Genomic DNA, 55,798 nt, shown 5'->3' with positions numbered 1-55,798 from the left:
CCTCTACCACTACCCGGGTGACCCCCGCGTTCACCAGCATCTTGGCGCAAACCGTGCAGGGGTGGTGGGTAACGTAAAGCACCGCCCCTTCGGTGCTTACGCCGTGGAGGGCGGCCTGGATGATGGCGTTCTGCTCGGCGTGCAGTCCCCGACATAACTCGTGACGTTCGCCGGGCGGTACCCCCAACTGCTCGCGCAGGCAGCCAACCTTCTCGCAGTGAGGAAGGCCGGCCGGCGCCCCGTTGTATCCGGTGGCCAGTATGCGGCGTTCGCGCACTAGCAATGCGCCTACCCGTCTCCTCAGGCAGGTGGAACGCTGGGCCACCACCCTACAGATGCGCAGAAAATACTCGTCCCAGTCCGGCCGCAACCCTAGTCCTCCTGCAATCCCTCAATTGCCCTGTCGGCGGAAGGGGGAGCCGAATCGGCGCCTCCCGACCCCGTATCCGGCTGCCGGCCCGGCCACCCCGGGTAAAGCGGAAAGGCGCGGCACAGCTCGCGTACCTTGGCCCGTATCCGCGCCAGCCGCCCTTCGTCACCGGATGCGCTCAGGGCCTGCTCGATCAGTTCGGCGATCTGCTCCATCTCCGCCGGACCCATGCCCCGGGTGGTCACGGCCGGCGTCCCCACGCGGATGCCGCTGGTCACGGAGGGTTTTTCCGGATCGAAGGGGATGGCGTTCTTGTTAACCGTTATCCCCACCGAGTCCAGGATTTCCTCGGCTTCGCGACCCGTCAGCCCCTTGTCCCGCAGGTCCACCAGCAGCATGTGGGTATCGGTTCCGCCTCCTACCAGCCGGAAGCCCCGTTCCTTGAGGGCCCGGGCCAAGGCCTGGGCGTTGGCCACCACCTGCTGCTGGTAGTGCCGGAAAGCGGGAGTGCCGGCCTCCTTGAAGGCCACCGCCTTGGCGGCAATGACGTGCATCAGCGGGCCTCCTTGAAGCCCGGGAAAAACGGCCTTATCGATTGCCGTGGCGAACTGCCGCGGGCAAAGAATGAAGCCTCCCCGCGGCCCGCGCAGGGTCTTGTGGGTGGTGCTGCTGACGTAATGGGCGTGAGGCACCGGGTTGGGGTGAAGACCCGCGGCCACCAAACCGGCGATGTGGGCCATGTCCACCAGCAGATAGGCGCCCACGCTGTCGGCAATGGTCCGGAAGCGGGCAAAATCCACCAGCCGGGGATAGCTGCTGGCTCCGGCGACGATCAGCTTCGGGCGCTCCCGTTCGGCGATGGCCGCCACGGCATCGTAGTCGATCTGCTCGGTTTCAGGGTCCACCCCGTAACTTACCGCGCTAAACCACCGGCCGGAAAAGTTGACCTGGCTGCCGTGCGTGAGGTGACCGCCGTGGGCCAGATCCATGCCGAGGATGCGATCCTCGGGCCTCAGGGCGGCAAAATATACCGCCATATTGGCCTGAGCTCCGGAATGGGGTTGTACGTTGGCGTGCTCGGCGCCGAAAAGGCTGCACGCCCGCCGCCGGGCCAGGTCTTCGATCACGTCCATGTGCTCGCAACCGCCGTAGTACCGTTGACCGGGGTAACCCTCGGCGTACTTGTTGGTAAGGATTGACCCCTGAGCGGCCATGACCGCCCGGCTGGCGAAGTTCTCCGAGGCAATAAGCTCGAGATGGTTGGCCTGTCGCTCGGCCTCGCCCAGGATGGCGGCGGCTACCTCCGGGTCTTCGGCTGCCAGTATGTCCCAATCCTGCACTCCCGTTTCCTCCCGGCCCGCAACTTGACTCCGACCGCCCCTTAAGAACCGTACTTTTCTTCGATAGCCCGGATCTTGTCCACCCGACGCCGGTGGCGGCCGCCGGCGAACTCGGCCGCCAGCCAAACCGCCACTACCTCCCGCGCCAGGCCCGGCCCGATTACCCTCGCTCCCAGGGTCAGGACGTTGGCATCGTTATGCTCGCGGCTGGCCCGCGCGGAGAAAGTGTCGTGACACAGCGCCGCCCGGATGCCCGGTACCTTGTTGGCCGCTATGGCCACCCCCACGCCGGTCCCGCAGCAGAGAATGCCGCGTTCGAACCGGCCGTGGGCCACGGCCTCCGCGACCGCCAGGGCAAAATCGGGGTAGTCTACCGCTTCCGGCCCAAAGGTGCCGAAGTCGTGATACTCTACCCCGGCCTCCCGGAGATAGTCCTTGATCTCCTCCTTGAGGGCAAAGCCGGCGTGATCACTGCCCAGGGCCACTCGCAAACCCGCTTCCCCCCAAACTTGTCCATATCTTCGACAGCCGCTACCCGTTTCCTGCCGGCTCCTTATCCTCGGCCAGAAACCGCAGGAGGGCGGCCTGCACCGCATCTTCGAGTTCCCGGGCACACCGGCGGTATACCTCCACTCCGCCTCCCAAGGGATCGGCCACATCATAGGTCCGGCCCGTGTCTTTCAGCGCCCAGCCGCCGGCCGCATACTCCTTGAGGACGAATATCCGGTCGGCGTGCTGCGGCCAGAGCTCCCGCAGGCGCTCCCGCTGGGCCCAGGTCATGGTGAGCACCAGATCCGCCCCGGCCACCATTTCCTCCCGCAAGAACCGGGCCCGGTGCGCGGAGAGGTCTAACCCCTTCTCGCCCATGACCTCCGCCGCCTCAGGAGCAGCCCCCATGCCCTCACAGGCGGCCTCGCCCGCGGAAAGCACCTCCACACCTTCTATGCCTTCGGTACGCAGAAAGGCCTCGGCCAAAGCCGCGGCCATGGGGCTGCGGCAGGTGTTGCCCACGCATACGAACAGTATTCGCTTCACCCCTACCAGACCTCCCCCAGCAGCCGCCAGGCAATAAAAAGCAGGAGTACACCACCCAGAATTCGACTGCGGCTACCAATCCATTTCCCCAGGCGGCACCCGCATATGAATCCGGTCCAGGTCATGCATCCGGCGACGATCCCCATGGTCAACACCGTAAGCCATAGATCCACGCGCAGAGCACCCAAACCGAAGCCTACCGTAAGGGCATCGAGGCTCACGCTGCCCGCCAGCGCCACCACCCCCCAGGGCCTGGAGGGGAAACGGTCTTCCCCGGCGCGGGCCACCCGGGGTCCGGCGGAATGGGGCGCGGCTTCGCGCCATCCCTCCCACAGCAGTTGTACCCCGATGGCCATCAGGGCTACGGCGCCCACCACCCCGGCCACCTGACCCAGAAGGCGGCCCAGGAGCTGGCCCGCAAGCAGGCCGGCCAAAGGCAGCAGCACGTGCAAGACGGCCACCGTCAGGGCAAAGACCCGGGCCTGCCGCTGCCGGACTCCCGCCAGGCCCATGCCTACCGCCAGAGAGAAGGCGTCCGTTCCCAGAGCCACTGCCACGCCCAGCACCGCAGCCCAGCCCATGCGTCTATTCCCCCGTTTATACTACCAGGCTCAGGGCCAGACCTAAGACCAGGCCCGTGCTTCCGGCCCAAAGCGGGTGATGTCTGGCCGCGGGAAGGAGCTCCTTCAGGACCACGAAGAGCATGACCGCGGCGGCGGCCGCCAGGAGCGGGGCCAGGGCCCCCGGAACCACCATCAGCACCAACTCTCCGACGCCAGTTCCCAGGGGGGTAACCGCGGCTACCAGCGCAATCAGCCCCAGCACCCGCCTCCGGCTCAAGCCTCCGGCCAAGAGCGGCCCGGCCATCACCATGCCCTCGGGCAGGTTGTGGAGGGCAATGGCCACCGCCAGGCCTAGCCCCAGGGCCGGCCCGGCAGCATACCCTACGGCAATGGCCATACCTTCCGGGAGATCGTGCAGGGCCACGGCGGTACCCACGAAGTAGCCCAGGCGCCGGTAGTCAAACTCCCGGCCGTAGGCGGGGACCAACCATCTACACACCAGGGCCAGGAACACCAGTACCAGACCCGCGCCCCAGCCCAGCGCCCTTACCCCGCCGAGCCTGAGGGCGGCAGGCAGCAGGTCCACGGCACTGACCCCCAGCATGACGCCGGCCGCCACTCCCAGGAGCCAGCCCAAGAACCACCGATTAGGCCGTCCCAGGCCCGCCACCAGGGCACCGCCGGCCCAGGTGGCCAGCCCGGCAAGAATACTGAGGAGGCCCGCACTCACCCCCGGTCTTCACCTCAACCTTGGGTTCTAACCTATACTTCGATCACCTGGTGCCCGGCCGCCTTGCGCAGGCGGTTGGTGAGGGCCAATCCCAAACCTTCCTCCGGCCAGGCTTCGGCCAGGATATGGTCTACTGCGTACCGGTCGCATGCTTTGAGGCCGGCATAGAGGCGCGCGGCCGCCAGGGCCGGATTACCGCGAGGGCCGAGGCAGACAAGAACATCCGGCGAGACTCCCTGCCGGCACACCGCCGCCGTCTCCTCGCTCACCAGGACTGCCACCCGTTTTCCCTCCAACCTCGCCCTTTCCACCAACTCCGCAATCCGTTGGCCTACCGCCTGCGGCTCGCCGCTCACCAAACACATGGGAGCCCGGGGAGCATAATGCCGATACTTCATTCCCGGGGAACGCGGCGGGGCCTCCGTCCTATCGGCGGTGCCAGCCGCGGGATCCACCCGGACCTCGCCCAGCACCGCCTCCAGTTCCTCTAGCGTTACCCCGCCGGGGCGCAGTACCGCCGGAGGCCGCACAGTAAGGTCCAGCACCGTGGATTCCACTCCCACCTCCGCAGGGCCCGCCTCCAGGATCAGGTCGATACGGCCCCGCAAGTCCTGGAGCACGTGCCGGCCCAGGGTGGGGCTGGGACGGCCGGAGAGGTTGGCACTGGGAGCCGCCACCGGCACCCGGGCCCGGCGCAACAGGGCCAGAGTCACGGGGTGGCGGGGCATGCGCAGCGCCACGGTATCCAGACCGGCGGTAACCGCCGGGGCCACGCGGCCGTTGCTGGGCAGGATCAGGGTGAGAGGGCCGGGCCAGAACCGCCGGGTCAGCATTTCCGCCTCCGGCGGAACCGAGGCCGCCAGCTCGGCCACCTGTCCGGCGTACCCCAGATGCACTATCAAGGGATTATCCGCCGGCCGCCCCTTGGCGGCGAAAACCGCGCGTACCGCCCGCTCCGACAGGGCATTGGCCCCCAGGCCGTAGACCGTTTCGGTAGGGAAGGCCACCAGGCCTCCCCGGCGCAGGATCCGGGCCGCCCGGGATATGGCTTCCGGCGCCGGCCGGCGCGGGTTAACCCGCCAGTAACGCGTGGGCCGACGCATAGACGGCCTCCTTCCCCGCCTTCCCGGATAGCCTCCGGAAAGGCGATCATAAGAAGAAAATCAAGGTATCCAGTAAGAAAAGCGGCAGCAAGATACCTCCCGACCACGCCATATAGCCGAAGAAGCTGGGCATGCGGATTTGGTTTTCCTCGGCGATCGACCGCACCATGAAGTTGGGCGCATTGCCTATGTAAGTATTGGCGCCCATGAAAACCGCGCCGCAGGAAACCGCCAAGAGCATCCTCGGATCTATTATCCCCACCGTGGTGGGCACACCCTGGGCGGCCCCCAGGCTGGCGGCGGTGGTCATGAAGACCAGGTAGGTGGGGGCGTTATCGAGAAAACTGGAAAGCGCCCCGGTGCACCAGAAAAACTGGGCGGGGTGGGTTAGGCCCAGCTCCGGTCCCCGGGCGTGCAGGATGGCGAGGGCGGGAATCATGGTTACGAAGATGCCGGCAAAAAGGGTGGCCACTTCCTTAATGGGGGCCCAGGTGAAGCGGTTATCGCGCCGGACCTCCGGCCGGGTGGTTCGCCAGGAAAGGAAAGCGGCCAACAGCATAATGGGCTCCCGGATCAGGTCAACGTAGGGCAGAACCACAGACTCTTCGCCGTGCCCCAGCACGGTAATACCGCGCAGTTCACCGGTACTCAGGTCGGCAAAAGCCGGGGTTTTGGCCAGCATTCCGCTTAAGATCACCGAGCCCACTACCATGGCCAGATAGACCAAATTGTGGAGACCTTCTACCCGCAGTTTCTCCTTGACCCCGTCGGCAGGCGCAGGTGCCTCCTTACGGTAAAAGTGACTGTCCAGCAGGTAGTACAGGGACAGTAATATGACCACATTCAGGCCCATTGGCAGGATCAACTTCATGGTCCAGAAGAACGGCACTCCACGCAGGAAGCCCAGAAAAAGTGGAGGATCGCCTACCGGGGTAAGGGCACCTCCGATATTGGCAATGAGGAAGATGAAGAAGATTATCGTGTGAACCTTATAACGGCGCCATTCGTTGGCCCGGATGACCGGCCGGATAAGCAGCATGCTGGCGCCGGTAGTGCCTATCCAACTGGCCAAAAGGGTCCCGATGAGCAGGAGAACCGTGTTTACCACCGGTGTTCCCCGCAGGGTGCCCCGGAGTATCAGGCCGCCGGACACCACGAACAGACCAAAGAGCAAAAGAATAAAAGGCACGTAGTCCAACAGGATGACCTCAACCCCATGGGTAATGGCGGTCCCGGAGCCGTAGGCCACCAAAAAGGGCAAGAAAAAAACCAGCGCCCAAAAGGCGCTTACCTTGCCCATATTCTTCTCCCACCAGTGCGGGTTTACCAGAGGACAAATGGCAATGGAGAGCAACATGCCTACGAAAGGAAGGATGCTCCAGATGGGAAGCTGGTGCCCCAGATCCGTCCCCGTACTCGCCCAGGCGCATGTACCGGCCGGAAATAAGGAAACCAGGGCAGCCGCCAGACCCAAGGATCCCACGCGTCTTGCCTCCACCGTTGCCGAGAGCCTCCTCTCGCCGCTGTAGCGTCCGCTGCCAAGACCGATCGTTCCGGCCACCCAACCGGGTTTGCCCCTGCACTACCCGCAGATTCCCTCGCTAAGACCGAGCCCGCTCGAGGAAAGCCGGGGACGACCCGGAATTGCTTCCGGTCCTGGCGCTGCCGATCGGTTATTACCTGCTATTACTACAAACCCGGCCGCGTTCCCTCCTTTGCCCGGGGAAAAACCTCCCGATCAGGACGCGGAGCCGGCCCGTCCCGTCTGCCAGCCCCGCCACCCCTCGAAAACCGGTGCCCAGCATCAGCGTGCGCAGAGGGCTTTCCTGCTCGGGGCTCATCTCCAGGATCAGATAGCCTCCGGGACGCAGGAACCCGCCCACCTGCCTGAAGAGCCGGCGGTAGACGAAGAGACCGTCCGGTCCCCCGTCCAAGGCCAGGCGGGGCTCGTGTTGGACCTCCGGAGAGAGTTGCTCAAGAAGGGCGGTGGGAATGTAGGGCAGGTTGGCCACTACCAGATCGGCCCGCAAAGGTGTCGGCCGGTTCCCCCCCCAAGTACTTCCGGCCCGGCTCCTCTTCCCCAACGCTTCACCTCCCTTTGGGCGAATGGCGGCACGCGCGTTCGGCACCGAACCGGGAGCCGCAAGACGGGAAGGGACTACCCGCCCCCATCCGCAAAACCGGCGCCGCCGAAGCGGCCGCAGGAGGTCGCCCCGGCAGAAGCGCACCCGCCCGAGAAGACCGAGGCGCCGGGCGTTAAGCCCCGCCAGGCGCAGGGCGGCCGGCGAAATGTCCGTGCCCGCGACCCGGGCGCGAGGAAAGTAATGGGCCAGGCTCAAGGCGATGTTGCCGCAGCCCGTACCCACGTCCACCACTACCGGCCGGCGCCGCCGGCCCTGCCAGCGCTGCCGCAGCAGTTCCAGGGCCCGCTCTACCAGAAGCTCCGTTTCCGGCCGCGGCACCAGTACCCCCGGTCCTACGGCGAACTCCAGCGACATGAACTCCCTGCGACCGAGCAGGTAGGCTACCGGCTCCCCGGAAAGCCTTCTGGCCACCAGGTCTTCCAGGGCGGAGAGTTCCTCCGGTTCAACGGGAAGACCCGGCTCGGAAAGCAACCCGGCCCGGTTCTGGCGGCGGATTTCCGCCAGGAGCAGTTCGGCCTCCAAACGAGCCGCCTCGCCGGCTACCGGAACCAGGCGCCGGCTTGCCTCACGCAGTACGTCAGCTACCCTCACCGCACGCTCTCTTTAAGCCGCTCGGCCTGGTCCGTAGTGATGAGGACCTCGATTATTTCGTCCAGTTCGCCGTCCAATACCTGATCCAGTTTGTGCAGGGTAAGACCGATGCGGTGATCGGTCACCCGTCCCTGCGGAAAGTTGTAGGTGCGGATGCGCTCACTGCGGTCCCCGGTACCCACCTGGGAGCGACGGGCACTGGCCAGTTCGTGCTGCTGCTTCTCCTGCTCCAGGGCCAGCAGCCGGGCCCGCAGCACCCGCAGGGCCTTCTCCTTGTTCTTGTGCTGGGATTTCTCGTCCTGGCAGGTCACGATCAGGCCCGTGGGCAGGTGGGTGATACGCACCGCCGACTTGGTGGTGTTCACCGACTGACCGCCCGGTCCGCTGGAGCAGAAGGTGTCGATGCGCAGGTCATCCGGATCGATCTGTACTTCCACCTCTTCGGCCTCGGGAAGTACGGCCACGGTGGCGGTCGAGGTGTGGATGCGGCCTCCGGACTCCGTGACCGGGATGCGCTGCACGCGGTGTACGCCGCTCTCGTACTTCAGCCGGCTGTAGGCGCCCCGGCCGTCTACGGAAAAGACGATTTCCTTAAACCCGCCCAGCTCCGTGGGGTGCACGTCTATCAAGTCTACCCGCCACCCCTTTTCCTCGGCGTAGCGGCTGTACATGCGATAAAGGTCGGCGGCGAAAAGCGCCGCCTCCTCTCCCCCGGTACCCGCCCTGATCTCCACGATTACGTTTTTCTCGTCGTTCGGATCTCTGGGCAGGAGCAGGAGCCGCAGGCGGCGCTCCAGCTCCTGTTCCTCGACTTCCAGCCGTACCAGCTCGGTGGCCGCCAGTTCCCGAAGCTCGCGATCGCCGTCCTCCTCGAGGATCTGCCGCGCCTCGGCCAGCTCTTGCCGAACCCGCCGGTAGCGCCGAAAGGTGCCCACCACTTCCTCCAGCTCGGCATGAGCCCGAGCCCGCTTCTGGTAGGCCTGGGGATCGGCGATTATTTTCGGATCGGCCAGTTCCCGGCTCAACGCTTCGTAGCGGCTTTCCAGCTCCTCGAGTTTAGCCCACACTCCTGCTCACCTCCTCACCGGCACTCTCCCCTTGCTTTGCCAGCACCGCCTCCAGGGCAACCGCCGCCACCTGCAACTGGTCGCGGTCGGGTTCCCGGGTGGTCATCTTCTGCAGTCCCAAGCCCGGGGCGATCAACAGCCTCACCGGCCACCGGTTCTTGGCCCGCGCCGACCACCTGAGCACCTCGTAGCTGATGCCGGCCAGGGCCGGCATCAGCCCCACCCGTACCGCTATTCTGGAGCCCAGGCCGGAAACGGGCACTACGGAGTAGAGCAGAACCGCCAGGAGCATTACCAGGAGGACGAAACTCGTGCCGCAGCGCGGGTGAAGACGGGGGAAACTGCCCGCCGCCGCCGGATCAAGTCCCGCTCCCGACTCCCAGGCATGGATGACCTTGTGCTCGGCCCCGTGGTAGGCAAATAGAGTGCGCACCTCGGCCAGGCGGGAAATCCCGCCCAAATAGCCCAGGAATATTACCAGCCTTAAAACGCCCTCCAGCAGGTTTTGTCCCCAGGGGCCCATACGGGTCGCGCTCCAGTGACCCAGGAAGGCGGGTATTACCACGAACAAGCCCACGGCCAGCCCGACGGCCAGCAGCAGGGCCAGGGCTATCTCTTCTCGCCCCAGCGTTTCGCCCTCTTCATCGGCCGCCACTTCCGCGGAGTAGGTCAGCACCTGCACTCCCAGAACCAGCGATTCCAGCAGGGCCAGTACTCCCCGGACCAGGGGCCATCCCGCCGGACCCCGGCGCACGGCCCAGGAAGGCAGGGGCTGCCGGTTAACCGCGATGCTCCCGTCCGCCCGGCGCACGGCTACGGCGAAGGCATCGGGGCCCCGCATCATTACCCCCTCGATTACCGCCTGACCGCCGTAGGCGAACGTGTCCGAAGGCGGCCGGCAAAAGAAAAAAGCAGAGCTCGCGCTCCGCCAGGTCCGCCGTCCGGTGCTTCTACACACCATACTTCTTGCGGAACTTCTCCACCTGACCGCCCCGTTCTACTATAATGTGCTGCCGGGAGCCGGTGTAAAAGGGATGACAGCGCGAGCACACTTCTACGCGCATTTCCTTCTTGGTGGACCGGGTTTCGAGGACGTTGCCGCAGGCACAGATTATGCGCGCCTTTTGATAAGGCGGATGAATGTCCTTCTTCATGCTCTTCACCTCAGTTCGGTCTTGCCGCGACTCTGTTACCGCCGAGCTATTATAGCACAGGCCCGGCCGGAACGCAAACCAGAGGGGCCCTGCCGATCACCCCCCGCTTTCCGGTCCGGCAGCCCCGGTTGCCCCTCGTACCGGTCGGCAAGTGGGCCGAACCGCTTTGCCCTGAGCGAGCTGCGGATCGGACTAAAGACGGGCGGTCTCCGGGAAGAAATGCGGCAGCGCCCGCAACAGGTCCCGGTTGGATCTGGTCTTGCGCAGGGCATCGATGAGCATTTCGGTGACTTCCACCGTGCTCATGGCATTGGTCTCCCGACGGAAGTGCCACATCAGCTCCAGCTCCTCCGGGCTCAGAAGCGCTTCTTCCCGTCTGGTACCGGAACGTTTCACGTCAATGGCCGGAAAGATCCGGCGCTCGGCCAGGCGACGGTCCAGGATGAGCTCCATGTTGCCCGTGCCCTTAAACTCTTCAAAGATTACGTCATCCATCCGGCTGCCCGTTTCCACCAGTGCCGTAGCCACGATGGTGAGGCTCCCGCCTTCTTCCACGTTCCGGGCGGCACCGAAAAACCTCTTGGGCTTGTGCAGGGCGGCCGGATCCACCCCGCCGGAGAGGGTTCGGCCGCTGGGCGGCACCACCAGGTTGTGGGCCCGGGCCAGACGGGTGATGCTATCCAGGAGGATGACCACGTCCTTCTTCTGCTCCACCAGGCGCTTGGCCCGCTCCAGCACCATGTCCGCCACCCGCACGTGATTCTCGGGCGGCTGGTCGAAGGTGGAGCTGATTACCTCCGCCCGCACCGAGCGCTCCATGTCCGTAACCTCTTCCGGGCGCTCGTCGATGAGCAGGATCATCAGGGTGACCTCGGGGTAGTTGTGGGCGACGGCGTTGGCGATCTTCTTCAGCAGTATGGTCTTGCCTGCCTTAGGAGGGGCCACGATCAGGCCTCTCTGTCCCTTGCCCAGGGGAGCGATGAGATCGATCATGCGGCACGAGACGTCCGCCTCCGGCGTTTCCAGGGTGAGGCGCTCGGTAGGGAAGATCGGAGTCAGGGCGTCAAAGGAAAGCCGGCGGATTACCTGCTCTGGCGCCAGGCCGTTGATTCTCTCCACCCGCAGCAGGGCGCTGAAGCGCTCGCCTTCCTTGGGAGGACGGATCTGCCCCCCTACCATGTCACCGGTGCGCAGGTCCAGGCGCCGGATCTGGGAAGGCGAAACGTAGATGTCTCCTTCGCTGGGAAGGTAATTGACCGGCCGCAAGAACCCGTACCCTTCGGGGAGAATCTCCAAGACCCCCTGGGCGTAAAGGTTGCCTCCGTTCTTTTCCGCGGCGGGTATTTTTCCCGCGCCGTTCTTATCGGCCTTATCGGCGTTAAGTTTGAGAATCTCCTGGATCAACTCCTTTTTTCGCAGGCGATAGTATCCCGGGATGTTCAGCTCCCGGGCCAGGCGGTACAACTCCGCCACCGTCTTGCCTTCCAGCTCGCTGGCCTGCAAGGAAAGCGTAAGCCTCCTTTCCGGAAAAGACTAATCGGGATAACGGGGAAGCAAGAACTCGACTCGGGTAAGTGCAGAGGCTTTGCCTAATCTAGTTTATCCCTGGGGAAGGGAAAAATAAACCTACGCTCGGGTCTTAAGCTGCTCCCAGTCGCGCAAGAACCGCTGGATGCCCAAATCGGTGAGGGGATGCTGGAGCATCTGCCGGAGCACGGAGTAGGGAACGGTGGCAATGTCCGCACCCAGGCGGGCCGCCGCCAGCACGTGCTGCGGGTGACGGATACTGGCCGCTATCACCTCCGTTTCCAAACCGTACTGCGCAAAGATGGTTACGACATCGCGCACTACTTCCATACCTTCCTGGCCCACGTCATCCAGCCGCCCTACAAAAGGGCTCACGTAGGTGGCTCCGGCCAGAGCGGCCAAAAGGGCCTGGTTGGCGGAGAAAATCAGGGTCATGTTGGTGCGTATGCCTTCGCGGCTCAAGGCCTTAACCGCCTTCAGGCCCTCCGCACCCATGGGCACCTTGATGACCACGTTGGGGTGAACCGAGGCCAACTCTCGGGCCTCGGGCACCATTTGCGAGGCCTCGGTACTCACCACCTCGGCGCTCACCGGGCCGTCCACGAGCTGGCATATTTCCACCAGTACCCGGCGAAAGTCCCGCCCTTCCCGCGCCACCAGCGTAGGGTTGGTCGTCACCCCGGAGATCACACCCAGCTCGACCGCGGCCCGGATTTCTTCCACGTTGGCCGTATCCAGGAACAAACGCACTGACATCCCTCCTTGGCCTCAAGCCTTTCCCGAGGAACCGAAAAGCCGCAGCTTTTCCCGTACCTTGGCCTTTACCGCTTCGCGCGCCGGAGCCAGAAGGCGGCGCGGGTCTATCTCACCAGGATGAGCGGCCAGGGCGCCACTCAGGGCCCCGACGAAGGCCTCACGGAGTTCGGTGTCGATGTTGAATTTGGCTACGCCGAGGCCGATGGCCCGGCGCACGGCCTCGTCCGGGAGCCCGGAGGAACCGTGCAGCACCAGAGGCACCTTCACCTTGCGGGCAATCTCCTCCAGGCGGGCAAAATCCAGCCGGGGCTCACCACGGTAACGGCCGTGGGCGGTACCCACGGCTACGGCCAGAGCGTCTACTGCGGTCTCCCGGACGAACCAGGCGGCCTCTTCCGGATCGGTAAAGTAGGCCTCCCGATCTTCCACGCTTATTTCTTCTTCGGTACCGGAAATGCGACCCAGTTCTGCTTCCACCGAAACCTGCAGCTCGCGGGCCACCTCGACCACCCGCCGGGTGAGGGCGGCGTTCTCCGGCATGGGGAGGTGGGAGCCGTCGAACATCACCGAGGTGAAACCGGCTCGCAGGCAGCGCCATACCACGGAGAGATCGGTTCCGTGATCCAGGTGCACGGCTACCGGTACGCGCGCGGCTTTCGCCGCCGTATTGGCCAGAGACCACAGCTGAGACAGGCCGGCGTACTTGAGCGCTCCCTGGCTGGTCTGCAGGATCACGGGGGCCCGTTCTTCCTCGGCCGCGGACACAATGGCCTGAACGGTCTCCAGATTATAGGCGTTGAACGCTCCCAGCGCGTAACCTTGCTCCCGCGCCTCGATCAGAAGCGGGGCAGCGGCTGCCAGCGCCAACCCGTCCACCTACCCCTATTTCTTGCTGGAATGACCCGGGGAGCCGGGGTTTCTGGAGGCGCGGCGACAACGAAAGCCATGACCCACCAGCTCGATCTCCCGAATCTTCTTTAGCGCCGTCAAGTCTTCCCGGCTTTCCGCCATTACCGAACCGGTGGCCTCGCATTCCGGACAGTGCAGCTCCAGATGGTCCGGGAAAATCTCCACCTCAATATCATTATTACCGCAATGGCAGTAAAGTCTTCCGGAAAGGGCCAGCTGGTGAAGATGCTGTAACACCCGGTACATTACTTCGGGATTACTAAAGTAATTACCTTTACCCAGGTCGCGGATCAACTCCCGCAGCCGCCGCTCCTGTACCCGGGTTGTGCTCCGTAGCCGGTCCTTGGGCCCTATATACGCCACCTCGCTGGCGGCGACCTCACAGGTTATGGGTACCACCGCGTGATCGGCCAGTTGCTTGAGAGAAACGGAAACCGAGTGGATACCCTCGCAAAGCAGGCAGTGAAGCAGGATGCGAAAACTGCGTTCCTCGCCCAGAGCATAAGAAAAAAGAGGTGCCTGGCAACAACAGTCTATTGTTACCTCCTGGCCGTGGCGGCAGGCCGGAAGGGAAAGCGGCCTTATCTGCAAACGCCCGCAGGAAGGACACCTGATGGCCATAAAACTAACGACAGGAATGATCATCGCCCGGGAGCCCCCTCCAAGAACCTATGTTTTCGCTGGCCCCAGGCTCTATTCCTGCCGTGGGAAAAAAAGTTCCACCGTCGGTGGAACCTAGGACAGAAGTTCGCTCCTCTCTTGCCGGCCGAACATTACTTCTTCGACCAGGCTCTGCAGATCGTCCAGATCAAAGGGCTTGGTCAGCCAGTAACTTGCGCCCAGGGCTCTGGCTTCGGCCAGGAGGTCGGTATCGCTGTAGGCCGAAAGTACTAGAACCTCTCCCCGGTACTCCAGCTTCCTCATCTCTCGCAGGAGTTCCAGGCCGCTCATACCCGGCAGGCGCAAATCGATAATCGCCAGGGTCGGTGGGTCGCAGGCCACTTGCTGAAGCGCCTCGAAGGCGCCCGAGGCCAATCTCACCTCCCACCGGTCATCCTGCAGGGCTTCAAAGAGCAGTTGCCGAATTGCCGGCTGGTCGTCAACTACCAGAATGGCGGGTTTGGCGGCCCCCGCCTTGACCTGTATCCCTATCACCAAACCCTCACCTCGGCGGCGCGGGTCATGCCCGACCCGTGCGCTTGGAGTCTCCTGACCCTCCGCTCCGCTCCGCTGGTGAAGGCAGGCGCAAAAGGCCCGACACCAAAGGCCCTCCGGTTTACCTTGCGTCCGGTCTGCTCCCCCCTCCTACCGTCCGTTCGCTCCCCCAGGCAAACAACCCAAGGCTTTGTTGCGCGAAGCCTTGGTACTCGGCAGTACCGGGCCACCGGGGAAAGCGCCGATACCCCCGTCCCGGCATACGGTCTTCAGCTCCGGCTCCGCTCGATGAGAGCCCGGGCCTGGTGCCGGGACAGCACCGCGTCGTAGCTGGTATAACGAAACTTAATCAGGTAAGATCCGTTGGCCCAGGGTACCAGCCTTTCGATCAGGTTAAGGTTCACTATGAAAGACTTGTGCGACCGGAAGAAAATATGCGGGTTCAATCTCTGCTCGATCTCGCTCAAGGATTCGCCGGTCTCGTACCGACCGTCTTTAGTATAGATTACGGTCTTGCGCCCCTCTCGCGCCAGAAAGATTATGCTATCCAGATCGATAAACACCAACTCCCGGCCGTTTCTTACCAGCAATTGATTAGAGCGACGGAAGGCGGCCACCAACTCACCAAGGGCAAATTCGGCGTTGGCAGGTTGCAGGTGTTCCCGAAGGCGACCGAGCGTCCTTTTTACCCGACTCTCGTCTATCGGTTTTACTATGTAGTCGTAGGCGTACACCTCGAAGGCTTCCAGAGCGTGTTCGGGGTAAGCGGTAACAAATACCAGATAGAGATCGTTGTATTCTTCCACCAACCGCCGGGCTACGGCCAGACCGTCCACATCCGGCATATCGACATCCAGGAAAAGCACATCCGGACGGGTCTCCCGGACCCTGAGCAGGGCCTCTTCGCCGGTGGCGGCCTCGCCTACCACCTCCACACCCTCCACCTCGCGGGCACAGCGGCGCAAAAGGGCCCTCGCCCCAGGATTGTCGTCCACGATCAGGATGCGTAGGGGCAACCGCCTTCCCTCCCGTTCCCCCACCCCGGCCTCCTTCCGGTACCGGCCCGGGTCTCGCTTTGGAGCCCGCCTCGAAAACCGGCCGCTCTCGAGGAAAACGGGCGGCAGGCCGCCCGCTGCGTCCCGCCGCCCCACCCAGGGAGAGGAAGACCACCTAGGTTAAATCAGGAACTTTCGCCGTCTCTCGTTCCCCGCCGGTGCCGAAGGCGCACCTCCCGCCGGGGGAACTCGCCCGGCCCGGCCTCGCACCAATGCAGTGGAGAAGGTTACTCTGAAAACCGTTTTGCCCCGGCCGCTCTCCATCTCCAGGTCGCCCCCATAGCGGGCGGCCAGATTCTTCACGGTGAACAGACCCAGACCCTGATGGTCCCCGGCCTTGGTGGTGAAACCCGGCCGAAAGAGGTGGGGAAGCACTTCGGCCGAAATCTCTCCGGCGTTGGTTACGGATATACAGAAGCCGGTCGTTTCTACCGATAACTCCAGCTCCGCCCACCGCCGGCGGGGCTCCTCCTCACCCTCTACAGCCTCAAGGGCATTATCTAGAAGATTGCCTATTATGCGGTTCAGATCATTGGTAGGCACCGGCAGGTAGCGGAACTCCGGGTCTGCCCGTACCGTGAGCCGGATACCTTTGGCCTCGGCTTGGCCGATTTTGGCCTGTACCAGGGCGATAACCGCGGGCTCACCCAGGGCCAGGATCTGGCTGGCCTGCCGCACCTCACCGTAAACGGAATGCAGGTAACGGCGGGCTTCTTCTACTTCCCCTTCCTCCAGCAACCCGTAAAGTGCCTGCACGTGATTCACAAAGTCGTGGCGCTGTGCCCGCAGGGCCCGAAGCAGTTCGCTAAGACTGGCAATCTGCGCGGCCTGGGTTTGCGCCTCTCCTTCCCGGTAGGCGGCCTGTGCCAGCCGCCGGGCTACAACCAGGGCCGATACCACCGTCGCCGCCGCCAGGGCTGCCTGGATGATCTGCCAACAACCGCCGCCGAAGGTTGGAAACAGAGGCCTGAGGTATTGCGCCAGATTGCTGAGCCCCACGAACAAGCCCTGCAAAAGGATCAAACCTACCAGCCAAAACGCGGTCTTCTGTCCGGTCGGAATCCCTTTCTGACCTGCCACTCGTCCCTCCCCCTAGACTAGATCCCCGCTGCCGCCCTCCTCCCGGGGAAACAGCGACCACCTGCGGCGCCAACACCACCACCCCACCAGCGCCAGGACCGCCTCGTAGGGGAGGGGAAAGACCACCCGTAGCCAGAGTGTAGCCAGGACCGTCTCCGCGCGCACACCGAAAAGCTGCGTCACTACCGGCAGGCACAGCCCTTCCGTGACCACCAGAAGACTGGTGCCCGCCACCGACGCCGCCAGCGCCCGCCACCATGCCAGCCCTGCCACCGCCCTCAGGCCGACCGCAATCAAGGCTACGGCCACAACCGTATGCACCCCGAAGGGAAGGGGAAGGATTCGGATGAAATATAGAGCAACGCTTTCGGCCGCGGCCACCACCGCTACCGGCACCGGCCGCGGCCGGACGCCGACCAGGACCAGGCCGAGGCTGATCAATACTACGCCCTCGGGGATGGATTGTAGAAAGAGCGCAGGTAAGGGCATGTGATCCAACAATTCCCACTCCTCTATATACGGCACGTCCTGCGCAATTCCTGCTTCCCGAGTCTAACATGTCGGGAAGGGGGTCTTAAATGCCGCCGAAGACGTTTCAATTGCCGATCCGCTACTCGGTCTCTCAGTGCATTTCGCCGAACAGCTCCGGAACGGCGGGCGCCAACAGCGCCACACCGATGAGTACCAGCACCACCAGGACGACCAAAGGTATGGCCACCACGGCCAAAGCCCGGCTCCCGGACAGGGAGTACACTTCTTGCAGGGCCAAGACCTCCAGTATGAGCACCCAGATCCCGGCCAGCAAACAGAAAAACCAGGCCCCTGCTCCGAACGCGGCTCCCGCCGTTCCCAACACTCCCGCCACCCCGTAGCCGACCAGTAGCGGCACGCTGGCAAACCCTAAGCAGGAAAAAAGTGCCGACCCACTTCCTCTTCCGCCCAGAAACTCGGCCAGAAGATGCCATATCGCCGCCTTTGAAAACCAGTATGTCAGGGCCAAAGGCACGCCCAACACCCACGCCTGCCGCGCCACGGTTTCGGCAAGCGGGGAAGAAGCCCCGCCCAGGTCTCCCGAGAGGTCCCCGATCCCGGTCGCCAGGCCAACGCTCTGGGTAAAAAGCTGCACCAGACAAAACACCACCACCGGCCACCACCAGGGCACGCCCTCCCTAATGCGCCGCAAGGCGCTTCTGGGCCGGGCAAAGATCAGAAAAACGAGTTCCAGTAGCTCCTTCACGCTCCACCACCCTCCCAGGGCACCAGGGCCGGGGCTATTAGCCACAGCCCGGGGGCAAACAAGCGGTAGCGGTCAGAGTAGGCGGTATCCAGGCTCGAACGCAGCCACTCCCAAGGGCTCGGCCGGGCCAGAGCCCGCACCGGCGCTCCGGCGGGAAGGCCAGCCAGTTCCCGGGCCCGGCGCAAGGCGAGTTCGTAATCGCCCAGCTCATCCACCAGTCCTTTCTCCAGCGCCTGGCGGCCGGTAAACAAGGAACCGTCTGCCAGCTCCAATACCTTGGCCTCAGGCAGACCCCGACCCTCGCTGACCACCTGAACGAACTGCCGGTAAATATCGTCTACCATGTCCTGCAACAGCCGCCTCTCCTCAGAAGTGAGCGCCCGCCAACCGGCTCCCATGTCCTTGTGCGCCCCGCTCTTTATTACCTCCACCTGTATACCCAACTTATCCATTAGGCCGCGGAGGTTCTGCAGCTCCATTATCACGCCGATACTGCCGGTCAGAGTGGCCGGAGTGGCCACTATGCGGTCGGCCTGAGAAGCCAGCCAGTAGGCACCGGAGGCGGCAGTCTCCCCCAAGAAGGCCACCACCGGCTTGCCGTCGCCGCGAAGGGCTCCCAGGGCGGCCGCGATTTCGTGACAGGCGGCCGCACTTCCCCCGGGACTGTTGATCCGCAGCACCACCGCCCTGATCCGCGGATCCCGGCGGGCCTCATGAAGCTGCTCGCTGATAGTCTCGGCGCCGGACATCGCGCCAAAGATACCGCCGGTCTCCCTACCGTCGACAATGGTGCCCTCAATACGCACCAAACCCACCTCACCCCCGGTCGCCCTCCCTTCTCCCCGGGGTGAGAGCCATAAGGTTGCCAACCATACCACCACTACCGCGACCACAATGATCAGGCCGCCCAACCAGCCCTTACGCATACGCCTCACCTTTCCTCCTCCCCGATTTCCACCCAACCCGTAGCGGTACGAAGCCGGTAGGCCCGGCCTCCGCACAGATAGAGCCTGGGCAGTCGCCATGCGGCGGCGGTACGCCGCAAACCCGAGATCCTCACCTCTTGCCCGGCAAGGGCGCCCTCGGCGGCTGTGAGATCGAAGACGCTCAGCTGCATGCTGGGCCTGCCCACCAGGCGCAGAGGCCGACCGTCCAGCTCCGCCCCGACGTTGCCCCGGTAGCCGCCGCCCCTGGCCAGCAGCAGGCGCCCGACCTGTACCGCCAATTCCCACCAGTTTTCCGGAGCCCGCTCCGGCATCATTCCCAGCCCGTCGGCCCAACCCAGGGCCACCACCCCCAAGCGGGCCCGGCGCCTGAGCACGCCTCCCCGACCGTAGCCCACCCGACTGCCCGGCGGAACCTCCTTAACCTGAAGCAGGCGAGCCCTCAACTGCCAGGGGTCACGCAAGTCGAGTCTTCGCGGCACGCCGGCCGGCCACTGGCCGTACAGCAGGGTGCCTACCCGCACCATATCCAGATGCAGGTGGGGATAGCGCAGCACGCCGGAACTGCTACAGAGGTGGTAAAGCGGTATTTGCCAGCCCTCTTCAACCGCCACCTCCCGAGCCCGCACAAAGGCCCGGACCTGTTCGCGAGCCCGGCGGGGATGGGGGTCCAGGTGCGAGTACAGCCCTTCCACCTCCAGTTCCGGCAGCAAGGCCAGTTCCCGGAGAAGCGGTCGCAGGTTCTCCGGTCGTACCCCCAGCCGTCCCAGCCCGGAATCCACTTTTACGTGCACCCTAATCCTTTTCCCCAGGTTCCGGACCTCCCGGGCCAGGGCCCGAGCGGTGGCCGGATCTGTAACCGTAGGGGTGAGTTCTGCCGCCACCACCGCACCCACCTCCTGGGGAAGGGGCGGCGCAAATACCAGGATCGGGGTGCTAATACCGTGGGCCCTCAGCTCCAGGGCTTCCTCCACCAGGGTAACTCCCAGCATGGCCGCCCCGGCTTCCACCGCCACCCGGGCCGCTTCCACCGCCCCGAATCCGTAGGCGTCGGCTTTTACCACGGCCAGAAGACGGCAGGAAGGATCCAGCAGGCCCTTCACCTGGCGGATGTTGTGCCGCAGGGCATCGCTGTCGATCTCAATCCAGCGCGGGCCCAGTTGCTCTCTTAGCTCTTCCGTAGCCCATCTTCCCCCTAGACTGAGGCCTCGTTTTCGCCGCCGCCGCGCCGGCCGAGATACCGCACCAGACTGCGGTACCGGGGCTCTCCCCAGCGCCAGAGGCGATACCAGAGCGGAGACAGCACCAAGTCGTACTCACCGATAAACTCCGTGAATTGGGCGGAGAAGCCCCTCTTAAACCGATAAAGGCCGTGCAGGGGATGGGAGGGGTCGGAGGTGGGGGGAACGCCGCGAAAATCGTAGAGGGTGCAACCGCGCTCCTTGGCCCAGCAAATCATGGTCCACTGCAGGAGGTAGTTGGGCATGACCTCCCGGTGCCGGTTGGCCGAGGCGCCGTAAATGTACCAGGCTTTGGTTCCCAGGGTAAAGGCCAGGGCCCCGGCAATGGGCTCGCCCTCATAGTAAGCCAGGAAGAGACGGGCGTAATCCCGGAGCACCAGTTCCTCCCAGAGGGCCTCGAAGTAAGAGAAACCCCGGATCAGAAAGCCGTCACGGCGCGCGGTCTCGGTAAGCAAACGGTAGAATACTGCCAGATCGTCCCGCCGGCAGTCCGACTTTACCACCACTCCCCGGCGCCGGGCGAGCCGAAGGTTGTAGCGGGTCTTGGGGTGAAAGGCAGCCAACAACTCCTCCAGCGAAGGAGTGAGGTCCAGGCGGAATACGCAACGCGGCTGGGTTCCCTCAAAGCCCGAGCGACCGGCCGCGGCCACAAAGCCCCGACTCCGCAGGTAGTCCACCAGCTCCGGAGCCGGAAGGGGCACGTCGGGATCGATCTTCCAGAGTATGGCCCCGTGGGCACGGCCCAGTTCCCGTACCCGCTCCAGCAGGAAATCGAAAAGGCGGCGGTCGGACATGTCCATGACCGGGCCGCGGGGCGAATAGAGGATCCCGCGGTCTCCAACCGGCAGGGGCCGGAACAACAGGAGGGCCGCCGCCAGGATCCGGCCCTCTTCCTCCACCACCAGGTAGATGGGCCGCCACCCGGTCCTGGCCTTAACCTGGCCCCAGGCGTAGCTCTGCAAGATGTGCCCCTTGGGAGCGGCCGCCAGGAAGGCGTCGTAACGGGACGCTTCCTCGGAGCCGATGGTTCGGGCCTCCCAGGCCAAATTCTCCCCTCCCTTGCTGCCCGTTTTCCGGGCTTAGCTTCTCACTCCGGCGGATCGGTTATCCCGGGCGAAGGCCAGGGCGGCGCCGACAAAGTCGCGGAAAAGCGGATGCGGGCGATTCGGCCGGGATTTGAATTCCGGGTGAAACTGCGAGGCCACGAACCAGGGATGCTCTTTGAGCTCCACCATCTCCACCAGGCGGCCGTCGGGAGAAAGCCCGCTTACCACCAATCCCGCCTGAGCCAGCCGCTCCAGGTAGGCGTTATTGAACTCGTACCGGTGGCGGTGCCGTTCGTAGACCCGGTCGATGCCGTAGGCCCGGCGCGCGATACCGGACCCGGCCAGGATACACGGATAGGCCCCCAGGCGCATGGTGCCGCCTTTAGCCTGAACCGCGCGCTGATCGGGCATCAGGGCGATTACCGGGTGCGGACTATCGGGGAAGAATTCCTGGCTGTGGGCGCCGGACAGGCCGCACACGTGCCGGGCGAACTCTACCACCGCCAGCTGCATACCCAGGCAGATACCCAAAAAAGGCAGGCCGTGCTCCCGGGCGTAGCGGATGGCGGTAATCTTGCCCTCTATGCCCCGGTCGCCGAATCCGCCGGGCACCAGGATCCCGTGTACTCCCCGCAGCAACTCCTCCGGATTACCATTCTCCAGGAGGGAACTGTTGATCCGCACGATGTTTACCCTGGCCTCGTGGGCGATACCCCCGTGACCCAGGGCCTCGGCTATGCTCAGGTAGGCATCCGGAAGCTCCACGTACTTGCCCACCAAGGCGATGGTTACTTCCCGCTTCGGCCGTTTTATCCTCTCCACCAGGGCCCGCCATTCCTCCAAATCCGGGCCGGCGTCAGGAAGGCCCAGATCCTCCACGATGATCTTGTCCAGGCCCTGGGCCTCGAAAATGAGCGGCACTTCGTAGATGCACTCGGCATCCACCGCCTGAATTACCGCCTCTTCGGCAATATCGCAGAAAAGGGCGATTTTCTCGGCCACCGCCTTAGACAGAGGACGCTCGGAACGGCAGACGATAACGTCGGGCTGAATACCTATGCCCCGTAGTTCCTTGACGCTGTGCTGGGTGGGCTTGGTTTTGGCCTCTCCCGCCGCCCTCAGGTAAGGGACCAGGGTCACATGGACGTACATGACGTTCTGACGGCCCACGTCGCTCTTGAGCTGCCGGATGGCCTCCAGGAAGGGCAGGGACTCGATGTCTCCCACCGTGCCCCCGATTTCGGCGATCAACACCTCCGGCTCCTCTTCCTGGGCCACCTGCAAAAGGGCCTGCTTGATCTCGTTGGTCACGTGGGGAATGACCTGCACCGTACCCCCGAGATAGTCCCCCCGGCGCTCCTTGGTTATGACCGACCAGTAGATCTTGCCGGCGGTGACGTTGCTGTTCCGGGTGAGGTTGATGTCCACAAAGCGCTCGTAATGCCCCAGATCCAGGTCGGTTTCGGCGCCGTCTTCGGTGACGAAAACCTCCCCGTGCTGGTAAGGGTTCATGGTGCCGGCATCTACATTGATGTAAGGGTCGAACTTCTGGATGGCCACCCTTAGCCCGCGGCTCTTCAGAAGCCGGCCGATGGAGGCCGCGGTTATGCCCTTGCCCAGTGAAGACACCACTCCCCCGGTGATGAAGATGAATTTGGTTTGGCTCACCCTCGATTCCTCCAAAATAAGGGGAGAGAGTGCCCTGGCACTCTCTCCGCCTTCCTACTTCTGCGGATAGCTCAACACCACTACCTCCGGTCCCGGCGGGAGATGCTCTCGGTCTACCTCCAGAACCTCTTTTTCGACCACCCGCTCGAAGAAGCGGGTAAAGTCGCCGACCGGCGCAATGGGGAAGCTGGCCTCGGGCATTACCGGCGTCTTGTAATGCATGGGCAGAACGATACGCGGGCCCAGCGCCTCTACTACTTCCTTGGCCGCGGCGGCATCGATGGTATAGTATCCGCCAACCGGTACCATCAGGACATCCACCGGTCCTATTTCCGCCACCTGACGGGCGTCCAGCACGTGTCCCAGATCACCCAGGTGACAGACATTGACCCCGTCTACCGCGAACACGAATACCAGGTTCTTGCCCCTCTGCTTGCCACCGGCAGAGTCGTGAAAGGTGCTTATCCCCCTGAAGGTTACCCCTTCTACCTGGTGCACCCCCGGCTCCTCCACGACCCTAGGCTTACCCGGTACCAGGGCCACGGCATTATGGTCAAAGTGCTGGTGGCTCACCGTCACCACGTCCGCCCGGGACTCGATTCGAGGATAGCCCACCTCCCGGGCGAAAGGGTCGGTAAGGATGGTGAGCCCGCGGGCACTCTTTATCTCGAAGCAGGCGTGCCCCAGCCAGCGGATTTCCACCGCTCTTCACCTCCTCACATGCTCTCCGGGGCGCTCACTCCCATCAGACTCAGAACCCGGGCCAGTGTCCTCTGGGTAATCTTGACCAGCAGCAGCCGGGCGCCGCGCAGCCCGGGATCCGGATGCAATACCCGGCACTGAGTATAAAACCGATGGAAGGTCGAGGCCAGTTCGTGGGCGTAGTAAGGCAGCCGGTGCGGCTCCAGCGCCCGGGCCGCCGCCTCCACCACCCCGGGCCAGTCGGCAATCTTGCGCAGAAGCTCGATCTCCGCCGGGTGGGTTAGCCGCCGGACGTCGACTTCGTCTGCAGCCGGAACCTCGTAACCTTCGGCCTCGGCATGACGCAGGATGCTGGCTATGCGGGCATGTGCGTACTGCACGTAGTAGACGGGATTCTCCTCGGATTGGCTCTTGGCCAGATCCAGGTCGAAGTCGAGATGGCTGTCCGCGCTGCGCAAGAGGAAGAAGTACCGCGCGGCATCCTTGCCCACTTCGTCCAGGAGTTCATCCAGGGTAACGTACTGGCCGGTGCGCTTGGACATGCGCAGCAACTCACCGCCTTGAAAGAGGCGAACCAGTTGCATGATTATAACCGTCACCCGCTCGGGATCGTAGCCGAGGGCGGCCATGGCCGCCTTGAGCCGGGCAACGTGGCCGTGGTGATCGGCCCCCCAAATATTAATCACCCGTTCAAAGCCGCGGGCGAACTTATTTACGTGGTAGGCGATGTCTGCGGCAAAATAAGTCGGCACTCCTGAGGAGCGCACCACCACCTCGTCCTTGGCGTTAGCCAAGGACGAAGCCCGAAACCAGACCGCTCCCTCCTGCTCGTAAAGGAATCCCCGGCGCTCCAATTCTCTCAAGGTTTCCCTTACCTGTCCCCGGGAATGCAGGCTCTGCTCGGAAAACCACACGTCATAGTGCACTCCAAAACGCTCCAGCGAACGCCGGATCCCGGTCAGCTTCTCCTCCAGGGCAAAATCCACCAGGGCCCGGCGCCGTTCCTCCGGAGATACCTCCAGGTAGCGTTCGCCGCAGCGCTCGGCAAATGCCCGTACCGTATCCACCAGATCCTCACCGTGGTAACCCTCTTCCGGAAATACCGCCTCCCGTCCGAAGAGTTCTAGGTACCGGGCCTCCAGAGACAGGGCAAAGTTCTCGATTTGATGGCCGGCATCGTTGATATAGTACTCCCGGGTCACCTGGTAACCCGCCGCGGCCAGGACATTGGCCAGAGTATCACCCAGGGCCGCGCCCCGGGCGTTACCCATGTGCAGAAGCCCGGTAGGATTGGCACTGACGAATTCCACCTGCACCTTTACTCCTGCCCCGAGATCGCAATCTCCCCACCGGTCCTGCTGCGCCTCCACCAGTGCCGGTACCCGGTACACCCAGCCCGGATCCAGCCTAAAATTAATAAAACCCGGCCCGGCGATTTCCGCCGCCTGGATCCAGGTGCCGGCAGGCCGCAGATGGCGTAGAATAGTCTCGCCGATTTCCCTTGGCGGCCGACCCGCTGCCCGCGCCAGGACTAAGGCCAGGTTGGTAGCCAGATCCCCGTGCCCTCTTTCCCGAGGCACCTCTACGGTGAACTCCGGGAAGCTTTCGAAGGACAGTTCACCCCGTCGGCGTGCCTCCAAGGCTGCCGTCTCCAGGGCGGTCTTGATTCCTGCGGCGATTTGCCCCAGCAAGTTCATGTGCCGGTCTCCAAGCCCCAGACGGTGATCGACAGGCGATTATCGCTGACCTTCTCTTGGTCTATCTGCAATTCATACTCTAGGTTAATGCTTCCCCCCCTCTCTGTCAAGTCAACGTCCACCCGGGAAGGTATCACGCCCACCCGAATGGCGCCGTAAGGAGTCACGTAGTAGCTCTGATGCCATACCCCTTCTTCAAAACTCTGACGCTGGGCCGTCCCACCCATACGGTTCAATACTACGCGTGTAGGTTCAATTTTTAGAGAAGTAAGAGTGCCTTCCAAACCGCTCAGGCAGGTTTCCTGGTAAAGAATATAGTAGGAGCAGTCGCGCCGGTAAAGCCGGCCTTCGGTCACCAGCTCGATGTTGTCCTCCTCTCCCGGCCCCTTCACCTGCGTCCCCCGAACCCTTACCAGAATCGGACGGTACACTTATCTCTCCCTTTCCGATTCCCGTCGTGGCCCGGTCTCCCCGGTTGGCCGCCGAGGGCAGTTCCGGCAGGCCGCCTTACCGCCGGACCCGGGGCTCGAACCCGGTTATAGAGTTCTCCTCCGACCGGTGGTTCTCCTCCCGCCCTGCAGGGCGGCCGCCCAGAAAACCCGCCAGGCGAACGCCGGCAGCACTGCCTGGCGACGCCAGCGTCCGGGCTCCCTCAGCAGACGGTAAAGCCATTCCAGCCCCCGGCGCCGCACCCACAGCGGCGCCCGCCGGGCCCTGCCGGCCAGCACGTCCAGGGTACCGCCCACTCCCACGGCCACCGGAACCCCCAGTTGGTCCAGGTAACGGGCAATCCAGTACTCCTGCCTGGGTGAACCCAGAGCCACCAGGAGAACGTGAGGCCGGCCAAGCCGAATGGCCCGCCTTACCCCTTCCTCTCCGTCCGGCGTCTGGTACCCGTGAGCTACCCCCACCACCTGCAGTCCGGGATGGGCGCCGGCCAACCGCTCGGCCGCCGCCTCGGCCACGCCGGGTTGGGCTCCGTAAAGAAAGAAACGCCAGCCCTCTTCCGCCCCGCGGCGGGCCAGCGCCGGTACCAAATCGATGCCCGTTACCTGGTGAAGTGGAGGCTGACCCAGGCGTCTTGCCGCCCATAGCACCCCCACGCCGTCGGCGGTTACCAGGGCGGCCCCGGCCAGTATACGGGCAAACTCCGGCTCGTGCCAGGACCGCCAGAGCATCTCCGCGTTGGCGGTAACCACCTGGTGATACCCGGGCGAAGAAACCATGGAGGCGATGCGCTCCACCGCTTCCTCCAGGGTGCAGGCGTCTACCCGCACCCCCAGAATGTCTGCCGCCTGCAAGTCGCACCCTCCCGGGCCGGGTAGGATTTCCCGCCGGTGGCGCCGTAGCCCCGGGCCTCCCGAAGGCCCCCGCCACCGCACCGGAGCGGGATTACAGCTGTTCTTTGGCCTGAGCCTGGTTGCCGGACGGCGGGCTCTGCAGCTCGGCCAGGGTCGGCCCAATCTGCTCCGTGTCCGGCAGGAAGTAGCTTACCCCGTTGATGTAGCTCGGCTTGCCAGGCAGGAGGGCCAGGGATAGGTCATAGTTCTCGAGATTGGAGAAGATCTTGGCCAAGGAAAGCAGATCCCCCATGGGCAGATCGGTCTCAACCAGGGCGTAAATCTGCTGCAGCAGTTGCGGGGATCTCAGCAGATTCCTGAGACTTACCGCCTGGTCCACCAGGGCCAACAGAAAGCGCTGCTGCATGCGGATGCGCTCGATGTCCCCCTCCGGGTAGTCACGGAAGCGCACAAAGGCCAGGGCATCCTCACCGTCGAGGCGCTGCTTACCCGGCCTTAGATCGATCCCCTCCTCGGGGCGATACATGCGCTGGGGGACTTCGATTTCCACCCCTCCCAGCAGGTCCACCAGACGCTCGAACCCGGCAAAATCGACTTCCAGATAGTGATCTACCGGTACGCCCAAAAGCCCTTCCACCGTTTCCGCCGCCAGCTCGGCCCCCCCGTAGGCGTGGGCGTGAGCCAGCTTGGTGCGACCGCGGCCGGGCACCTGCACGTAGGTATCCCGAGGTAAGGAAAGGACCCCGACCCGGGAGGTCGCAGGATCGAGGAACACCAACATCAAGGTGTCCGCCCGGCCGCGCTCGTTCTCCCGCCGGTCGACGCCCAGCACCAGAAGATTCATGGGCTGGGGCCGGCTTGCCACTCCCGGAATACGAACACCGAGAGGAGAAACCACGGTCAGACTGGCCAGATAGTACCCAAGCCCCCCAAAAACCAGAAATACCAGTACCATGACCACTATTAAGGGCCATATGCGCAGGCGCCGGCGCCTGGGGGCGGGGCGGGTCAGCAGTTCGGTATCGGTACTCATCGACCAAGCCTCCACGCGGGTCGGTTACCGGCCGGCCCTAAGATAAAGAAATGGTTATTTCTTTGCGCTCCTGGTTCCATACCACTTCGGCACCCAGGTACTCCGCCACTACCCGCAGGGGAACCATGGTGGTAGTGCCTACCAAGCGGGGCGCCACCTCCAGTTCCCGGCGCTGGCCGTTAACCTCCACCCAGGGCTGCCCCAACTGGAACACCAGCTTCACGCCGCCCGACTGATATACGATTCTCTTGCTTTGCGCCTCCCAGCTGACCCGGGCCCCCAGGGCCTCGCCGATAAACCGGAAGGGCACCATAACCGTATTGCCCTGCAGGTAGGGAGCCTGTTCCAGAGTGCGGGTCTCGCCGCCCAGTTGGGCCGTCCGGCTCCCGACCCGCAGGATCAGGGTCTGCCCCGTAGCCGCGCCGCCTCCCGAGCCCTCCCGGAGCGCCTTTACCTGCTGCTCCAGGAGGCTCACCCGGGCGGTCAACTGGGCAATCTGGGCCTCCAGCGACCCGCAACGTTCGGCCACGTAGGTTTCAAGGTAGCTCCGGCTAATCAGAGGATCGGACTCGCTTCCCGGCGCCGGAGTCTGGGCCAGTCCTCGGCCGTAGCACCAAAAACCGCCCAGGACCACCCCTGCCGACAAGACTACCGCCAGCCACCGCCTGGTGCTCATTACCACTTGCCCTCCCCCGATCGGTACGTATATTGCCGTTGCCCCGGGTAAATAATGGAGTTAAGTCTACCGGAGGCCGAAGGAACATGCCGGAGATGGTGTGCGATTGTACCGCGCCCGAATGCCGGGGCGCTCAATACTGCGAAGTAAGGACGGTAGCCGGGGTCGGCAGCCCCACCCGTCCGGGCAAGATCTGCGCCCCCCGGCCCAGACCTCTCGGCCTCGAGCCCTTCCTCTCCGAGCAACTCCAGCCTTTGGATGGCGTTAGAGATAACCCTCCAGGCCATCCTGCCTCAGCCGGTTCAGAAGCTCCTTCAGACGCTGCTCCTCCTGCTTCTTGCAGATCAGAAGCGCGTCCTCCGTATCTACAATGATCAGGTCCTCCACCCCCACGGCAGCCAACAGCCGTTGCCCATTATAGACTACGCAATCCCGGGAATGCAACAGGATGGGCCTGGCCCCTCCCTCCACGCGGCCGTCTCCACCCGGAGCCACCACGTTGCCAAAGGCGTCCCGTTGGTAGACGCGGCTTAGCGCCGACCAGGTTCCCACGTCGTCCCAGCCGAAAGAGCCTTGGACCACCGCCACGTTATCGGCTTTTTCCATCACCCCGTAATCCACGGAGATTCGGGGCAGGCGCCCGAAAACCTCCTCCCAGGGACGACCCTTCTCTATCCGGCGGGCCAACTCGACCAGACCCGAGGCCAGCTCAGGGAGGCAGCGGGCAATGGCCCGCTCGATCACCGTTAGTCTCCACACGAACATGCCGCTATTCCACAAGAATCCTCCCCGGCGGAGAAAAGCCTCGGCCGTGGCCCGATCCGGCTTCTCCCGGAACTTCCTCACCCGAAATACCGGTGCGGCCTCGTCGGCCCGGAGCTGTTCGCCGCATTCGATGTACCCGTAACCGGTCTCCGGGCGGGTGGGCGGAATGCCCAGGCACACCAATACCTCCTCTCGGCGGGCCACCTCCACCGCCACCCGCAGGGTGGAGGTGAAGGCCGCCACGTCGGTGATAAGGTGGTCGGCGGGGAGCACCAGCATCACCGGATCGGCCTCCGGCAGGGAACGCCGGATGAAGACCGTGGCCAACCCTATGCAGGGAGCCGTATCCCGGCCCTCAGGCTCCGCCAGGATGTTGCCCGCAGGGATATGCGGCAACTCCCGGGCTACCAGGTCGGCGTAACGTCTGCCGGTCACCACGTACGTATCCTCGGGCCGCACCAGGGAGGCAATCCGGCCTACCGTAGCCTGGAGCAGGCTCCGGTCTCCGCCCAGCCTCAAGAACTGCTTGGGCCGGCTCTCCCGGCTCAGGGGCCAGAACCTCTCTCCCCGCCCTCCGGCCATTACTACCGCCACTTCGGACATGATCCTTCACTCACCTCCCGACGGAGGTGCCGGGGTGGGCTCCGCCCGGCCGTACCGGTCCTCCAGCCTTACCACGTCTTCTACCTGAGGGGTAGAAACCTCAAAGATTATCAGGTCGGTAAAGGCGGTAATGCGGTGGGGAGTTCCCGGCAGCACCGTCACCGCCAGACCCGGGCGGATGGCCCGGGTTTCTTCACCCAGGCGAAGCTCCCCCTCACCCTGCCAGAAGTACATGGACTCCAGCTTCTCGCGGTGATACTGGAGGCTCAGGGCCTGTCCGGCCTTAACTTCCAGTATCTTGCCCACGTACCGATCGGTATGGGCCCACCAGATCTCCCTTCCCCAGGGCTTATCCACCACCCGCAACTCTACCTACCTCCCCTTCGGCCAGGTAGCGGGCGCCGGCTGCCAGCAGGTGTTCTGCCGCCTGGGGTGAGGCGGCTTCGGCGTAAATGCGCACCACCGGTTCGGTACCCGAAGCCCGGAAGAGGATCCAGGATTCGTCCTCCAGCAGGAACTTCTGCCCGTCCAGTCCGTCCTGACCCCGGACGCGGCGCCCGGCGATCTCCTTGGGCGGCCGCTCCGCCAGCCTCCGCATCAGGGTTTGAGCCTCCCTGATCTCCAGATCCACCCGCCGGTAGTAATGGGGACCGACCTCCTGCAGCAGGTCGGCTACCAGTTCGGACATCTTCCTGCCGGACAGGGCCATTATTTCCAGCAGGAGGAGACCGGAGAGGATGCCGTCGCGTTCGGGCAGGTGATACTTGATCCCGATTCCTCCGCTTTCCTCGCCGCCGATTAGCACGTCGTCTTCCAGCATCAGCCGGCAGATGTACTTGAACCCTATAGGGGTTACGTGAAGTTTCTTGCCCAAACGCCGGGCCAACAGGTCGATCATCCGGGTGGTAGAAAAGGTCTTTACCACCGCGCCGTCCCAGCCGCGGGTATTGACCAGATGGCGAAACAGCAGGGCGAAGATGCGGTGGGAATCCACGAAATGGCCCTGCTCGTCCACCGCCCCCACCCGGTCGGCATCCCCGTCGGTGGCCAGGCCCAGTGCCGCCCCGAGACCTCCCACGGCTTCGAACAGAGGGGTGAGATTCCTCTCTATGGGCTCCGGGTTTACCCCCCCGAAGCCGGGATTGTGCTCCCCGCGAATCTCCACTACCTTTAGCCCGGTCGGGGCCAACAGTTCTTTCAGGTATCCCCGCCCGGCACCGTGCATGGGGTCCGCTACCACGGTAAAGTTCAGACCGGTGAAAACCGAAAGGTCGACCAGCCGCCGCAACTGGGCGAAGTAACCGGGCTTGGGATCAAAAAGCCGCACCCTGCCCTGGGCTAACGCCTGCTCCAGAGGGAGGAAGCGGATGGGCGTCTCCTCGGCCAGGTGGCGCTCTACGGCAGAGGTCAACTCGGGTAACGCCGATCCGCCGTAGGGTCCCTTGAACTTCAGACCGTTATACTCCGGAGGGTTGTGGCTGGCGGTGACCATAACCCCTCCCGCCGCCCCCTTCTCTCTAACCGCCCAGGAGACGGCAGGGGTTGGGGCCGCCTCACGGGTGAGCAACACCTCTAGCCCGTTGCCCGCCAAAACCTCGGCCACCAACTGCGCGTAGCGGGGCGACAAGAAGCGGGTGTCGTAGCCCACTACCACCCTGCGGCCCTGATGGCCCCGGGCCAGAAGATCCTCGGCTATAGCCTGGGCCACTCGCCGCACGTTGGCAAAGGTGAAGCCGTCGCTGATAACGTGCCGCCAGCCGTCGGTGCCGAACCTGATCTCCTCCATACCCGCCCCCCTCGCCTGTCCGAGTTTTTGCTAGTATTATAGCAGACCGGTGCCTTACCGGCCACGAGATCGGGCAGCTGTTAACATAATTCAAAAGCCATTTGCCGCCCAACCGGCTTCGTACAGCCGAAAAACGAGGTAAAATCGTCAACTCTGGCGGTAAATGCTGGTTGGTTTCCTTGCTCCCCTATGCTAGAATCTTTCCAGAGCTAGCAGCCGAGGGTACCAAACCCGTACCGGTTAGCCTGAAAGGGTGCTCACGTAGCGCAAGGCCGGCCGGCGGGAACGAGGTCATAATATCTCCGCCATCAGCATATCCTAGTACAGTTTTGCCTATCCGACCTATCTTCGTTCTCGCTCTTGCCGGTTAGCCTGGCGTTGGGACTAGTTTACCGTCTTCCGGCGAATAATAAGTAAGGAGGTGGCCCGGTTGACAACCAGACTGGAAGTTGCCTACGTCAGCACCTTTCCTCCTCGTCAGTGCGGGTTGGCTACGTTTACCTGGGATCTGACCACGGCCATAGACGCTTCGGGCCGACTGGCGCCCTCGGTGGTAGTGGCCGTCAATCACCGAGGGCAAGACTTGACCTATCCCCCGGTGGTGAAACAGATTCTGGTTCAGGAAGAGCGTTCTTCGTATGTCCAAGCAGCCAACTTCCTCAACCGCAGCAGAGTGGATGTAGTGGTAGTGCAGCACGAATTCGGCATCTTCGGCGGAACCAACGGCCACTACCTGCTTTCCCTGTTGAGCCACCTGCGCAAGCCGGTGGTAACCACCTTCCATACCGTACTCCCCAACGTGGATTCCCACCGGAAAGCCCTGGTGCAGGAGATCGCCGCCCACAGCGCCGCCGTGGTAGTGCTGGCCCACAAGGGTAAGGAAATACTCACCCAGGTGTACAAGATCGCGCCGGCCAAGATACACGTAATCCACCACGGGGTACCGGTATTGGAGCTGCCCGACGCTTCCGAACTAAGGAAGCGCTACGGCTGGCAGGACCGAAAACTGCTCTGCACTTTCGGGCTGCTGCACCCGGGCAAGGGCATAGAATACGCCCTGAAGGCCCTCCCGCCGGTGGTGGCCAAGCACCCGGAGGTGCTCTACCTGGTTCTGGGCCAGACCCATCCCGAGGTGCGGCGCCGGGAAGGCGAGACCTACAGGAGCAAGCTAAAGGATCTGGTGATGGCGCTCGGCCTGGAGGATCATGTGCACTTCGTAGACTCCTACCTGAGCCAGGAGGAACTCTTGACTTATCTGCATATGACTGACATTTATCTCACACCCTACCTGGAGCCCCAGCAGATCTCCAGCGGCACCCTGGCCTATGCCGTATGCCTGGGCAAGACCGTCATCTCCACGCCGTACATTTACGCCCAGGAAATGCTGGCCGGCGGCCGGGGAATCCTGGTTCCCTTCGCCGATGCCCAGGCTTTAGGCCTGGCCCTGGAAGAGGTCTTGTCTCAGCCCGCCAAGACTGCGGCCCTGAGCCGCGCGGCCCGGGAATTCGGCCGGCAAATGACCTGGCCCCGCGTAGCCGAGGCCTACATGGACCTGTTCCACGAAGTGGTGGCCACAGCCCAGCGGGCGGCGCCGGGGCTAGAAGGTCAGGCCACAAGCTGAACGCCTTGAGGACCACCATCAAGGCTAGGGAGGTGGGCATGGTGAGAAACGGAGTCTATCCCGATCTGAACCTGAACCACTTGCGCCGCCTCACCGACAGGACGGGCATAATTCAGCACGCGGTCTACGCCCTGCCCGACTACCGGACCGGCTACACCACCGACGACAACGCCCGGGCCCTGCTGGCCGCCCTTCAAGTCTATCAGCATCTCCAGGCGCCGGAGGCTCTGGAACTGGCAGAAAGCTACCTGGGTTTTCTCCGCTACGCGCAAAGGCCGGACGGCAAGTGGCACAACTTCGTAGACTATACCCGGTGCTTCCTGGACGAAGAGGGCTCGGAGGATGCTTTCGGCCGGGCGCTTTGGGCCCTGGGATACGCGGCCGCCTCCCTCCCCGAGCACTACCTGGGGCGGGCGGCCAAGGACATGCTGGATAGGGCCCTTCCCTGGTCGGCCGGCCTGACCTATCCCCGGGCCAAAGCTTTTGCCCTCCTGGGCCTGGGGTATTATTATTCGGCGTTCCCTTCGGAGCAAATCCGCGGCTTGATTTGCCTTCTGGCCGATTGGTTCCCGGCTGCCCTGGAGCGGGAACAGACCCGGGAGTGGCAATGGTTTGAACCCTACCTAACCTACTCCAACGCCATCCTGCCCGCCGCCCTGGTGATGGCCTACCGGATAACCGGGCACCGGCTCTACTGGCAGACCGCCGTGCGGGCACTCGATTTTCTGACCGGTCTTCACCTGGCCAACGGGCACCTGAAGCTGGTGGGGAATAAAGGCTGGTACTTCAGAGATTCCCGACCGGCACCTTTTGACGAGCAGCCCGAGGATGCGGGCTGCCTGGTTCTGGCCTATACCCTGGCCTACTGGGTAAGCCGGGAGCGCGAATACCTGCGCCTGGCCGAGAAGTCCTTTGGCTGGTTTCTGGGCCAGAACGAACTGGGAGTTGCCCTCTACGATTGCGAGTCCGGAGGCTGCTGCGACGGTCTGACCCCTCACGGCCCGAACCCCAACCAGGGAGCGGAATCCCTCTTGGCCTACCTGCTGTCGCGGTTGGCCGTGGAGACCGCCGGTCGGCTGGAGGAAGGAAAAGAAGAGGCCGCAGTACCCCTGGTGGTTCCCTGCTAGTTCGGCTCAAGCACAAAAGGGAGCCTCCGGCCGCAATAGCGACAGCGCCCGTCGGCCAGGCCCGAACTGCTCACCCGGTAACCCAGGCGCTCCACTACCGGCCGACCGCAACCCGGGCAATAGGTGGTGGAGGCTTCGGCGTCCGGCACGTTTCCCAGATATACGAAGGAGAGCTTGCGGCGGGCCAGTTCCCGGGCCCGCCGCAGGGTTTCGACGGGCGTAGGCGGCAGGCGGAGCCGGTAATGCGGAAAGTAGCGGGAGAAGTGAAGAGGGGTATCCGATCCCAGATGCGTGGCTATCCAGTCAACCAGTTGTTCCAGTTCCTCCCGGCCATCGTTTAGACCCGGGACCAGCAAGGTGGTAATTTCTACATGACACCCGGCTTCCTTGGCCTGGATTGCCGTGCGCAGTACCGGCTCCCGTTCGCCGTGTACTACCCGGCGGTAGAAGCTGTCGGTGAAACTCTTAACGTCTATGTTCAGAGCATCCACGTAGGGCAACAACTGCGCCAAAGGCTCGGGATTGATAAAACCGTTGGTCACCAGGACGTTCCGGTAGCCCTTCTCCCTCACCCCGCGGCTGGCGGCCAGCACGTACTCGTACCACACCGAGGGCTCGGAGTAAGTGTAGGCCACCCCCACGCAGTGAGGGGGAGCCTGGCGCGTCAGCACCTCTATCAGCGCCTCGACGCCGAGCTCGAAAGTTGCTCCTACATCGCCGCGGGCGATCTCCCAGTTTTGGCAGAACTCGCAATGAAAATTGCAGCCCACGGTTCCCAAGGAGAAAACGACCGTGCCCGGACAGAAATGATACAGCGGTTTTTTCTCCACCGGGTCAAAGCCCCAGGAGGATACCCGGGCATAGTTGAGGGTGTAAAGCCTGCCTCCGTGATTCTCCCTCACGCCGCAAATACCCTTCTTGCCGGGTGCAAGCACACAGCGGTGGGGACAGAGCCCGCAGCGCACCCGGCCCTCATCCAGCTTTTCGTAGAAGGCCGCTTCCTGCATTACGCCTCTCGCTCCCCAAATCAAGTCCCGTCCCTTCTGAGCTATCTCAGTTTGCTCCCCGGCACCCGGATTCCCCCTCGCGCCGGTCGCTTCGCCAACCGAACAGCCTTACGCTTCGGGCTCCCGGCGCGCTCCCCGCGAAAGAAACCGTCCTCGGCACCGGCGCAGCTTCGCCATTCAGAAGCCTAGCGGCCCCCCTCCACCCTCGCCCTCGCCAAGCTCAGTGCCCGGCGAAGCCTTAGTGGCGCAGCCCAAATCTCAGTAGTACCTCTTTACCTCAAAACGCTCTACGATGCAGTCTTCCTCCGGCCCGATGCCCGCCTTCAGCTTGGCAATGCGAAGCTGCTCTTCCACGGTGTCCACACCTTCCAGATCGGGCAGTAACACCCCCGTGCGCCAATCCTTGCGCACTATTACGCCGAAGCGCTTCGGATCGAGTTCTTCGAGTCCTTTTACCGGCTCCGGTTTGCCCAACACATCGACTGAGTAGGTTAGCTCGGAAAGCTCGTCCGGCCGCACGGGTTCAAAGCGAGGATCCCGCGTGCCGGCGCTTATGGCGTTGACGATGATCTCCTCCGCCAGGCTCGGCCGCGTAGGCCGAATGGTACCTATGCATCCCCGTAACTGCCCGTGCTTCTTCAGGGAGACAAAAGCCGCCGCCGGCCGCGCCAGCTCCGCCGGCAGGGGATGGGGGAGCTTGATAAGGCGGCCTTCCCGGACGTAGGCTTCCAGGCTCTGCCGCGCCAGGCGCACCGGCCAGGAACCCTCCTCTGCAGAAACCGATAGGCGCCCCAGGAGACAGCGCTCCGGGTCTTCTTCTCCCGGCTCCATCAGGGCCACCAGGTAACCCACCCCAAACGGGCCTTCGTAGGACAGCACCTCGGTCCTGACCCTTACGCCGTCCAGGGCTCCCAGGGCAACAACCAGCGAGCGCCACCCGCACTCTCCGGCCCTTTCGGCCCACTCTTCCGATAGAGTGATTATCTCGTAGAGCTGCCCTCGCTCCAGAAGTTCGCGTAGCCGGCGGTCGAACTCTTTACCCTCCGGATCGTAGCCGGCCGGAGCCCCGGGCAATAATCGGTGCGACAGGTCCCCGCTGGCAACCACTGCCACCCTTCGGCCGCTCGCCTGCACCGCCTCACGAATCACGGCTCCCAGCCGATACAGTTGAGGCCGCGGCCAGAGGGCATAGGTGAGTACTACCAGACGGAAGGAGGCCGGGCCGCGGCGTAGGTAGTAAAGCGGGGCGGTCACTCCGTGATCCAGTCCCGCTCCCAGTCCGGGCCATCCCGTCCAGCGCCGGTTCATCTCTACCGCCAGCCCGACCGCCCGGGCCCGATCGCGAATGGCGGTCGCCAGCTCCAGATCGTTGCCGTAACGAAAGCCCACCTCCGGGGCCCCGAAGGCAGCCAGGTCACCCACCAACTCCCGTTCTGCCGCCACATAGACCGTATCCCGGGCCAGAGGACCGTGGGGGGTAATGAAAAGCAGGACCTCCGGGCCCAGGACCGCGAGCCTGCCCGCCACCTGCTCCATGGCCCGGACCGTCTTCTCCACACCCCTGGCATCTTTCCCTCCCACCTCCGGTACCATTACCGGCGGATGGGGCACCAAACAGGCAACGGTTACCTCACCCTTGCCGCTCAATCCGTTTCACCTCCGCCGTTCAGGCATTCCCCGTCTCCTGACCATTCTTTCCCGCTCGCGCCGGCGGCCCCGGTCCACCCCAGGCCGGTAGCTCGGGCAACGAGTGCTTCCCCTGCGGATCCCCACTCTTTGTCCCGGCAGTCCCGGTTCGCCCTCGTACCGTTCGCTTCGCCGCCCGAACTGCGGCTCCGGCTTCCGGGTTCCGCAGGCACCGCTTAGGCGCCGTCCATGGCGCCGGCGCGGCTTCGGCCATCCGTGGCCTTCGGCCCGCCTCTGCCCTCGCCCTCGCCGAGTTCGGTGCCCGGTGAGACTTCAGGTACTCGGTGAAACCGGGACTGACAGGGAAAAGCGAGGATAATCCAGGTGCTTCCCTACGCTCCCGGCTTCGGGGGCCTGACTGCCCGTGCCCCTTCCAGGATCAGCAAGCGGGCCTTGGTCTCCCGCCCCTCACTGAAGCCGCCGAGATCCCCGGACTTACCTATCACGCGGTGGCAGGGCACTATTACGGGCCAAGGATTGGCCTTGAGGGCCTGTCCCACCGCCCGCCAGGCGCGGGGGCGACCGGACTGCTCCGCCAGCCAGCCATACGAACGGGTCTGACCATAAGGTATGAGCCTGACGGCCGATAACACCTGACGGCGGAACCCGGTAACACACCCCCAGTCAAGGCTTGCGGAATCGGCGAAATCCACGCGCTCCCCGGTGAAGTAGGCCTCCAGCCGCCCAGGAAGATCGCCAAAACCTTTGGGGTCCACTTCCCAGGAAGAGGCCCTAATCCGGTTCCGTAAGGCGGCCAGAGCCGCTTCTTCTTCTCCCCGCGGGAGAACCAGCGCCGCCAGCCCCTTTTCGCTTCCCGCCAGCGCGATCCAACCCCAAGCCGTTCGTACCGTAAGGTAGCGCATGACTGGCTAAATAATTCGGCATTTCACGGGCTAGAACCTTCCGGCACCCGGCCGGCAAGATACCGGATTACTCCGCTGTACACGGCCAGGGCTACCTTCTGCTGATAGTATGGATCGTTCAGCAGTCTTTCCTCCTCCGGATTGGACAAAAAGCCCACTTCTACGATTACCGCCGCGGGTACGGTGAGATTGCGGAGCAGGTATAATTCCAGTGACTTGGCCCGACGATTGGTGTTGCCCAGGATGCGGATGAGTTCGGCCTGGATGGCTTCGGCCAGGAGACGGCCCTCCTCCGAAGAAGGGTGGTAGAAGGTCTGGGCACCCCTCCACCGCGTACCGAAGGCGTTGGCCTGAATGCCCAGATAGATTTCCGCTTCATGCTCGCGGGCAATGGCGATGCGGCGGTCCAGGTCCTCCCGCTTTCGGGCACCGAGGCTTTTCCCGGGGCTGCCCAGATCCACATCCGTCTCCCGGGTCATCACTACCGCCGCTCCGGCCTGGGCCAAGAGGTCCCGCAAACGAAGGCTGATGGCCAGGGTTACGTCCTTTTCCCTGGTTCCTGCCGGCCCGACCGCCCCGGGATCTACCCCGCCGTGGCCGGGATCCACCACCACCCGGCGGCCGGCCAGAAGCCAGGAAAAGACAGGGAAACTCTCCTCCCTCCTCGCCCACCTCCACACACCCAGCAGGATCAGGACCAGGATTACCGCCAGCACTATCCGCAGGTGACGGCCCCGAACTATCACAATCACCGCTTTTGACCCCCAGGGGAGAGTTTATGCCCCGACCATTAGACGGAGAACCTCCATCCCAAACACAAAAAAGCAGGGTTGCCCCCGCCCTTTTGCTTTTTGCCGTATGGATTCTTGCCAAACCGCTCAGCGCTTGGAGTACTGCGGTGCCTTTCGGGCCTTCTTAAGCCCGTACTTACGGCGTTCTTTCATCCGCGGATCCCGGGTCAGGAGCCCTCCCCGGCGCAGGGCGGGACGCAGCCCGGAGTCCGCCTGCAGCAGAGCCCGGGCTATACCCAGGCGCACCGCCCCGGCCTGACCGGAAACCCCGCCCCCCCGCACGTTGGCGATAACCTCGTACCGCCCTTCCAGGCCGACCGCACGCAGAGGTTCGAGGATCTTCTGCCGAAGCATCTCCATCGGAAAGTAATCCTCGAGCAGCCGGCGGTTTACCATCACCCGGCCCTGCCCCGGTCTTATCCATACCCGTGCTACGGCTTCTTTTCTCCTTCCGGTACCGTAATACAACCCGTTCACTCCCTCCAGCCTTGCCAGGGTTCGGGCTTCTGGGCCTGGTGCGGGTGCTCGCTTCCCCGGTAGACCCGCAGCTTCTTCAGCATCTTCCTACCCAGCCGGTTCGGGGGCAGCATGCGCCGCACCGCTTCTTCCACCGCCAGCTCCGGCTTCTCGGCCAGGAGCTTCTTGTACTGTATCCTTTTCAGGCCCCCGGGGTAACCGGTATGGTAAACGTAGTACTTGTTCTCCGCTTTCTTTCCCGTCAGCCTCACCTTGGCGGCGTTGACGATTATTACGTGGTCTCCGGTGTCCACATGCGGCGTGTAGATGGGTTTGTGCTTGCCCCGCAGAATCCGCGCCGCCTCCGAGGCCAGGCGGCCCAGCGGCCGGTCGGTGGCGTCGAGAATGTACCAGCGGCGCGTTACTTCTCCCGGTTTAGCCGCGTAAGTGCTCTGCATTACTTTCACCCCGCTCCTGCGCTCAGCGTTTCTTATTTTAGCTGCCGCCGGCAGCATCTGTCAAGCCGGGGTTCCGAAAAACTACCCTTTCCAGACACAGGCCCCGTGCCGGCGCGGTGGGCCCGGCGGCCTCCCGCCGGCCCTCGGCCATTATGGCGGCCACCTGCTCCGGTTCCAGCCGGCCCAGTCCTACCTCCAGCAGGGTGCCCACGATGATTCTGACCATGTGGTAGAGGAAGCCGTCCGCCGTCGCCTCTACCCGTATCCTGGGTCCCCACCGCCTCACCCGGCACCGGTAAAGCGTGCGAACCGTGGTCCTGGCCGCTCCCCCCGAGGCACAGAAAGCCCGGAAATCGTGCCGGCCCACCAGGTAGCCGGCCGCCTCCTGCATGGCATCCACCGCCAGCGGAGCGCGCACCTCCAAGACGTACCGGCGTCGAAACACGTCGGGAAGCGGGTGGTTGTGGATGGTGTAGCTGTACGTCTTATAGAGTGCGTGCTTGCGGGGGTCGAAACCGGGCGGCACCTCTTCCGCCTTCAGTACGGCGATATCAGGGGGAAGAACGCTGTTGGCCGCCAACGGCCACCGATCTAAGGGGATGCGACTCCGGGTGGAGAATACCACCACCTGTCCCCGGGCGTGCACTCCGGCATCGGTACGACTGGCCGCCACCAGGCTCAGACACTCCCCGGTGAGCTCGCCGAGTCTCTCCTGCATCACGCCCTGGACGGTCGGGCCCCGGACGGCAGGCTGCACCGCCCAGCCGTGGTAGGCCGTACCGTCGTAGGCCACGGTCAGCTTCAGATAGCGCATGGAACGCTAGACCAGTTCCACCACCGCCATGGGAGCGCCGTCTCCGTGACGCACCCCGGCCTTGATTACCCGGGTATATCCTCCCTGACGCTCCTTGTACCGAGGTCCCAGCTCGTCGAACAACCGTTTGACCACGCTCTCGTCCAGAAGGAAGGCCAGCGCCTGCCGGCGGGCGTGCAGGTCCCCTCTCTTGCCCAAGCTTATCATTCTGTCTGCCAGACGGCGCAGTTCTTTCGCCCTGGTTTCCGTAGTCTCCAGCCGTCCCTCCCGCAGAAAGGAGGTAACCAGGTTGCGCAGCATGGCCCGGCGGTGGTCGCTGCGCCGCCCCAGCTTGCGGTAACTCATTGCTCCGTCACCCCCTACTCTTCCGCCTTCCGCAGGGACAGTCCCAACTCGGCCAGCTTCTGCTGTACTTCCTCCAGGGACTTTTTGCCCAGATTGCGGACCTTCATCATGTCTTCCTCGGTTCGCTGGATCAGTTCCTGCACCGTATTGATGCCCGCCCGTTTCAGGCAATTATAGGAACGCACGGAAAGGTCGAGGTCCTCTATACTCATGTTGAGTATCCGGTCCTGGCGATTGTCCTCCTTATCCGCCGGACTGATCTCCTCGGAAACCATATCGGTAAGGCCCAGGAAAAGCTTCAAGTAGTCGGTCATGATGCGGGCAGCGGCGCCTACCGCTTCCCCGGGTTCCAGGCTTCCGTTCGTCCAGACTTCCAGGATAAGCTTGTCGTAATCCGTAACCTGACCGACCCGCGTGTTCTCTACCCGGTAATTGACGCGAGGTACCGGCGTAAAGATGGAATCCACGGGTATCACCCCGATGGGTTCTCCTTCCCGCTTATTCCTTTCTGCCGGCCTGTAGCCTTGGCCCTTTTCCACGGTCATCTCCATGAAAAGGCGACCGCCCTCTTCCAGGGTGGCTATATGCCAGTCCGGGTTGAGCACCTCCACGTCGGCGTCGCAGATAATATCCTCCGCCTTTACCTCTCCCTCGCCCTCGGCCTCGATCCTTACCGTCTTGGGACCGTCGCCGTACATCTTCAAACATACGCCCTTGAGGTTGAGCAGGATATCCGTGGTATCCTCGATTACGCCGGGGAGGGTGGAGAACTCATGCAGAACCCCCTCGATCTTGACCTGGGTAATGGCCGCACCGGGGAGGGAGGACAACAGCACCCGCCGCAGGGCGTTGCCCAGGGTGATGCCGTAGCCTCTCTCCAGCGGCTCGATCACATAGCGGCCGTAGCGCCGGTTGGGGCTCAGCTCCACGCAGCTTATGCGGGGCTTTTCAATCTCCAGCATGCTACCCCCTCCTCCGCCGTTACCGGGAGTAGAGTTCCACGATCAGGTGCTCCTCCACGGGTACGTCGATTTCGTCTCGCTGCGGGAGTCGAAGTACCCGGCCGCGCAGGTTTTCCTTATCGACCTCCAGCCAGGCCGGCGGCGTACGGTGGGCCAGCGCTTCGGCCAGGGCCTTGAACTTGGGTAGATCCCGGCTGCCCTCCCGCACCGCGATTTCATCCCCGGGTCGTACCTGATAAGAGGGAATGTCTACCTTGCGGCCGTTGACGGCAAAATGGCCGTGGCGTACCAGTTGCCGGGCTTCCGGCCGGGAGCCGGCCAGGCCGAGCCGAAAGACCACATTGTCCAGGCGGCGTTCCAGGAGCCGCAGCAAGTTCTCGCCGGTGGCGCCTTTTTGCCTCTCCGCGCGCTCGAAGTAGTTGCGGAACTGCCTTTCCAGCACTCCGTAAACGCGCTTGGCCTTCTGCTTCTCCCTGAGCTGCATCCCGTACTCGGTAACCTTCTTGCGACCGTGCCCGTGCAGACCCGGCGGGTAAGGCCGGCGCTCCATGGCGCACCTATCCGTGTAGCACCTCTCCGCCTTGAGGAAAAGCTTGATTCCTTCCCGCCGGCAAAGGCGACAAACCGGTCCGGTGTATCTGCTCACTCTTCCACCCCCAGATTAGACCCGACGGCGCTTGGGCGGCCGACACCCGTTGTGCGGTATGGGCGTAACGTCTTTGATGACCGTTATCTCCAGTCCCGCCGCCTGCAGCGAACGGATGGCGGCCTCGCGGCCCGCACCCGGTCCCTTTACCCGACATTCCACTTCTTTCATCCCGTAGCCCAGGGCTTCCTTGGCCGCAGCCTCGGCCGCCATCTGGGCGGCATAAGGAGTGCTCTTGCGTGAACCCTTGAAGCCTACCGTGCCGGCACTGGCCCAGGACAGGGTATTACCGCTCTTGTCGGTAATGGTAACGATGGTATTATTGAAGGTCGATTTGATGTGCGCAATGCCGCTTTCCACATGACGCTTTTCCTTACGACGCGCCCTGGTAGCTCTCCTACCCATAGCCTCCTCTTCCTACCCCCTTGCCTCGATTGTTCTACTTCTTGCGCCGCACGCCAACCGTCTTGCGCGGTCCCTTGCGGGTCCTGGCGTTGGTTCGGGTTCTCTGCCCCCGAACCGGCAGCCCCCTCCGGTGCCGCAGCCCCCGATAGCAACCGATATCTATAAGCCGCTTGATGTTCATGGCTACGTCCCGCCGGAGGTCGCCCTCTACCGTACAATTCCGGTCGATATACTCCCGCAGGCGGCTTACCTCATCTTCGGTAAGGTCCCTAACCCGGGTATCGGGGTTGACCCCGGTGGCCTGAAGTATCCGGCGCGAAAGGGAACGCCCGATTCCGTATATATAGGTCAGGGCGATCTCCACCCGTTTGTCCCGTGGCAGATCTACGCCGGCTATACGTGCCACCTTTTCACCTCCTTCTCCTTAGCCTTGCTTTTGCTTGTGCTTGGGGTTCTCACAGATGACCATTACCCTGCCGTGACGCTTGATGACCTTACACTTTTCACAAATAGGCTTTACCGAAGGCCTTACCTTCAAGGTTTTCCCCTCCGCTTCCGTAGCTACTTGTAGCGATAGGTGATCCTTCCCCGGCTAAGGTCATAAGGGGATAACTCCACGGTAACCCGATCCCCAGGCAGGATCCTAATGAAGTTCATTCGGATTTTACCCGACACGTGGGCGAGCACCCGGTGACCGTTGTCCAGCTCTACGCGGAACATCCCGTTGGGGAGCGGCTCCACTACCGTACCCTGAACCTCAATAACCTCCTTTTTCGCCATCCCCTTCCTCCTCTCCACCGGGGACGTTAGTCAAAGCAGCCAGCGCTCTCCTGACCTCCGCATCGGTGGGAGGCTTCCCGGACTCTATCTTGGTCGCCAGTTCCAAGGCCACCTTTTGGGTTGGCTGCAGATGTCTTACGTTTTTGCGCTTAGGTCTGGCTACCCGCCGCAGGTCCCCGTCCACCACATAGACAAACCCCTCGTCGGATACCCTATACACCAGAAACGGTCGCCCGCGATCGCGGCCGGCCTTGGAGAAGACCAGCTGCCCTATCCTCAGGACCGGTGGGTGCGCCGCCAAGACTCACCCACCCCCTCAGGGAAGCGTGAGCACCCGGGGCCCTTCGGTGGTCACGGCCACGGTGTGCTCGAAGTGGGCAGAATAACTCCCGTCCCGGGTCACCACCGTCCACCCATCGGCCAGAACCAAAACCTCCGGCCCGCCCAGGTTGACCATAGGCTCGATGGCCAGGGTCATACCCGGAGTCAACCGGGGCCCCCGACCGGGGCGCCCGTAGTTGGGCACCTGAGGCTCTTCGTGCATGGTGCGCCCGATGCCGTGGCCCACGAACTCGCGCACGACGCTGAAACCGTTCTTCTCCACGTGCATCTGGATGGCATGGGAAATGTCGCTAAGACGACGACCCGGTCGCGCCTGCTCAATACCCAGCCACAAAGCCTCCTGCGTAACCCGCAGCAGGCGCTCTACCTCGGGCTTAACCCGGCCCACGGGCACGGTAATGGCGGCGTCTCCGTGGTAGCCTTCTAGTTCCGCGCCGATGTCGATACTAATAATATCTCCCTCCACCAGTCTCCTTAAACCCGGCAGGCCGTGCACCACTTCCTCGTTAACCGAGGCGCAGATGCTGGCCGGGAAACCCCGGTAGCCCTTGAAGGAAGGGTACGCCCCCTGCTTAAGGATGTAGCTTTCGGCCGCCTCATTCAGCTCCTGGGTGGACACCCCCGGCACGACCATTCTCTCCAGCAGGACCAAGGTCTCGGCCACAACTCGACCCGCTTGGCGCATCAACTCCAGTTCGCGGTCGGACTTAAGAATGATCAACTCGGGTCAAACCCCTACTTCTGCCTCAGGGCGTCCAATAAGGAGCGGAATACCTGCTCCACCTCTTGGTCTCCATTAACCTCCCTCAGCAGGCCCCGCTCGCGATAGTAGGCCAGGAGCGGGGCCGTCTGGCGCCGGTAGACCTCCAGCCGGCTCCGTACCGTAGCCTCGGTGTCGTCGCTGCGGTGGTACAGTTCTCCGCCGCACCGGTCGCAGACCCCGGGCCGGCGGGGAGGATTAAATTCCAGGTGGTAGTTGGCTCCGCACTGCCGGCAAACGCGGCGGCCGGTAAGCCGGGCCACCAGCTTCTCTTCCGGAACGTCGATGTTCAGCACCGCGTCCAGCTTCAACCCCATCTCCTGCAGCATCCGGCCCAGGGCCTCGGCCTGAGCCACGGTGCGGGGAAAGCCGTCCAGGAGAAAGCCGGAACTGCAATCCGGCTGCAGCAAGCGCTCCCTCACCATTCCCACCGTTACTTCATCGGGCACCAGTTGCCCGGCATCCAGGTACTTCTTGGCTTCCAGCCCCAGGGGGGTGCCCTCGGCTACCGCCGCCCGAAACAGGTCACCGGTAGAAACGTGAACTATTCCCAGTTCCCGCACCAGCCGCTCGGCTTGGGTGCCTTTTCCTGCCCCCGGCGGGCCCATTATTACCAGGCGCATAGACGCTCGCCTGCGCGGGGCAAAACCCGCGCGGCTTCTCCCCCTTTCTTACTTGATAAAGCCTTCGTAATGGCGCATCAGCAGGTGCGCTTCCAGTTGTTTCATGGTATCCAGAGCCACGCCTACCACGATAAGCAGCGAGGTGCCGCCGAAATAGACGTTAAGGCCGGTAACGGCGGTAACGATGTTGGGCAGCACGGCAACAAAGGCCAGGAACACCGCCCCGGCAAAAGTTACCCGGGTAAGAATCCGTTCGATATACTCCGCCGTCGGCCTGCCCGGCCTCAGGCCCGGGATAAACCCCCCGTACTTCTTGATGTTGTCCGCCACGTCCACCGGATTGAAGGTGATGGCCGTGTAAAAGTAGGTGAAGAAGATGATCAACACCGCGTACAGTATCATGTACGGAATGGTCCGGAAATCGAAGAAGTTAACCACTGCCTGGGCAAAGTCGTTTTGGGGAAACCAGGAGGCCAGGGTATTGGGAAACAGCAAAATGGACATGGCAAAGATGACCGGGATTACGCCTGCCTGGTTCACCCGGAGGGGTATGTGGGTGCTCTGACCCCCGTATACCCGCCGGCCCACCACCCGCTTGGCATACTGGACCGGTATCCTCCTCTGCCCCTCGTTCATGGCCACGATGGCGGCAATTACCAGCACGGCTATAATTACAAAGCCTACCACGCTTATTACGCCCACTGTGCCGGTGCGCAGGAACTCGTATATGCTGTAGAACTCACGCGGCAGTCGGGCCACGATGCCGGCGAAAATCAGTAGAGAAATCCCGTTCCCGATACCCCTCTCGGTTATGAGTTCGCCCATCCACATCAGGAAGACGGTACCAGCGGTTAAGGTAAGAGCTACCATCAGGTACGCGGGTATCCCCGGGTGCATCAGAGCCGGCGGCTGCGAGCGCCCCAGGAACACGGCCATACCGATTGCCTGAATGAAGCCCAACACTACCGTACCGTATCGGGTGTACTGTACGATCTTGCGCCGCCCTTCTTCCCCTTCCTTGGCCAATTGCTCCAGCCGGGGTATAACCACGGTCAACAGCTGCATGATGATCGAGGCGTTGATGTAGGGCATGATGCCCATGGCAAAAACGGTGAAACTCTTGAAGGCCCCGCCGGAAACGATATCCAGGAAGCCGAAAAGGAGGCCGGCCTCCATGACCTGGGCCAGCGCAGCCTTATCTATGCCCGGGACGGGAACGTGCGCCCCCACCCGGAATACCACCAGCATCAGCAAGGTGAACACGATTCGCCGCCGGAGATCCGGCAGCCTCCAGGCACTTGCCAGTGTTCCCAGCACCTATACCACCTCGACCCGGCCGCCGGCGGCTTCTATCTTGCGCCGGGCCGCCTGGCTAAAGCCGTGCGCCCGCACCGTTAGCGCCTTGGTCAACTCTCCTTCGCCCAGGACTCTTACGCCCCATGAGAGCTTCTTTACCAATCCCTTCTCGGCCAAGAGCTCGGGAGTAACCACTTCGCCTTCGCCAAAACGGTTGAGTTCGCCCACGTTGATTACCGCCATGCGCGGGCGGTCGCTGGTAAAGCCCCGCTTGGGAATGCGGCGCACCAGGGGCATCTGCCCTCCTTCGAAGCCTCGCCGCACGCCGCCTCCGGAACGGGCCTTCTGACCCTTATGGCCCTTGCCCGCGGTCTTGCCGGCACCGCTGGCTATGCCCCGGCCCACCCGAAAGCGGGAACGTCGGGAACCCGGTGCCGGGCTTAGTTCGTGCAGTTCCACCGTTTTCCCCCCTAACCCTCGACTACTTCTTCTACGCGCACCAGGTGCTCTACTTGACGAATCATGCCTCTTATGGAGGGCGTATCCGCATGCACAACCTGGCTGTTGAGCTTGCCCAAACCCAAGGCCCGTACCGTGCGCCGCTGCTTCTCCGGCCGGCCGATAAGGCTTCTTATCAAGGTAATGCGCAGTCTTTTCATCTCCGGCGCCCCCTTAGGCCAACAACTCGGCGGCGGTCTTACCCCGCAGGCGGGCTACCTCTTCCGGTCGTCGCAACTGCTTCAGACCTTCAACGGTGGCATAGACCACGTTTATGGCGTTATTGGAACCGAGCGATTTGGTCAGAACGTCCTTTATCCCGGCCGACTCCATAACCGCCCGCACCGGGCCGCCAGCAATGACCCCCGTACCGGGGCTGGCCGGCTTCATGAGCACCTTGGCCGCCCCGAACTCGCCGACTACCTCGTGGGGTATGGTGGTGCCCACCAGCGGCACCTCGATCAGGTTCTTCTTGGCCACCTCTACTCCCTTGCGGATGGCTTCGGGCACCTCTCCCGCCTTGCCCAGGCCTGCACCCACGTGACCGTTCCCGTCGCCCACCACTACCATTACGCTGAAGCTGAACCGCCGGCCGCCCTTGACCACTTTGGCCACGCGGTTTATGCTCACCACTCTTTCGCTGAGTTCGGTTTGCGAAAGATCTATGCGCTTCGGCAAGTTGCCGCCTCCTTCCTAATCGCCCTCTCAGCTAGAAGTCGAGGCCGCCGGCCCGCGCCCCTTCGGCCAGGGCGGCCACCCGGCCGTGATAGAGATTGCCTCCCCGGTCGAATACCACCTTGGTGATCCCCAAGGCTTTCGCCTTGGCGGCCAGTCTCTCCCCTACCAGCCGGGCCGCCCGGATGTTCTTGCCCTTTCCTTCCAGCTGCGCCCGAATCTCCGGGTCCAACGTAGAGGCGGCTACCAGGGTATGGCCGCGGCTATCATCGATGATTTGGGCATAGATGTGGGCGTTGCTGCGGTATACGCAAAGCCGCGGTCGGGAACTGGTGCCCGTTATGCGTTTGCGAAGGCGCAGGTGTCTCTTGGCCCGCAGCTTCTTCCGATCTTCCCTCTTGATCACCCTGTACCGCCCCCTACCTCTTCTTACCGGTGCCGGCCTTACCCACCTTATGCCGGATGCGTTCGCCCTCGTACCGAATACCCTTGCCCTTGTAGGGCTCCGGGGGTCTTATGCTCCGGATGCGGGCCGCCAGGTTGCCGACCGCCTCCTTATCTATGCCCCTCACCACGATCCGGTTGGGCGCCGGCACCTCTATGCTCAGCCCCGGCCCGGGTTCTATCTCCACCGGATGGGAATAGCCCACCTGGAGGACCAGCTTTTCGCCTTGCTTGCTTGCCCGGTAGCCCACTCCGCTTAGCTCCAGCACCCGCTGAAAGCCCTGACTTACTCCTTCCACCATGTTCTTGATTAAGGTGCGGCACAGGCCGTGTAGGGCCCGGTGCTGATTGGCGTCTGAGGGCCGTTCCACCAGGATCCGGCCCGCTTCCAGCTTTACCGAGATGGCCGGGGGCAGGCTTCGGGCCAGTTCCCCTTTGGGCCCCTTGACCCGAACCAGGTTGCCCTCTACACTCACCTCCACACCGGCCGGGATCTCCACCGGCATTCTCCCGATACGGGACAAATCCCGTCCCCCCTTACCAGATATAGCAGATTACTTCGCCGCCCAGCCCGCGCTTGCGTGCTTCCTTATCGGTCATGACGCCCCGCGAGGTGGAAATGACGGCGATTCCCAGCCCGCCCAGCACCCGGGGAAGCTGATCCTTGCGCGCGTACACCCGCAGGCCGGGCCGAGAAATGCGCTTCAGACCGGTTATGATCTTTTCCTTGTTGGGTCCGTACTTGAGGTACAGGCGGAGCACCCCTTGCCTGCCGTCCTCAATGTACTCGTAGTCCCGGATAAAGCCTTCGCGCTTCAGGATGTCCGCCAGAGCCCGCTTCATTTTCGAAGCCGGCACTTCCACCGTATCCTTCCGGATGGTGGTGGCATTGCGTATACGGGTCAAGAAATCGGCAATGGGATCGGTCATTGGCTCACCGGCCTCCTTACCAACTAGCCTTGCGAACGCCCGGGATTTCCCCCCGGTGGGCCAAGGTCCGGAAGCATATCCGGCACAGCCCGAACTTGCGCAGGTACGCCCGGGGCCGACCGCACAGGTAGCAGCGATTATAGGCACGGACCTTAAACTTCGGAGGCCGCTTCTGCTTGATGATCAGAGACTTCCTGGCCACCCAGGTCTCCCTCCTCTAGGATCGGAACGGCATGCCCAACAGCCGCAACAACTCCCGGCCTTCCTCGTCGGTGCGGGCGGTAGTAATAATGCTGATGTTCATTCCCCGTACCCGATCCACTTTGTCGTACTCTATCTCCGGAAAGATCAACTGCTCCCGCAGCCCCAGGTTGTAGTTGCCCCGACCGTCGAACCCCTCGGGCGGAACCCCGCGAAAGTCGCGCACCCTCGGCAGAGCTACGTTAATCAGTCGATCCAGGAACTCGTACATGCGGTCGCCCCGCAGGGTAACCATACAGGCTATGGCCATTCCCTTGCGCAACTTGAAGGCAGCAATGGAGCGTTTGGCCCGTCGAATGGCCGGGCGCTGGCCGCTGATGGCGGTCAGGTCTTGCACCGCCGCATCCAGGGCTTTGGGATTCTGGGCGGCCTCCCCCACGGCAATGTTGAGCACTATCTTTTCCAGCCGGGGAGCCTGCATTACGTTCTTGTAGCCGAAACGGCGCATGAGCTGCGGCCGAACTTCCTCCAGGTAGCGCCTCTTGAGATTGGGCATTTCTCTTTCGACTGCCGCCTCCAACACCGACCCTCCTTATCACTGCGCCTTAGTCTAGGTGTTCCCCGCACCGCCGGCACACCCGCACCTTCTTGCCGTCCTCCAGAAGGCTGCGACCGACCCGACTGGGAGCCTCGCACCGGGCGCACCAGAGCAGGACGTTAGAGGCGTGGACGGAGGCCTCTTTTTCCACAATCCCTCCCTGGGGGAGTTGGCGCGTGGGCCGCAGGTGGCGCTTCACCAGATTCACGCCTTCCACGGTCACCCGGTTTCTCCGGCGGTCAACGGCCAGCACCTTCCCCCGCTTGCCTTTCTCCTTACCGGTAATAACCACCACGGTATCGCCTTTCTTCACGTGCATGACCCGTCACCCGCCTTCAGAGCACTTCCGGAGCCAGGGAGATGATCTTCATGAAATCCTTCTCCCTCAGCTCGCGGGCCACCGGGCCGAATATGCGCGTTCCCCGGGGGTTCCCCTGCTCGTTAATGATTACCGCCGCGTTCTCGTCAAAGCGGATGTAGGAGCCGTCAGGGCGGCGCACCGGTCTCCGGGTGCGTACCACCACCGCCCGAACCACGTCGCCTTTCTTCACCACGCCTCCGGGAGTGGCCTCCTTGACCGAGGCGATGATCACGTCACCCACCGAGGCGTAACGCCGCTCGGATCCTCCGAGAACGCGAATACACAAAAGGCGCTTGGCACCGGTGTTGTCTCCGACTTTGAGTACGGATTCCTGCTGGATCATACTTCCACCACCTTATCTTCCGGCAATACCGTACGGCGCTCCAGTATTTCCACTACCCTCCAGCGCTTCTCCTTGCTGAGGGGCCGGGTTTCCATGATGCGTACCACGTCGCCCACCCGGCACCGGTTTTCCTCGTCATGGGCCTTCAGGCGCCTGGTCCGCCGTATGGTCTTGCCGTAAAGGGAGTGACGAACCGTGGTTTCTACCTCCACTACCACGGTCTTGTTCATCTTATCGCTCACCACCGTGCCCACCCGCACCTTACGGTTTCCGCGCTCCTCGCCCGCCATGACCGGCTAGGCCTCCTTCCTTTCCCGCCCGAGCTCGCGCTCCCGCAGCACCGTCTTGGCCCGGGCAATGCTACGCTTGACATCCCGAATACGCATGGGATTATCCAGCTGTCCGGTGGCCGCCTGGAAGCGCAGATTGAACAGCTCCTGCTTCCAGTCCACCAGCTTCTGCTTTATTTCCTCGCTGGTCAGGTCCCGGATTTCACTAGCCCTCACCGGCTTCACCACCTAGGCCTTCTCGCTTGATAAACTTGGTCTTGATGGGCAGCTTGTTGCTGGCCAGACGCATGGCCTCCCGGGCCATGTCCTCCGGTACGCCCGCCAGCTCAAACAAGACCCGACCGGGCTTGACTACCGCCACCCAGTACTCCGGGCTGCCCTTGCCGCTACCCATGCGGGTTTCCGCCGGCTTGGCGGTTATCGGCTTGTGGGGAAAGATCTTGATCCACAGTTTTCCCCCGCGCTTGATGCACCGGGTGATGGCCACCCGTGCGGCCTCGATCTGGCGGGCGGTAATCCAGGCCGCCTCCAGGGCCACCAGGCCGTAATCGCCGTAGGCCAGTCCGGTGCCGCCCTTAGCCCTTCCCGCCAAGCCACCCCGCTGTTCCTTACGGTATTTAACCCGTTTGGGAGCCAGCACGGCTACTCTCCCCCTTTACCTGCGGCCCTGGCAGCCTCCGGCAGAACGTCGCCGCGATAAATCCAGACCTTGATGCCGATCTTCCCGTAGGTAGTGTTGGCCTCGGCAAAGCCGTAGTCGATGTCCGCCCGCAGGGTCTGGAGCGGCACCTTGCCTTCGCTGTACCATTCAGTTCGGGCGATCTCCGCCCCGGCCAGGCGTCCCGAGCAGGCGATCCTTATGCCCTGGGCCCCCATGCGCATGGCCCGGGAGACGGCCTGCTTCATGGCGCGCCGAAATGATACCCTCTTTTCGAGTTGCGCCGCCACTCCTTCGGCCACCAGCTGGGCCTCCAGTTCCGGCCGCTTGATTTCCACGATATTAAGGTTCACCTGCCGCCCGGTACGCTTCTCCAGCTCCTGGCGCAGGCGTTCCACCTCCTGTCCTCCCCGGCCGATGACCAGGCCGGGCTTGGCGGCGTGAATGGTGATCTTCAGCCGGTTGGCCGCCCGCTCGATTTCTATATCCGACACTCCCGCCACGTAGAGCCTGGACTTCAGATAACGCCGCAGCTCCAGGTCCTCGTGCAGGAGTCTGGCGTAATCCTTGGCCGCGTACCAGCGGGCATTCCAATCACGAATAATCCCCAGGCGCAGTCCTTCTGGATGCACTTTCTGCCCCACGCATCACCCCTCCTTATGGGCTACTACCACGGTAACGTGGCTGGTGCGGTGCCGCATAAGATTGGCCCGACCGAAGGCCCGGGGCATATACCGCTTGAGACTCGGGCCCTGATCCACGTAGGCCCGGGCCACGTAGAGTCGGTCCCGGTCAAGGTCATGGTTGTGCTCGGCGTTGGCCACCGCCGACTGAAGCACCTTGGCAATAATCCGGCCAGCCTTCTGGGGAGTAAACCGGAGAATGGCCATGGCTTCGTCCACGCCCTTTCCCCGGATCAGACTGACCACTCCCTGGGCCTTCTTCGGCGACAGCCGCACGTATCTGGCGGTAGCGCGTACCTCCATGCCCACCTACCCCTTCTTATTTCAAGGCTGTGGATCTTTCCGTATGGGCGCCGTGGCCACGGAACAACCGTGTAGGCGCAAACTCTCCCAGCTTGTGGCCGACCATATCCTCGGTAATGTAGACGGGCACGTGCCGCCGCCCGTCGTGCACGGCAATGGTGTGCCCCACCATCTGCGGAAAGATGGTAGACCGCCGGGACCAGGTCTTGATTACCCTCTTTTCGCCCTTCTCGTTCAGGGCCTCAATCTTTTTCAGCAGGTGGCTGTCACAATAAGGCCCCTTTTTCTTGGAACGGCCCATATCGCCTCTCCTATCCCCCTTCGGCTACTTACGACGCTTGACGATCATCTTGTCGGAAGGCTTATTTTTCTTTCGGGTCTTGACGCCCAACGCCGGCTTGCCCCAGGGCGTTACCGGGTGCCGGCCGATAGGCGCTTTACCCTCGCCGCCTCCGTGCGGATGATCTACCGGGTTCATCACTACCCCGCGTACGGTCGGCCGGATGCCGAGCCAGCGTTTCCGCCCCGCCTTACCGATGACCACGTTCTCGTGATCCACGTTGCCCACCTGGCCGATGGTGGCCTTACAGTCGAGGTGAACCAGGCGCACCTCCCCGGAAGGCAAACGTATGTGGGCGTAATCGCCCTCCTTGGCCATCAACTGGGCCGAAGACCCGGCCGAGCGCGCCAACTGGCCGCCCTTACCCGGTTTGAGCTCTATGTTGTGAATAACCGTACCGACCGGGATGTTCCTCAGGGGAAGGGCATTGCCCACGCGGATGTCGGCCTTCTCCCCCGACTCGATCCGATCTCCTACTACCAAACCATGAGGAGCAAGGATGTAGCGCTTCTCGCCGTCGACGTAGTGGATCAGGGCGATATGCGCCGAGCGGTTGGGATCGTACTCCAGTGCCGCCACCCGTCCGGGAACTCCGTCCTTATCCCGCCGGAAGTCGATCAGGCGATAGAAGCGCTTGGTCCCCCCGCCCCGGTGCCGTACCGTAATCCGGCCCTGGAAGTTTCGGCCGGCGTGCTTCTTCAGGGGCCTGACCAGTTGCTTCTCCGGTTCCTTACGCGTCAGCTCCCCGTAGTCTACCACCGTCTTCTGACGAATTCCCGGCGAAGTGGGCTTATAGGCTTTGACCGGCACTCTATCACCCCGCTTTACAGCCCTTCGATAATCTCGATCTTGTCGCCCGGTTTGAGGGTCACGACGGCCTTCTTTCGATCCGGTGTGCGTCCGACCGTTCTTCCCAGGCGTCTCCGCTTGCCCCGAACTTTAAGGGTATTGACCTTAACCACGGTGACATGAAAGAGTTCCTCCACCGCCCGCCGGATGTCCACCTTGGTGGCCCGGGGATGGACCAGGAAGGTGTACTTGTTTTCGCCCATCAACCGGGTGGATTTCTCGGTAACTACCGGCCGGATGATGACGTCCTGAGGCACCAGCATCTACGCTAACACCTCCTCCAACCTGCCGACCGCCTCGCGGCTGAGCACTACCTTCTCGTGCGCCAGGAGGTCGTAAGGGTTGAGGCTGTCTACCGTGGTAAGCCTTACGCCCGGCAGGTTGCGCACCGCCCTCTTCAACTCTGCCGGCGGATTGTCCGCTACCAGCAGAGCCTGGGGCCAGGCGCCCACCGCCCGCAAAAAGGCCGAGGCTGCTTTGGTCTTGGGCGGGACCGGCGGCAACGACTCTACTACGATCAGCTTGCCCTGCGCCAGCTTGGCAGATAAGACCGCCCGTAGGGCCAGGCGTCGCAGCTTTCGCGGTAAGACAAAGGAGTAGTCCCGCGGCCTGGGGCCGAATACCGCCCCGCCGCCCCTCCATAAGGGCGAACGAATGCTGCCGGCCCGGGCCCGGCCGGTTCCTTTCTGGCGCCACGGCTTGCGGCCCCCTCCGGCCACTTCACCCCGCCTCTTTGTAGACGCCGTGCCCCGCCGCCGATCTGCCAGTATCCTCACCACCGTCCGGTGGACCGTAGCTCCGTGCTCCGTGGGGACCAGCCCGAAGACATCGTCCCGCAACTGCACTTCCCCGACCGGCCGGCCTTCGGTATTCACCACCGCTACGCTGATCAAGTTTCCCACCGCCTCACGCTTTAGCTTTGGCCTTAACCGAAGCTCTTACCATCACCAGGCTGCGGCGAATACCCGGCACGGAGCCCTTTACCAGCAGAAGATTACGCTCCGGATCCACCCTGACAACCTCCAGGTTCTGAACCGTAACCCTCTCCTGGCCCATTCGGCCCGGAAGCCTGCGTCCCTTGAACACCCGGGCCGGCCCCTTGGCGGCCAGGGAACCAGGGCGCCGGTGGTATTTAGAGCCGTGGGACATGGGACCGCGTTGGAAGCCGTGGCGCTTGATACCGCCGGCAAACCCGTGACCCCGGCTGACCCCGGTTACGTCCACGGCCTCTCCGGGCTTGAACATCTCTACCCGCAGTTCCTGGCCCACCTGATAGTCGTCGGCATTATCCACCCGGAATTCCCGCAGATACCGGAAAGGACCCGCCTTGGCCCGGGCAAAATGCCCGCGCAGGGGCCGGTTAACCCGGTGCTCCGGCACGGGTTCAAAGCCAACCTGGATGGCCGGGTAACCGTCGGTTTCCGGCACCCTCTTCTGCACTACCACGCAGGGTCCGGCCTGAATGACCGTGACCGGCAGGCAACGCCCGTCTTCGGTAAAGACCTGGGTCATGCCCAGTTTGCGACCGATAATTGCTTTGCCCAAAGTCCATCTCTCCCGCCTAGAGCTTGATCTCGATATCCACCCCCGCCGGCAGGTCCAGCCGCATAAGCGCGTCCACCGTCTTGGGCGTAGGATCCAGAATATCGATCAGACGCTTGTGGGTTCGCAGCTCGAATTGCTCCCGGGAGTCCTTGTACTTATGCGGGGCCCGGATAACCGTATACACCGAGCGCTCGGTCGGCAGCGGCACGGGACCGGCTACCAGCGCGCCGGTACGCCGGGCGGTTTCTACGATCTTCTGCGAGGACTGGTCCAGTACCCGGTGGTCGAAGGCCCGGAGGCGGATGCGGATCTTCTGGTGCGTCACGCTTCCCCCTCCCGGCTATTCTTTAATGGTGGTGACCACGCCAGCGCCCACGGTACGGCCGCCCTCGCGGATGGCAAAGCGCAGTCCCTCTTCTATGGCTATAGGCGTGATCAGCTCTATTTCCATATGCAGGTTGTCCCCAGGCATTACCATCTCTACTCCCTCGGGCAGCCTTATTACCCCGGTTACGTCCGTGGTCCTAAAGTAAAACTGCGGCCGGTAACCGCTGAAAAACGGCGTGTGCCGCCCGCCTTCTTCCTTGGTCAGTACGTATACCTGAGCACTAAACTTGGTGTGCGGCTTGATACTCCCCGGCTTGGCCAAAACCATGCCCCGCTCCACTTCCTTGCGGTCTACTCCCCGCAACAGACACCCTATGTTGTCCCCCGCTTCGGCCACGTCCAGAGTCTTGCGGAACATCTCTACCCCGGTGACTACCGTCTTGCGCGGCTTGTCCATTAACCCCACTATCTCTACTTCGTCCCCTACCTTGAC

At 63.3% G+C, this 55,798-nt stretch carries 76 protein-coding genes (1 of these 76 cut by a window edge); 2 read left to right on the top strand and 74 right to left on the bottom strand.

The genetic code is table 11. The features are described 5' to 3' along the window. From NUV99_05280 to NUV99_05115, 34 genes are all read right to left on the bottom strand, one after another. A protein-coding gene (locus NUV99_05280; GenBank protein MCR4419533.1) for a cytidine/deoxycytidylate deaminase family protein crosses the window boundary here: on the bottom strand, positions 1–370 show its 5' portion. The gene continues 80 nt to the left of window position 1, outside the view; the window shows 370 of its 450 coding nt (coding positions 1–370); it begins with the start codon at positions 368–370; its stop codon lies beyond the left edge, outside the window. Between the two features lie 2 nt (positions 371–372). Further along, a complete protein-coding gene (locus NUV99_05275; protein MCR4419532.1) occupies positions 373–1,710 on the bottom strand; it encodes a serine hydroxymethyltransferase in 1,338 nt (445 codons plus the stop codon). A gap of 41 nt (positions 1,711–1,751) precedes the next feature. Further along, entirely contained in the window at positions 1,752–2,201 is a 450-nt protein-coding gene (gene rpiB / locus NUV99_05270) for a ribose 5-phosphate isomerase B (GenBank protein ID MCR4419531.1), read from the bottom strand. 40 nt (positions 2,202–2,241) lie between these two features. Then, positions 2,242–2,745, bottom strand: a complete 504-nt coding sequence (locus NUV99_05265) for a low molecular weight protein arginine phosphatase (GenBank protein ID MCR4419530.1) — start codon at positions 2,743–2,745, stop codon at positions 2,242–2,244. Positions 2,746–2,747: 2 nt separating this feature from the next. Then, a complete protein-coding gene (locus NUV99_05260) occupies positions 2,748–3,326 on the bottom strand; it encodes a manganese efflux pump MntP family protein (protein ID MCR4419529.1) in 579 nt (192 codons plus the stop codon). Positions 3,327–3,342: 16 nt separating this feature from the next. Further along, entirely contained in the window at positions 3,343–4,038 is a 696-nt protein-coding gene (locus NUV99_05255; GenBank protein MCR4419528.1) for a ZIP family metal transporter, read from the bottom strand. 32 nt (positions 4,039–4,070) lie between these two features. Further along, positions 4,071–5,141 (bottom strand): L-threonylcarbamoyladenylate synthase, encoded by a 1,071-nt coding sequence (locus tag NUV99_05250; protein MCR4419527.1) that lies wholly within the window; start codon positions 5,139–5,141, stop codon positions 4,071–4,073. Positions 5,142–5,187: 46 nt separating this feature from the next. Continuing rightward, positions 5,188–6,639, bottom strand: a complete 1,452-nt coding sequence (locus NUV99_05245) for a sodium:proton antiporter (protein MCR4419526.1) — start codon at positions 6,637–6,639, stop codon at positions 5,188–5,190. A 178-nt stretch (positions 6,640–6,817) separates the two neighbouring features. Continuing rightward, on the bottom strand, positions 6,818–7,876 hold the full coding sequence (locus tag NUV99_05240; GenBank protein ID MCR4419525.1) for a peptide chain release factor N(5)-glutamine methyltransferase: 1,059 nt from the start codon (positions 7,874–7,876) through the stop codon (positions 6,818–6,820). After that, positions 7,873–8,943, bottom strand: coding sequence for a peptide chain release factor 1 (prfA, locus tag NUV99_05235; protein MCR4419524.1), 1,071 nt, complete (start codon positions 8,941–8,943; stop codon positions 7,873–7,875). Before prfA ends, NUV99_05240 begins: the two co-directional genes overlap by 4 nt. Then, the gene (locus NUV99_05230; protein ID MCR4419523.1) at positions 8,933–9,904 is read right to left on the bottom strand and encodes a DUF1385 domain-containing protein; all 972 of its coding nucleotides are present in this window, start codon (positions 9,902–9,904) and stop codon (positions 8,933–8,935) included. Before NUV99_05230 ends, prfA begins: the two co-directional genes overlap by 11 nt. Further along, positions 9,894–10,097 carry a 50S ribosomal protein L31 gene (rpmE, locus tag NUV99_05225; protein ID MCR4419522.1) on the bottom strand — a complete coding sequence of 68 codons (204 nt, stop codon included), beginning with the start codon at positions 10,095–10,097 and terminating at the stop codon, positions 9,894–9,896. The genes NUV99_05230 and rpmE overlap by 11 nt, the downstream gene beginning before the upstream one ends. A gap of 192 nt (positions 10,098–10,289) precedes the next feature. Then, positions 10,290–11,600, bottom strand: a complete 1,311-nt coding sequence (gene rho / locus NUV99_05220) for a transcription termination factor Rho (protein ID MCR4419521.1) — start codon at positions 11,598–11,600, stop codon at positions 10,290–10,292. 123 nt (positions 11,601–11,723) lie between these two features. Further along, complete coding sequence (fsa, locus tag NUV99_05215; protein ID MCR4419520.1) at positions 11,724–12,374, bottom strand: fructose-6-phosphate aldolase; 651 nt, start codon at positions 12,372–12,374, stop codon at positions 11,724–11,726. Between the two features lie 18 nt (positions 12,375–12,392). Further along, positions 12,393–13,247: a class II fructose-1,6-bisphosphate aldolase gene (locus tag NUV99_05210; GenBank protein MCR4419519.1), complete on the bottom strand. Its 855-nt coding sequence runs from the start codon at positions 13,245–13,247 to the stop codon at positions 12,393–12,395. Positions 13,248–13,262: 15 nt separating this feature from the next. Next, positions 13,263–13,934 carry a hypothetical protein gene (locus NUV99_05205; GenBank protein ID MCR4419518.1) on the bottom strand — a complete coding sequence of 224 codons (672 nt, stop codon included), beginning with the start codon at positions 13,932–13,934 and terminating at the stop codon, positions 13,263–13,265. A 90-nt stretch (positions 13,935–14,024) separates the two neighbouring features. Continuing rightward, the gene (locus tag NUV99_05200) at positions 14,025–14,444 is read right to left on the bottom strand and encodes a response regulator (protein ID MCR4419517.1); all 420 of its coding nucleotides are present in this window, start codon (positions 14,442–14,444) and stop codon (positions 14,025–14,027) included. Between the two features lie 269 nt (positions 14,445–14,713). Then, positions 14,714–15,460 carry a LytTR family DNA-binding domain-containing protein gene (locus tag NUV99_05195; GenBank protein ID MCR4419516.1) on the bottom strand — a complete coding sequence of 249 codons (747 nt, stop codon included), beginning with the start codon at positions 15,458–15,460 and terminating at the stop codon, positions 14,714–14,716. A gap of 159 nt (positions 15,461–15,619) precedes the next feature. Further along, positions 15,620–16,579: a Spo0B domain-containing protein gene (locus NUV99_05190; protein ID MCR4419515.1), complete on the bottom strand. Its 960-nt coding sequence runs from the start codon at positions 16,577–16,579 to the stop codon at positions 15,620–15,622. A 12-nt stretch (positions 16,580–16,591) separates the two neighbouring features. Further along, positions 16,592–17,104, bottom strand: coding sequence for a hypothetical protein (locus NUV99_05185; protein ID MCR4419514.1), 513 nt, complete (start codon positions 17,102–17,104; stop codon positions 16,592–16,594). Positions 17,105–17,201: 97 nt separating this feature from the next. After that, positions 17,202–17,816, bottom strand: coding sequence for a YIP1 family protein (locus NUV99_05180; GenBank protein ID MCR4419513.1), 615 nt, complete (start codon positions 17,814–17,816; stop codon positions 17,202–17,204). Beyond that, positions 17,813–18,742, bottom strand: a complete 930-nt coding sequence (gene sppA, locus NUV99_05175; protein ID MCR4419512.1) for a signal peptide peptidase SppA — start codon at positions 18,740–18,742, stop codon at positions 17,813–17,815. The genes NUV99_05180 and sppA overlap by 4 nt, the downstream gene beginning before the upstream one ends. A gap of 5 nt (positions 18,743–18,747) precedes the next feature. Next, complete coding sequence (alr, locus tag NUV99_05170) at positions 18,748–19,899, bottom strand: alanine racemase (GenBank protein ID MCR4419511.1); 1,152 nt, start codon at positions 19,897–19,899, stop codon at positions 18,748–18,750. A 56-nt stretch (positions 19,900–19,955) separates the two neighbouring features. After that, positions 19,956–21,047, bottom strand: coding sequence for a peptidoglycan bridge formation glycyltransferase FemA/FemB family protein (locus tag NUV99_05165; protein MCR4419510.1), 1,092 nt, complete (start codon positions 21,045–21,047; stop codon positions 19,956–19,958). A gap of 33 nt (positions 21,048–21,080) precedes the next feature. Next, on the bottom strand, positions 21,081–22,715 hold the full coding sequence (locus NUV99_05160; GenBank protein MCR4419509.1) for a CTP synthase: 1,635 nt from the start codon (positions 22,713–22,715) through the stop codon (positions 21,081–21,083). 54 nt (positions 22,716–22,769) lie between these two features. After that, the gene (locus NUV99_05155) at positions 22,770–23,417 is read right to left on the bottom strand and encodes an MBL fold metallo-hydrolase (GenBank protein ID MCR4419508.1); all 648 of its coding nucleotides are present in this window, start codon (positions 23,415–23,417) and stop codon (positions 22,770–22,772) included. 14 nt (positions 23,418–23,431) lie between these two features. Then, a complete protein-coding gene (argS, locus tag NUV99_05150; GenBank protein MCR4419507.1) occupies positions 23,432–25,114 on the bottom strand; it encodes an arginine--tRNA ligase in 1,683 nt (560 codons plus the stop codon). After that, entirely contained in the window at positions 25,111–25,545 is a 435-nt protein-coding gene (locus NUV99_05145) for a DUF1934 domain-containing protein (protein MCR4419506.1), read from the bottom strand. Before NUV99_05145 ends, argS begins: the two co-directional genes overlap by 4 nt. 105 nt (positions 25,546–25,650) lie before the next feature. Continuing rightward, positions 25,651–26,415, bottom strand: a complete 765-nt coding sequence (locus tag NUV99_05140; GenBank protein MCR4419505.1) for a WecB/TagA/CpsF family glycosyltransferase — start codon at positions 26,413–26,415, stop codon at positions 25,651–25,653. Between the two features lie 91 nt (positions 26,416–26,506). Further along, complete coding sequence (locus NUV99_05135; protein MCR4419504.1) at positions 26,507–27,448, bottom strand: LCP family protein; 942 nt, start codon at positions 27,446–27,448, stop codon at positions 26,507–26,509. A 37-nt stretch (positions 27,449–27,485) separates the two neighbouring features. Next, a complete protein-coding gene (locus NUV99_05130; protein ID MCR4419503.1) occupies positions 27,486–28,124 on the bottom strand; it encodes a copper amine oxidase N-terminal domain-containing protein in 639 nt (212 codons plus the stop codon). A 264-nt stretch (positions 28,125–28,388) separates the two neighbouring features. After that, a complete protein-coding gene (locus NUV99_05125; GenBank protein MCR4419502.1) occupies positions 28,389–29,492 on the bottom strand; it encodes a mannose-1-phosphate guanylyltransferase in 1,104 nt (367 codons plus the stop codon). 6 nt (positions 29,493–29,498) lie between these two features. After that, positions 29,499–29,858, bottom strand: coding sequence for an AraC family ligand binding domain-containing protein (locus NUV99_05120; GenBank protein MCR4419501.1), 360 nt, complete (start codon positions 29,856–29,858; stop codon positions 29,499–29,501). Then, positions 29,842–31,278: a phosphoglucomutase/phosphomannomutase family protein gene (locus NUV99_05115; protein ID MCR4419500.1), complete on the bottom strand. Its 1,437-nt coding sequence runs from the start codon at positions 31,276–31,278 to the stop codon at positions 29,842–29,844. The genes NUV99_05120 and NUV99_05115 overlap by 17 nt, the downstream gene beginning before the upstream one ends. Positions 31,279–31,708: 430 nt before the next feature. Between NUV99_05115 and NUV99_05110 the strand changes: the two genes are divergently transcribed. Beyond that, positions 31,709–32,899 carry a glycosyltransferase family 4 protein gene (locus NUV99_05110; protein MCR4419499.1) on the top strand — a complete coding sequence of 397 codons (1,191 nt, stop codon included), beginning with the start codon at positions 31,709–31,711 and terminating at the stop codon, positions 32,897–32,899. 41 nt (positions 32,900–32,940) lie between these two features. After that, a complete protein-coding gene (locus tag NUV99_05105) occupies positions 32,941–34,026 on the top strand; it encodes a glycosyltransferase (GenBank protein ID MCR4419498.1) in 1,086 nt (361 codons plus the stop codon). On the opposite strand, the gene amrS is transcribed toward NUV99_05105, so the two are convergent. From amrS to NUV99_04905, 40 genes are all read right to left on the bottom strand, one after another. After that, positions 34,023–35,033 carry an AmmeMemoRadiSam system radical SAM enzyme gene (gene amrS / locus NUV99_05100; protein ID MCR4419497.1) on the bottom strand — a complete coding sequence of 337 codons (1,011 nt, stop codon included), beginning with the start codon at positions 35,031–35,033 and terminating at the stop codon, positions 34,023–34,025. The two genes, NUV99_05105 and amrS, sit on opposite strands and share 4 nt — an antisense overlap. 258 nt (positions 35,034–35,291) lie before the next feature. Continuing rightward, positions 35,292–36,680: an AmmeMemoRadiSam system protein A gene (gene amrA, locus NUV99_05095; protein MCR4419496.1), complete on the bottom strand. Its 1,389-nt coding sequence runs from the start codon at positions 36,678–36,680 to the stop codon at positions 35,292–35,294. A 371-nt stretch (positions 36,681–37,051) separates the two neighbouring features. Beyond that, a complete protein-coding gene (locus tag NUV99_05090; protein MCR4419495.1) occupies positions 37,052–37,582 on the bottom strand; it encodes a methylated-DNA--[protein]-cysteine S-methyltransferase in 531 nt (176 codons plus the stop codon). A 23-nt stretch (positions 37,583–37,605) separates the two neighbouring features. Beyond that, positions 37,606–38,334, bottom strand: a complete 729-nt coding sequence (locus NUV99_05085; protein MCR4419494.1) for an N-acetylmuramoyl-L-alanine amidase — start codon at positions 38,332–38,334, stop codon at positions 37,606–37,608. Between the two features lie 126 nt (positions 38,335–38,460). Beyond that, positions 38,461–38,868 carry a 30S ribosomal protein S9 gene (rpsI, locus tag NUV99_05080; GenBank protein ID MCR4419493.1) on the bottom strand — a complete coding sequence of 136 codons (408 nt, stop codon included), beginning with the start codon at positions 38,866–38,868 and terminating at the stop codon, positions 38,461–38,463. Continuing rightward, positions 38,847–39,287, bottom strand: coding sequence for a 50S ribosomal protein L13 (gene rplM / locus NUV99_05075; GenBank protein ID MCR4419492.1), 441 nt, complete (start codon positions 39,285–39,287; stop codon positions 38,847–38,849). The genes rpsI and rplM overlap by 22 nt, the downstream gene beginning before the upstream one ends. Positions 39,288–39,324: 37 nt before the next feature. After that, positions 39,325–40,101: a tRNA pseudouridine(38-40) synthase TruA gene (truA, locus tag NUV99_05070; GenBank protein MCR4419491.1), complete on the bottom strand. Its 777-nt coding sequence runs from the start codon at positions 40,099–40,101 to the stop codon at positions 39,325–39,327. A 6-nt stretch (positions 40,102–40,107) separates the two neighbouring features. Continuing rightward, positions 40,108–40,446, bottom strand: a complete 339-nt coding sequence (gene rplQ, locus NUV99_05065) for a 50S ribosomal protein L17 (protein MCR4419490.1) — start codon at positions 40,444–40,446, stop codon at positions 40,108–40,110. 14 nt (positions 40,447–40,460) lie between these two features. After that, on the bottom strand, positions 40,461–41,408 hold the full coding sequence (locus NUV99_05060; GenBank protein ID MCR4419489.1) for a DNA-directed RNA polymerase subunit alpha: 948 nt from the start codon (positions 41,406–41,408) through the stop codon (positions 40,461–40,463). 19 nt (positions 41,409–41,427) lie between these two features. Continuing rightward, positions 41,428–42,054 (bottom strand): 30S ribosomal protein S4, encoded by a 627-nt coding sequence (rpsD, locus tag NUV99_05055; GenBank protein MCR4419488.1) that lies wholly within the window; start codon positions 42,052–42,054, stop codon positions 41,428–41,430. 15 nt (positions 42,055–42,069) lie between these two features. Continuing rightward, positions 42,070–42,459, bottom strand: coding sequence for a 30S ribosomal protein S11 (gene rpsK / locus NUV99_05050; GenBank protein ID MCR4419487.1), 390 nt, complete (start codon positions 42,457–42,459; stop codon positions 42,070–42,072). Positions 42,460–42,493: 34 nt separating this feature from the next. Beyond that, the gene (rpsM, locus tag NUV99_05045; GenBank protein ID MCR4419486.1) at positions 42,494–42,865 is read right to left on the bottom strand and encodes a 30S ribosomal protein S13; all 372 of its coding nucleotides are present in this window, start codon (positions 42,863–42,865) and stop codon (positions 42,494–42,496) included. A gap of 18 nt (positions 42,866–42,883) precedes the next feature. Next, positions 42,884–42,997 (bottom strand): 50S ribosomal protein L36, encoded by a 114-nt coding sequence (gene rpmJ / locus NUV99_05040; GenBank protein ID MCR4419485.1) that lies wholly within the window; start codon positions 42,995–42,997, stop codon positions 42,884–42,886. Between the two features lie 23 nt (positions 42,998–43,020). Beyond that, the gene (gene infA / locus NUV99_05035; protein ID MCR4419484.1) at positions 43,021–43,239 is read right to left on the bottom strand and encodes a translation initiation factor IF-1; all 219 of its coding nucleotides are present in this window, start codon (positions 43,237–43,239) and stop codon (positions 43,021–43,023) included. After that, entirely contained in the window at positions 43,217–43,540 is a 324-nt protein-coding gene (locus NUV99_05030) for a KOW domain-containing RNA-binding protein (protein MCR4419483.1), read from the bottom strand. The genes infA and NUV99_05030 overlap by 23 nt, the downstream gene beginning before the upstream one ends. A 15-nt stretch (positions 43,541–43,555) precedes the next feature. Then, positions 43,556–44,302 carry a type I methionyl aminopeptidase gene (gene map / locus NUV99_05025; GenBank protein MCR4419482.1) on the bottom strand — a complete coding sequence of 249 codons (747 nt, stop codon included), beginning with the start codon at positions 44,300–44,302 and terminating at the stop codon, positions 43,556–43,558. A 14-nt stretch (positions 44,303–44,316) separates the two neighbouring features. Beyond that, entirely contained in the window at positions 44,317–44,964 is a 648-nt protein-coding gene (locus NUV99_05020; protein ID MCR4419481.1) for an adenylate kinase, read from the bottom strand. Between the two features lie 48 nt (positions 44,965–45,012). After that, positions 45,013–46,281 (bottom strand): preprotein translocase subunit SecY, encoded by a 1,269-nt coding sequence (secY, locus tag NUV99_05015; protein MCR4419480.1) that lies wholly within the window; start codon positions 46,279–46,281, stop codon positions 45,013–45,015. Beyond that, positions 46,282–46,719, bottom strand: a complete 438-nt coding sequence (gene rplO / locus NUV99_05010; GenBank protein MCR4419479.1) for a 50S ribosomal protein L15 — start codon at positions 46,717–46,719, stop codon at positions 46,282–46,284. An 11-nt stretch (positions 46,720–46,730) separates the two neighbouring features. Then, positions 46,731–46,919: a 50S ribosomal protein L30 gene (rpmD, locus tag NUV99_05005; GenBank protein ID MCR4419478.1), complete on the bottom strand. Its 189-nt coding sequence runs from the start codon at positions 46,917–46,919 to the stop codon at positions 46,731–46,733. 13 nt (positions 46,920–46,932) lie between these two features. Continuing rightward, complete coding sequence (rpsE, locus tag NUV99_05000) at positions 46,933–47,436, bottom strand: 30S ribosomal protein S5 (GenBank protein ID MCR4419477.1); 504 nt, start codon at positions 47,434–47,436, stop codon at positions 46,933–46,935. Between the two features lie 31 nt (positions 47,437–47,467). Beyond that, entirely contained in the window at positions 47,468–47,839 is a 372-nt protein-coding gene (rplR, locus tag NUV99_04995; GenBank protein MCR4419476.1) for a 50S ribosomal protein L18, read from the bottom strand. Positions 47,840–47,852: 13 nt separating this feature from the next. Then, on the bottom strand, positions 47,853–48,401 hold the full coding sequence (gene rplF, locus NUV99_04990; protein ID MCR4419475.1) for a 50S ribosomal protein L6: 549 nt from the start codon (positions 48,399–48,401) through the stop codon (positions 47,853–47,855). A gap of 13 nt (positions 48,402–48,414) precedes the next feature. Next, the gene (gene rpsH / locus NUV99_04985) at positions 48,415–48,807 is read right to left on the bottom strand and encodes a 30S ribosomal protein S8 (protein ID MCR4419474.1); all 393 of its coding nucleotides are present in this window, start codon (positions 48,805–48,807) and stop codon (positions 48,415–48,417) included. A gap of 16 nt (positions 48,808–48,823) precedes the next feature. Beyond that, positions 48,824–49,009, bottom strand: a complete 186-nt coding sequence (locus tag NUV99_04980; protein MCR4419473.1) for a type Z 30S ribosomal protein S14 — start codon at positions 49,007–49,009, stop codon at positions 48,824–48,826. Positions 49,010–49,024: 15 nt separating this feature from the next. Then, the gene (rplE, locus tag NUV99_04975; protein MCR4419472.1) at positions 49,025–49,564 is read right to left on the bottom strand and encodes a 50S ribosomal protein L5; all 540 of its coding nucleotides are present in this window, start codon (positions 49,562–49,564) and stop codon (positions 49,025–49,027) included. 49 nt (positions 49,565–49,613) lie between these two features. Continuing rightward, on the bottom strand, positions 49,614–49,925 hold the full coding sequence (gene rplX, locus NUV99_04970; GenBank protein ID MCR4419471.1) for a 50S ribosomal protein L24: 312 nt from the start codon (positions 49,923–49,925) through the stop codon (positions 49,614–49,616). A 16-nt stretch (positions 49,926–49,941) separates the two neighbouring features. Next, positions 49,942–50,310: a 50S ribosomal protein L14 gene (gene rplN, locus NUV99_04965; GenBank protein MCR4419470.1), complete on the bottom strand. Its 369-nt coding sequence runs from the start codon at positions 50,308–50,310 to the stop codon at positions 49,942–49,944. Continuing rightward, positions 50,307–50,600 carry a 30S ribosomal protein S17 gene (gene rpsQ / locus NUV99_04960; GenBank protein MCR4419469.1) on the bottom strand — a complete coding sequence of 98 codons (294 nt, stop codon included), beginning with the start codon at positions 50,598–50,600 and terminating at the stop codon, positions 50,307–50,309. The genes rplN and rpsQ overlap by 4 nt, the downstream gene beginning before the upstream one ends. 6 nt (positions 50,601–50,606) lie before the next feature. Continuing rightward, a complete protein-coding gene (rpmC, locus tag NUV99_04955; GenBank protein MCR4419468.1) occupies positions 50,607–50,816 on the bottom strand; it encodes a 50S ribosomal protein L29 in 210 nt (69 codons plus the stop codon). Continuing rightward, positions 50,806–51,240, bottom strand: a complete 435-nt coding sequence (gene rplP / locus NUV99_04950) for a 50S ribosomal protein L16 (protein ID MCR4419467.1) — start codon at positions 51,238–51,240, stop codon at positions 50,806–50,808. Before rplP ends, rpmC begins: the two co-directional genes overlap by 11 nt. A 2-nt stretch (positions 51,241–51,242) precedes the next feature. Then, positions 51,243–51,902: a 30S ribosomal protein S3 gene (gene rpsC / locus NUV99_04945; GenBank protein MCR4419466.1), complete on the bottom strand. Its 660-nt coding sequence runs from the start codon at positions 51,900–51,902 to the stop codon at positions 51,243–51,245. Positions 51,903–51,905: 3 nt separating this feature from the next. Beyond that, positions 51,906–52,244 (bottom strand): 50S ribosomal protein L22, encoded by a 339-nt coding sequence (rplV, locus tag NUV99_04940; protein ID MCR4419465.1) that lies wholly within the window; start codon positions 52,242–52,244, stop codon positions 51,906–51,908. 16 nt (positions 52,245–52,260) lie between these two features. Then, the gene (gene rpsS / locus NUV99_04935; GenBank protein ID MCR4419464.1) at positions 52,261–52,545 is read right to left on the bottom strand and encodes a 30S ribosomal protein S19; all 285 of its coding nucleotides are present in this window, start codon (positions 52,543–52,545) and stop codon (positions 52,261–52,263) included. A 24-nt stretch (positions 52,546–52,569) separates the two neighbouring features. Next, positions 52,570–53,394, bottom strand: a complete 825-nt coding sequence (gene rplB / locus NUV99_04930; GenBank protein ID MCR4419463.1) for a 50S ribosomal protein L2 — start codon at positions 53,392–53,394, stop codon at positions 52,570–52,572. A gap of 14 nt (positions 53,395–53,408) precedes the next feature. Next, complete coding sequence (gene rplW, locus NUV99_04925; protein ID MCR4419462.1) at positions 53,409–53,696, bottom strand: 50S ribosomal protein L23; 288 nt, start codon at positions 53,694–53,696, stop codon at positions 53,409–53,411. After that, positions 53,697–54,326, bottom strand: a complete 630-nt coding sequence (gene rplD, locus NUV99_04920) for a 50S ribosomal protein L4 (GenBank protein MCR4419461.1) — start codon at positions 54,324–54,326, stop codon at positions 53,697–53,699. Positions 54,327–54,339: 13 nt separating this feature from the next. Beyond that, entirely contained in the window at positions 54,340–54,978 is a 639-nt protein-coding gene (rplC, locus tag NUV99_04915) for a 50S ribosomal protein L3 (GenBank protein ID MCR4419460.1), read from the bottom strand. Between the two features lie 16 nt (positions 54,979–54,994). Then, positions 54,995–55,303 (bottom strand): 30S ribosomal protein S10, encoded by a 309-nt coding sequence (gene rpsJ, locus NUV99_04910; protein ID MCR4419459.1) that lies wholly within the window; start codon positions 55,301–55,303, stop codon positions 54,995–54,997. Positions 55,304–55,318: 15 nt separating this feature from the next. After that, positions 55,319–55,798 (bottom strand): EF-Tu/IF-2/RF-3 family GTPase (locus tag NUV99_04905; protein ID MCR4419458.1); only part of this gene is annotated, 480 nt, incomplete at its 5' end.

It is taken from the genome of Clostridia bacterium, from assembly GCA_024653205.1.
Classification (GTDB): domain Bacteria; phylum Bacillota; class DSM-521; order Neomoorellales; family SLTJ01; genus JANLFO01.
This window is presented reverse-complemented; position numbering and strand designations above follow the sequence as displayed.

Coding starts and splice junctions, on each gene's coding strand:
- rpsQ (MCR4419469.1), bottom strand. CDS start 50,600: ATGGCGGGCGAGGAGCGCGGAAACCGTAAGGTGCGGGTGGGCACGGTG.
- NUV99_05060 (MCR4419489.1), bottom strand. CDS start 41,408: ATGCTGGAGATTGAAAAGCCCCGCATAAGCTGCGTGGAGCTGAGCCCC.
- rpsK (MCR4419487.1), bottom strand. CDS start 42,459: ATGGGTAGGAGAGCTACCAGGGCGCGTCGTAAGGAAAAGCGTCATGTG.
- rpsS (MCR4419464.1), bottom strand. CDS start 52,545: ATGGGCCGTTCCAAGAAAAAGGGGCCTTATTGTGACAGCCACCTGCTG.
- NUV99_05090 (MCR4419495.1), bottom strand. CDS start 37,582: ATGCGCTACCTTACGGTACGAACGGCTTGGGGTTGGATCGCGCTGGCG.
- argS (MCR4419507.1), bottom strand. CDS start 25,114: ATGAACTTGCTGGGGCAAATCGCCGCAGGAATCAAGACCGCCCTGGAG.
- sppA (MCR4419512.1), bottom strand. CDS start 18,742: ATGCGTAAGGGCTGGTTGGGCGGCCTGATCATTGTGGTCGCGGTAGTG.
- infA (MCR4419484.1), bottom strand. CDS start 43,239: ATGGCGAAAAAGGAGGTTATTGAGGTTCAGGGTACGGTAGTGGAGCCG.
- NUV99_05260 (MCR4419529.1), bottom strand. CDS start 3,326: ATGGGCTGGGCTGCGGTGCTGGGCGTGGCAGTGGCTCTGGGAACGGAC.
- NUV99_05135 (MCR4419504.1), bottom strand. CDS start 27,448: ATGAGTACCGATACCGAACTGCTGACCCGCCCCGCCCCCAGGCGCCGG.
- NUV99_05250 (MCR4419527.1), bottom strand. CDS start 5,141: ATGCGTCGGCCCACGCGTTACTGGCGGGTTAACCCGCGCCGGCCGGCG.
- rpmE (MCR4419522.1), bottom strand. CDS start 10,097: ATGAAGAAGGACATTCATCCGCCTTATCAAAAGGCGCGCATAATCTGT.
- rplW (MCR4419462.1), bottom strand. CDS start 53,696: ATGCTGGTGCCTCAGGACGTCATCATCCGGCCGGTAGTTACCGAGAAA.
- rplX (MCR4419471.1), bottom strand. CDS start 49,925: ATGCACGTGAAGAAAGGCGATACCGTGGTGGTTATTACCGGTAAGGAG.
- NUV99_05115 (MCR4419500.1), bottom strand. CDS start 31,278: ATGGAGGAGATCAGGTTCGGCACCGACGGCTGGCGGCACGTTATCAGC.
- rplM (MCR4419492.1), bottom strand. CDS start 39,287: ATGCAGAGCACTTACGCGGCTAAACCGGGAGAAGTAACGCGCCGCTGG.
- rplN (MCR4419470.1), bottom strand. CDS start 50,310: ATGATCCAGCAGGAATCCGTACTCAAAGTCGGAGACAACACCGGTGCC.
- rplE (MCR4419472.1), bottom strand. CDS start 49,564: ATGCCCAATCTCAAGAGGCGCTACCTGGAGGAAGTTCGGCCGCAGCTC.
- NUV99_05130 (MCR4419503.1), bottom strand. CDS start 28,124: ATGAGCACCAGGCGGTGGCTGGCGGTAGTCTTGTCGGCAGGGGTGGTC.
- rpmD (MCR4419478.1), bottom strand. CDS start 46,919: ATGAAAAGACTGCGCATTACCTTGATAAGAAGCCTTATCGGCCGGCCG.
- NUV99_05230 (MCR4419523.1), bottom strand. CDS start 9,904: ATGGTGTGTAGAAGCACCGGACGGCGGACCTGGCGGAGCGCGAGCTCT.
- amrS (MCR4419497.1), bottom strand. CDS start 35,033: ATGCAGGAAGCGGCCTTCTACGAAAAGCTGGATGAGGGCCGGGTGCGC.
- truA (MCR4419491.1), bottom strand. CDS start 40,101: ATGCGCTATCTGAAGCTGACCGTGGCCTACGACGGTACGGCCTACCAC.
- NUV99_05125 (MCR4419502.1), bottom strand. CDS start 29,492: ATGTCCGAAGTGGCGGTAGTAATGGCCGGAGGGCGGGGAGAGAGGTTC.
- rplV (MCR4419465.1), bottom strand. CDS start 52,244: ATGGAGGTACGCGCTACCGCCAGATACGTGCGGCTGTCGCCGAAGAAG.
- NUV99_05205 (MCR4419518.1), bottom strand. CDS start 13,934: ATGATCATTCCTGTCGTTAGTTTTATGGCCATCAGGTGTCCTTCCTGC.
- rplQ (MCR4419490.1), bottom strand. CDS start 40,446: ATGAGTTACCGCAAGCTGGGGCGGCGCAGCGACCACCGCCGGGCCATG.
- NUV99_05020 (MCR4419481.1), bottom strand. CDS start 44,964: ATGCGCCTGGTAATAATGGGCCCGCCGGGGGCAGGAAAAGGCACCCAA.
- rpsH (MCR4419474.1), bottom strand. CDS start 48,807: ATGACCGATCCCATTGCCGATTTCTTGACCCGTATACGCAATGCCACC.